This window comes from Leucobacter faecis, from assembly GCF_054456635.2.
The window spans coordinates 1-55200 of record NZ_JBTJEP020000005.1; the positions used below are offsets into that span (position 1 = coordinate 1).

General features: G+C 64.3%; 62 protein-coding genes and 1 pseudogene (1 of these 63 only partly in view). 27 read left to right on the top strand and 36 right to left on the bottom strand.

Going from position 1 to position 55200, the window contains the following annotated elements:
* Positions 1-78 (top strand): annotated as a pseudogene (locus ACXR2T_RS05455) (cytochrome ubiquinol oxidase subunit I); the annotation flags it as partial.
* Positions 79-202: 124 nt separating this feature from the next.
* Here the strand turns inward: ACXR2T_RS05455 and ACXR2T_RS05460 are convergent.
* Positions 203-1342 carry a tyrosine-type recombinase/integrase gene (locus ACXR2T_RS05460; RefSeq protein WP_489945490.1) on the bottom strand — a complete coding sequence of 380 codons (1140 nt, stop codon included), beginning with the start codon at positions 1340-1342 and terminating at the stop codon, positions 203-205.
* Positions 1343-1610: 268 nt separating this feature from the next.
* On the opposite strand from ACXR2T_RS05460, the gene ACXR2T_RS05465 reads away from it, so the two are divergent.
* From ACXR2T_RS05465 to ACXR2T_RS05510, 10 genes are all read left to right on the top strand, one after another.
* Positions 1611-2732: a M78 family metallopeptidase domain-containing protein gene (locus ACXR2T_RS05465; protein ID WP_458839073.1), complete on the top strand. Its 1122-nt coding sequence runs from the start codon at positions 1611-1613 to the stop codon at positions 2730-2732.
* A 36-nt stretch (positions 2733-2768) separates the two neighbouring features.
* Complete coding sequence (locus ACXR2T_RS05470) at positions 2769-3014, top strand: hypothetical protein (protein ID WP_458839074.1); 246 nt, start codon at positions 2769-2771, stop codon at positions 3012-3014.
* The gene (locus ACXR2T_RS05475; RefSeq protein ID WP_458839075.1) at positions 3011-3667 is read left to right on the top strand and encodes a hypothetical protein; all 657 of its coding nucleotides are present in this window, start codon (positions 3011-3013) and stop codon (positions 3665-3667) included. Before ACXR2T_RS05470 ends, ACXR2T_RS05475 begins: the two co-directional genes overlap by 4 nt.
* A gap of 233 nt (positions 3668-3900) precedes the next feature.
* Positions 3901-4395, top strand: a complete 495-nt coding sequence (locus ACXR2T_RS05480) for a hypothetical protein (RefSeq protein ID WP_458839076.1) — start codon at positions 3901-3903, stop codon at positions 4393-4395.
* A gap of 51 nt (positions 4396-4446) precedes the next feature.
* The gene (locus tag ACXR2T_RS05485; RefSeq protein WP_458839078.1) at positions 4447-5505 is read left to right on the top strand and encodes a hypothetical protein; all 1059 of its coding nucleotides are present in this window, start codon (positions 4447-4449) and stop codon (positions 5503-5505) included.
* 18 nt (positions 5506-5523) lie between these two features.
* Positions 5524-6372, top strand: coding sequence for a hypothetical protein (locus ACXR2T_RS05490; protein WP_458839079.1), 849 nt, complete (start codon positions 5524-5526; stop codon positions 6370-6372).
* Positions 6373-6656: 284 nt separating this feature from the next.
* On the top strand, positions 6657-7424 hold the full coding sequence (locus ACXR2T_RS05495; RefSeq protein WP_458839081.1) for a hypothetical protein: 768 nt from the start codon (positions 6657-6659) through the stop codon (positions 7422-7424).
* Entirely contained in the window at positions 7409-7636 is a 228-nt protein-coding gene (locus ACXR2T_RS05500) for a hypothetical protein (protein ID WP_458839083.1), read from the top strand. Before ACXR2T_RS05495 ends, ACXR2T_RS05500 begins: the two co-directional genes overlap by 16 nt.
* A gap of 23 nt (positions 7637-7659) precedes the next feature.
* Positions 7660-8325 (top strand): hypothetical protein, encoded by a 666-nt coding sequence (locus tag ACXR2T_RS05505; protein ID WP_458839084.1) that lies wholly within the window; start codon positions 7660-7662, stop codon positions 8323-8325.
* 32 nt (positions 8326-8357) lie between these two features.
* Positions 8358-9614, top strand: coding sequence for a hypothetical protein (locus ACXR2T_RS05510; protein ID WP_458839086.1), 1257 nt, complete (start codon positions 8358-8360; stop codon positions 9612-9614).
* On the opposite strand, the gene ACXR2T_RS05515 is transcribed toward ACXR2T_RS05510, so the two are convergent.
* The 4 genes from ACXR2T_RS05515 to ACXR2T_RS05530 all read right to left on the bottom strand — a co-directional run bounded on the left by ACXR2T_RS05515 (position 9611) and on the right by ACXR2T_RS05530 (position 12773).
* Positions 9611-10381, bottom strand: coding sequence for a hypothetical protein (locus ACXR2T_RS05515; RefSeq protein ID WP_458839088.1), 771 nt, complete (start codon positions 10379-10381; stop codon positions 9611-9613). The two genes, ACXR2T_RS05510 and ACXR2T_RS05515, sit on opposite strands and share 4 nt — an antisense overlap.
* Positions 10382-10527: 146 nt before the next feature.
* On the bottom strand, positions 10528-11142 hold the full coding sequence (locus tag ACXR2T_RS05520) for a deoxynucleotide monophosphate kinase family protein (RefSeq protein ID WP_458839090.1): 615 nt from the start codon (positions 11140-11142) through the stop codon (positions 10528-10530).
* On the bottom strand, positions 11139-11513 hold the full coding sequence (locus ACXR2T_RS05525; protein WP_458839092.1) for a hypothetical protein: 375 nt from the start codon (positions 11511-11513) through the stop codon (positions 11139-11141). The genes ACXR2T_RS05520 and ACXR2T_RS05525 overlap by 4 nt, the downstream gene beginning before the upstream one ends.
* An 81-nt stretch (positions 11514-11594) precedes the next feature.
* The gene (locus ACXR2T_RS05530; protein ID WP_458839094.1) at positions 11595-12773 is read right to left on the bottom strand and encodes a hypothetical protein; all 1179 of its coding nucleotides are present in this window, start codon (positions 12771-12773) and stop codon (positions 11595-11597) included.
* A 106-nt stretch (positions 12774-12879) separates the two neighbouring features.
* Between ACXR2T_RS05530 and ACXR2T_RS05535 the strand changes: the two genes are divergently transcribed.
* Positions 12880-13128: a glutaredoxin family protein gene (locus ACXR2T_RS05535; RefSeq protein ID WP_458839095.1), complete on the top strand. Its 249-nt coding sequence runs from the start codon at positions 12880-12882 to the stop codon at positions 13126-13128.
* Between the two features lie 87 nt (positions 13129-13215).
* Positions 13216-13608, top strand: coding sequence for a hypothetical protein (locus tag ACXR2T_RS05540; protein ID WP_458839097.1), 393 nt, complete (start codon positions 13216-13218; stop codon positions 13606-13608).
* Here ACXR2T_RS05540 and ACXR2T_RS05545 read toward each other — a convergent pair.
* The 10 genes from ACXR2T_RS05545 to ACXR2T_RS05590 form a co-directional block, all read right to left on the bottom strand.
* Positions 13605-14075 (bottom strand): hypothetical protein, encoded by a 471-nt coding sequence (locus ACXR2T_RS05545; protein WP_458839099.1) that lies wholly within the window; start codon positions 14073-14075, stop codon positions 13605-13607. The genes ACXR2T_RS05540 and ACXR2T_RS05545 overlap by 4 nt on opposite strands.
* Positions 14076-14091: 16 nt before the next feature.
* On the bottom strand, positions 14092-15678 hold the full coding sequence (locus ACXR2T_RS05550) for a hypothetical protein (protein ID WP_458839101.1): 1587 nt from the start codon (positions 15676-15678) through the stop codon (positions 14092-14094).
* 22 nt (positions 15679-15700) lie between these two features.
* Entirely contained in the window at positions 15701-16801 is a 1101-nt protein-coding gene (locus ACXR2T_RS05555; RefSeq protein ID WP_458839103.1) for a hypothetical protein, read from the bottom strand.
* Between the two features lie 33 nt (positions 16802-16834).
* The gene (locus ACXR2T_RS05560) at positions 16835-17968 is read right to left on the bottom strand and encodes a hypothetical protein (protein ID WP_458839105.1); all 1134 of its coding nucleotides are present in this window, start codon (positions 17966-17968) and stop codon (positions 16835-16837) included.
* 28 nt (positions 17969-17996) lie between these two features.
* On the bottom strand, positions 17997-18878 hold the full coding sequence (locus ACXR2T_RS05565; RefSeq protein WP_458839106.1) for a hypothetical protein: 882 nt from the start codon (positions 18876-18878) through the stop codon (positions 17997-17999).
* Between the two features lie 225 nt (positions 18879-19103).
* A complete protein-coding gene (locus tag ACXR2T_RS05570) occupies positions 19104-20456 on the bottom strand; it encodes an RNA-guided endonuclease InsQ/TnpB family protein (protein ID WP_458839108.1) in 1353 nt (450 codons plus the stop codon).
* Between the two features lie 278 nt (positions 20457-20734).
* Positions 20735-21133 carry a hypothetical protein gene (locus tag ACXR2T_RS05575; RefSeq protein ID WP_458839110.1) on the bottom strand — a complete coding sequence of 133 codons (399 nt, stop codon included), beginning with the start codon at positions 21131-21133 and terminating at the stop codon, positions 20735-20737.
* Positions 21134-21153: 20 nt separating this feature from the next.
* Entirely contained in the window at positions 21154-22029 is an 876-nt protein-coding gene (locus tag ACXR2T_RS05580; RefSeq protein WP_458839112.1) for a hypothetical protein, read from the bottom strand.
* Positions 22030-22064: 35 nt separating this feature from the next.
* Positions 22065-24362: an ATP-dependent DNA helicase gene (locus tag ACXR2T_RS05585; protein ID WP_458839113.1), complete on the bottom strand. Its 2298-nt coding sequence runs from the start codon at positions 24360-24362 to the stop codon at positions 22065-22067.
* Positions 24363-24385: 23 nt separating this feature from the next.
* Positions 24386-24667, bottom strand: coding sequence for a hypothetical protein (locus ACXR2T_RS05590; RefSeq protein WP_458839115.1), 282 nt, complete (start codon positions 24665-24667; stop codon positions 24386-24388).
* Positions 24668-24805: 138 nt separating this feature from the next.
* On the opposite strand from ACXR2T_RS05590, the gene ACXR2T_RS05595 reads away from it, so the two are divergent.
* From ACXR2T_RS05595 to ACXR2T_RS05610, 4 genes are read left to right on the top strand one after another with little or no spacing between them, the layout of a single operon-like run.
* Positions 24806-25486: a hypothetical protein gene (locus tag ACXR2T_RS05595; RefSeq protein WP_458839117.1), complete on the top strand. Its 681-nt coding sequence runs from the start codon at positions 24806-24808 to the stop codon at positions 25484-25486.
* Between the two features lie 21 nt (positions 25487-25507).
* A complete protein-coding gene (locus tag ACXR2T_RS05600; RefSeq protein ID WP_458839119.1) occupies positions 25508-26086 on the top strand; it encodes a hypothetical protein in 579 nt (192 codons plus the stop codon).
* Positions 26087-26108: 22 nt separating this feature from the next.
* Complete coding sequence (locus tag ACXR2T_RS05605; RefSeq protein ID WP_458839120.1) at positions 26109-27026, top strand: hypothetical protein; 918 nt, start codon at positions 26109-26111, stop codon at positions 27024-27026.
* 29 nt (positions 27027-27055) lie between these two features.
* A complete protein-coding gene (locus ACXR2T_RS05610) occupies positions 27056-28327 on the top strand; it encodes a DUF7007 domain-containing protein (protein WP_458839122.1) in 1272 nt (423 codons plus the stop codon).
* Between the two features lie 69 nt (positions 28328-28396).
* Here ACXR2T_RS05610 and ACXR2T_RS05615 read toward each other — a convergent pair whose 3' ends face one another.
* The 3 genes from ACXR2T_RS05615 to ACXR2T_RS05625 form a co-directional block, all read right to left on the bottom strand.
* Positions 28397-29149 carry a hypothetical protein gene (locus tag ACXR2T_RS05615; protein ID WP_458839124.1) on the bottom strand — a complete coding sequence of 251 codons (753 nt, stop codon included), beginning with the start codon at positions 29147-29149 and terminating at the stop codon, positions 28397-28399.
* Positions 29150-29373: 224 nt separating this feature from the next.
* Complete coding sequence (locus ACXR2T_RS05620; protein ID WP_458839125.1) at positions 29374-30114, bottom strand: hypothetical protein; 741 nt, start codon at positions 30112-30114, stop codon at positions 29374-29376.
* A 161-nt stretch (positions 30115-30275) separates the two neighbouring features.
* A complete protein-coding gene (locus ACXR2T_RS05625; protein WP_458839127.1) occupies positions 30276-31283 on the bottom strand; it encodes a hypothetical protein in 1008 nt (335 codons plus the stop codon).
* Positions 31284-31378: 95 nt separating this feature from the next.
* Between ACXR2T_RS05625 and ACXR2T_RS05630 the strand changes: the two genes are divergently transcribed.
* Positions 31379-31675, top strand: coding sequence for a hypothetical protein (locus ACXR2T_RS05630; protein ID WP_458839129.1), 297 nt, complete (start codon positions 31379-31381; stop codon positions 31673-31675).
* Here the strand turns inward: ACXR2T_RS05630 and ACXR2T_RS05635 are convergent.
* The 16 genes from ACXR2T_RS05635 to ACXR2T_RS05710 all read right to left on the bottom strand — a co-directional run bounded on the left by ACXR2T_RS05635 (position 31672) and on the right by ACXR2T_RS05710 (position 43838).
* On the bottom strand, positions 31672-32124 hold the full coding sequence (locus tag ACXR2T_RS05635) for a hypothetical protein (RefSeq protein ID WP_458839130.1): 453 nt from the start codon (positions 32122-32124) through the stop codon (positions 31672-31674). The two genes, ACXR2T_RS05630 and ACXR2T_RS05635, sit on opposite strands and share 4 nt — an antisense overlap.
* Before the next feature lie 153 nt (positions 32125-32277).
* Positions 32278-33114 (bottom strand): FtsK/SpoIIIE domain-containing protein, encoded by an 837-nt coding sequence (locus ACXR2T_RS05640; protein WP_458839132.1) that lies wholly within the window; start codon positions 33112-33114, stop codon positions 32278-32280.
* 80 nt (positions 33115-33194) lie between these two features.
* Positions 33195-34961, bottom strand: coding sequence for an LPXTG cell wall anchor domain-containing protein (locus ACXR2T_RS05645; protein ID WP_458839134.1), 1767 nt, complete (start codon positions 34959-34961; stop codon positions 33195-33197).
* 334 nt (positions 34962-35295) lie between these two features.
* Entirely contained in the window at positions 35296-35619 is a 324-nt protein-coding gene (locus ACXR2T_RS05650) for a hypothetical protein (RefSeq protein ID WP_458839136.1), read from the bottom strand.
* A 3-nt stretch (positions 35620-35622) separates the two neighbouring features.
* The gene (locus ACXR2T_RS05655; RefSeq protein ID WP_458839137.1) at positions 35623-36189 is read right to left on the bottom strand and encodes a hypothetical protein; all 567 of its coding nucleotides are present in this window, start codon (positions 36187-36189) and stop codon (positions 35623-35625) included.
* Positions 36190-36205: 16 nt separating this feature from the next.
* On the bottom strand, positions 36206-36520 hold the full coding sequence (locus ACXR2T_RS05660) for a hypothetical protein (protein WP_458839139.1): 315 nt from the start codon (positions 36518-36520) through the stop codon (positions 36206-36208).
* Positions 36521-36575: 55 nt separating this feature from the next.
* Positions 36576-36809: a hypothetical protein gene (locus tag ACXR2T_RS05665; RefSeq protein WP_458839141.1), complete on the bottom strand. Its 234-nt coding sequence runs from the start codon at positions 36807-36809 to the stop codon at positions 36576-36578.
* A complete protein-coding gene (locus tag ACXR2T_RS05670; protein WP_458839143.1) occupies positions 36806-37198 on the bottom strand; it encodes a hypothetical protein in 393 nt (130 codons plus the stop codon). The genes ACXR2T_RS05665 and ACXR2T_RS05670 overlap by 4 nt, the downstream gene beginning before the upstream one ends.
* A 77-nt stretch (positions 37199-37275) precedes the next feature.
* The gene (locus ACXR2T_RS05675) at positions 37276-38448 is read right to left on the bottom strand and encodes a hypothetical protein (RefSeq protein ID WP_458839144.1); all 1173 of its coding nucleotides are present in this window, start codon (positions 38446-38448) and stop codon (positions 37276-37278) included.
* A gap of 271 nt (positions 38449-38719) precedes the next feature.
* Positions 38720-39166, bottom strand: a complete 447-nt coding sequence (locus tag ACXR2T_RS05680) for a hypothetical protein (protein ID WP_458839146.1) — start codon at positions 39164-39166, stop codon at positions 38720-38722.
* A 2-nt stretch (positions 39167-39168) separates the two neighbouring features.
* Entirely contained in the window at positions 39169-39615 is a 447-nt protein-coding gene (locus ACXR2T_RS05685) for a hypothetical protein (RefSeq protein ID WP_458839148.1), read from the bottom strand.
* A gap of 195 nt (positions 39616-39810) precedes the next feature.
* Complete coding sequence (locus ACXR2T_RS05690) at positions 39811-39990, bottom strand: hypothetical protein (protein ID WP_458839149.1); 180 nt, start codon at positions 39988-39990, stop codon at positions 39811-39813.
* The gene (locus ACXR2T_RS05695) at positions 39987-40550 is read right to left on the bottom strand and encodes a DNA N-6-adenine-methyltransferase (protein WP_458839151.1); all 564 of its coding nucleotides are present in this window, start codon (positions 40548-40550) and stop codon (positions 39987-39989) included. The genes ACXR2T_RS05690 and ACXR2T_RS05695 overlap by 4 nt, the downstream gene beginning before the upstream one ends.
* On the bottom strand, positions 40547-41545 hold the full coding sequence (locus tag ACXR2T_RS05700; protein ID WP_458839152.1) for a DNA methyltransferase: 999 nt from the start codon (positions 41543-41545) through the stop codon (positions 40547-40549). The genes ACXR2T_RS05695 and ACXR2T_RS05700 overlap by 4 nt, the downstream gene beginning before the upstream one ends.
* Positions 41542-42618 (bottom strand): DNA-methyltransferase, encoded by a 1077-nt coding sequence (locus tag ACXR2T_RS05705; protein WP_458839153.1) that lies wholly within the window; start codon positions 42616-42618, stop codon positions 41542-41544. The genes ACXR2T_RS05700 and ACXR2T_RS05705 overlap by 4 nt, the downstream gene beginning before the upstream one ends.
* On the bottom strand, positions 42615-43838 hold the full coding sequence (locus ACXR2T_RS05710) for a DNA-methyltransferase (protein WP_458839155.1): 1224 nt from the start codon (positions 43836-43838) through the stop codon (positions 42615-42617). Before ACXR2T_RS05710 ends, ACXR2T_RS05705 begins: the two co-directional genes overlap by 4 nt.
* An 81-nt stretch (positions 43839-43919) precedes the next feature.
* On the opposite strand from ACXR2T_RS05710, the gene ACXR2T_RS05715 reads away from it, so the two are divergent.
* The 9 genes from ACXR2T_RS05715 (at position 43920) to ACXR2T_RS05755 (ending at position 49792) form a co-directional block, all read left to right on the top strand.
* Entirely contained in the window at positions 43920-44774 is an 855-nt protein-coding gene (locus tag ACXR2T_RS05715; RefSeq protein ID WP_458839156.1) for a hypothetical protein, read from the top strand.
* Positions 44775-44779: 5 nt separating this feature from the next.
* Positions 44780-45418, top strand: coding sequence for an NlpC/P60 family protein (locus ACXR2T_RS05720; RefSeq protein WP_458839158.1), 639 nt, complete (start codon positions 44780-44782; stop codon positions 45416-45418).
* Positions 45419-45590: 172 nt separating this feature from the next.
* Positions 45591-45932, top strand: coding sequence for a hypothetical protein (locus ACXR2T_RS05725; RefSeq protein WP_458839160.1), 342 nt, complete (start codon positions 45591-45593; stop codon positions 45930-45932).
* Positions 45933-46083: 151 nt separating this feature from the next.
* Entirely contained in the window at positions 46084-46296 is a 213-nt protein-coding gene (locus ACXR2T_RS05730) for a hypothetical protein (protein WP_458839162.1), read from the top strand.
* On the top strand, positions 46289-46702 hold the full coding sequence (locus ACXR2T_RS05735) for a hypothetical protein (protein WP_458839164.1): 414 nt from the start codon (positions 46289-46291) through the stop codon (positions 46700-46702). The genes ACXR2T_RS05730 and ACXR2T_RS05735 overlap by 8 nt, the downstream gene beginning before the upstream one ends.
* Positions 46695-48365 carry a RecB family exonuclease gene (locus ACXR2T_RS05740; RefSeq protein WP_458839166.1) on the top strand — a complete coding sequence of 557 codons (1671 nt, stop codon included), beginning with the start codon at positions 46695-46697 and terminating at the stop codon, positions 48363-48365. The genes ACXR2T_RS05735 and ACXR2T_RS05740 overlap by 8 nt, the downstream gene beginning before the upstream one ends.
* 24 nt (positions 48366-48389) lie before the next feature.
* Positions 48390-48956, top strand: coding sequence for a hypothetical protein (locus ACXR2T_RS05745; protein WP_458839168.1), 567 nt, complete (start codon positions 48390-48392; stop codon positions 48954-48956).
* On the top strand, positions 48944-49633 hold the full coding sequence (locus ACXR2T_RS05750; protein WP_458839170.1) for a hypothetical protein: 690 nt from the start codon (positions 48944-48946) through the stop codon (positions 49631-49633). Before ACXR2T_RS05745 ends, ACXR2T_RS05750 begins: the two co-directional genes overlap by 13 nt.
* Positions 49634-49642: 9 nt before the next feature.
* Positions 49643-49792, top strand: coding sequence for a hypothetical protein (locus ACXR2T_RS05755; protein WP_458839171.1), 150 nt, complete (start codon positions 49643-49645; stop codon positions 49790-49792).
* Positions 49793-49867: 75 nt separating this feature from the next.
* Here the strand turns inward: ACXR2T_RS05755 and ACXR2T_RS05760 are convergent, their stop codons facing one another.
* Both ACXR2T_RS05760 and ACXR2T_RS05765 read right to left on the bottom strand, forming a co-directional pair.
* Positions 49868-50110 carry a hypothetical protein gene (locus tag ACXR2T_RS05760; RefSeq protein WP_458839173.1) on the bottom strand — a complete coding sequence of 81 codons (243 nt, stop codon included), beginning with the start codon at positions 50108-50110 and terminating at the stop codon, positions 49868-49870.
* Positions 50111-50195: 85 nt separating this feature from the next.
* Positions 50196-55200, bottom strand: the 3' portion of a protein-coding gene (locus ACXR2T_RS05765; protein ID WP_458839175.1) for an LAGLIDADG family homing endonuclease. It continues 479 nt past the right edge of the window; only the last 5005 of its 5484 coding nucleotides appear in the window; its start codon lies off the right edge, out of view — the gene reads right to left on this strand; the stop codon is at positions 50196-50198.

Below are 55200 nucleotides of genomic sequence, written 5' to 3' on the forward strand. Positions count from 1 at the left end.
AAGATGTTTCTCATCAACTTTGCGATGGGCGTCGTCACCGGCATCGTGCAGGAGTTTCAGTTCGGCATGAACTGGTCGAGAACACTGAAAACCGCCTGAAATCAAGCCGATCTGGGGTGATAAAAAGTCGTGGGATGCAATCTGGATGCAATGAGCTTTGCGCGGGTGCATGAATCATCTTTCATTGCATCCAGATTTTCGACTAGCTCCAGAAGTCGTCGATCAGCGTGCCTGCTTGGGTGCGCGATTCGGAAGTTGTGTGAGAATAAATGCTCATCGTGATCCCGGAGTGAGCGTGCCCGAGCATTTCTGCCACGGCCGCCGGGCCTGCTCCTGACGCGAGTAGGTGAGACGCCAGAGAATGTCTTAGGACGTGGATGCCCTCTGCCCTCGTGGGTTCAAATCCGGCAGAGCGGCATGCGGGTGACCAGATATGACTGCCGAAGTAGGGCGGGTCCACGACATTGCCGTACTTCGTGGTGAGTAGCAATCGCTGAGTTACAAGAGGGCCGTCAAGGCTGCCCCAAGGAAGCGTCACCTCTCGTGCGGGGAAGCGCTCCAAGTGAGACAAGATGCTTTGCGCCACATGCTCAGGGAGCTTAAATGAGCGTGTGCGCTGGTACTTCGGAAACGAAAATGCTTTGCGGCCGTTTTCCGCCCGAATAACCTGGCGCTTGACGGTAACGACCTTGTGCTCCCAGTTGATGTCCTCATACGGATCAAAGGCGAGAATCTCACCCCTGCGCATACCGCATCCGGCCCCCAGGTCTACCGAGGGGCGCCATCTCGGACCCATTGCCGCTTGCACCTTTTGGATCCGGTCTCGGCTCCATACCTGTATGTGTGACCTCCCTTTGCGTGCAGGCTTAGCTTGCTTAACGGTCTTCGTGCCGCAAGGATTCCTGCCGATGAGCTGATCATCTACCGCGGCATCCAGGATCGTGTGCAGAATGCCGAAGATGCCCGCGCGAGTGCTGCTGGCCAATGTTCGCGCCTCTTGAGGCAGGTCCTTGCGCTGCCCCCGCGTAGGCGAATATCGCGCGAGCTCGCCAAGCCAGCCCTGAATATCGCTGGGTCGAATTTGAGCGAGGGCGTAGTTCTCAAAGTACGGAAGAATGTGCTTATTCAGCTTGCGCTGCACATCTTCGCGGTACTGCATGCTGTGATGCGCCGAATCTTGCCATCTGCGAGCGTACTCTTTGAAGAGAAGCTTTCGACCAGCCGGATCGAGATAGGTTCCCGCCGCGATGTCGGTCTTTGCCTTAGCGAACGCCGCATCTGCCTCGTCTTTTGTTTCGTACGCATTTGACACCCGAGCACCCGTTGGCTCGTTGAACTGCACGAGCCAACGCATTCCCTTTCCATAGCGATTAGTGCGCTTCTTCTTGCCTGTGATTTTGTCGCGACTCATCCAGCGATCTACTACTGCCATGTTTGGTCCCTTTGCCTAACAGGTGAGCGCCACACTCTCCCTGAAATTTCTGCACGTCGACTGTAACGTCGACGTGATGTTTTGTCTCCTCCGCTCCTGGCATCAAGTCAGACGACCAGAGCGGAGGGGATCGCTTCTGCATGAGACCGGTCGACGCCAGCCGGTCTCACTCAGATACATGAGCAACATGAAGCGGCAGGCCGCGGGCACGAAACAGGCGGGCGTATCAGTGGGCGGGCAGTTCGCAGCCTCAACCCAGACGGAAGCGAGCGGCGCGGGACTGCTGCTCGCGGAGCGCGAGCTCGAGCAGGCAGGCGCACTGAACGAACAGTTCGACTCGCTCGAAGAGAAGATCGCTGCGATGTCGAGCGAAGTGGAGTCGGCGGTCGAGAATCTGAAACATGACGAGGACTGGAACAATTACCTCACGACGATGTCGAAGTTCCACCGCTACTCACTCGCCAATCAGCTCCTCATTGCCCGCCAAATGCCCGACGCGACGCGGGTCGGCGGCAAGACGCTGTGGAAGTCGCTCGACCGGGAGGTGCTGCCCTATGATGAGCGAGGCCGCGGAATTGCGATCTTCCGCCCCCGCATTGGTTGGGTGGACAAGAAAGACGCGCAGGGCAACGTCATCACAGGCCTCGACGGTAAGCCGAAGCGCGAGCGCGCCGTGTTCGGGTACTCCTCAGCCACCATCTACGATGTCTCGCAGACCTCCGGAGCGCCGCTGCCGGACGGCACCCCTGAGCTCACGGAAACTCCCCCGCCCGGGTTTGAAGGTGACCTCACCCGCGCAATCGAGAAGCTCGGGTACCCCGTCTCCGAAGAGGAGATTCCGGGCACGGCGAAAGGCTACACCTCGATCAACAAAGTGACGGGCGAGAAGCGCGTGGTTGTAGCAGCAGGACTCACTCCGGCAGACAAAGCCCGCGTGCTCGCGCATGAGCTCGGCCACATCGCTGCCGGGCACATGGAGAAAGAGCACGACGGGGACTACCACACTGGAGCGGGCGGGAAACGCGGCGAGATGGAAGTTGAAGCCGATTCAATCAGTCACGTCCTGCTGCGCATGAACGGCATGGACCCCACTCCGAGCACGGGTCGGTATGTCGCCGGCTGGGCGAAAGTGCAGTCCGACAATCCGAACGTCGTGAAAGACACCGCAGCGAACGTGCAGAAGGTCGTGAAAACGCTCATCGACGAGCACGAATGGGCGAACGTTGATCTGCCTGAGCAGCCCGCGTACGTGCCGAAGAAGAGGACGACGGCACGCAAGCCGCGCAAGGCGAAGCCGTAAGTTCGCATGCGTCATGGGAAAGAGAGGAGCCCGATCATGGCTGCTGAGATTTTGTACCTCGAATTTGAAGACAGCGACTTCCCGATAGAAGTGCACGACGAAGCCGCCGGTGAGGTGCTCATTTTTGACGACGCCGATCTGCTCGCCCAGTTTGAAGAAGCCGAAGCCGAGGGCGTCGCGTTCGAGCACCCGCGATTACGGCGCCGCGTGCTCGAGCTGCGCGATCAGCTGCTTGCCATCACGGGCGAGCTGGACATCATTCTCGGCGGCGCCGCCGCATGAACAACGAGGTAGACGAAGACCTGGCGCTCCTCGGATTCGAAGAACCGTCCTCCGATACTGTCCCGACGGTTGTGCGCGGGAAGTCCCACTATGCTCCTCGGCGCCAGCATCGCAAGCGCTGGTGGTTCACGGGACTCAGCGCACTAGCAGCGATCGTCATAGCGCTCATCATCCTGGCGGCTTCTACTGTGCTCGTGGGTACGGTCGCAGCGCCGGAGCTGACAAACAAGATCATCGGCGAAGCCGCTACCTCCGTTACGCACGCCGCCCGCACGGTCGCTAAGACCGAACCACGCGTGGTGCTCGGCGGAGACGGCGGTCAGGCCGAAGTGGATGCCTGCCCGGGATCGTGGACACGCATGATCGCCTATAACCAAAACACCGGGTTCGAGGTGCCGGTCTACTCCGCCCATAACGGCTGCTGGGGCACAGATGGGCGCGGCGACGTGATCTTGCCGCTTGGCATCGGCGACAAGATCAACATCGTGGACAATACCGGTGAACGTCTTTACCGCGTCATCGAGATGATTGACCGGCCACAGCGCACCTCCACAACTGACGACATCAATACCCTTACCGGGCCGATCATTCTGCAGACCTGCTATTGGGATGATCAGACGATGAAATTTGTCTCCGTGGAGCCGGTGATATAGCACCAGTCTCGCTCACAGTCTTGTGCCTCATCTCACTCGCCAAGAGCCGCATGTCGACCTCGCGTGCGGCTTGCGTCGCATAACGCTCGTACAGCGCGGAGATGGGTACGGACACTCCTCCGCCCCAGTCTGGAAAGGAGATAGCGGCAAAGACCGGAGCGTGTCCGTCAAGACGTGCTCTCCTCGGGGCTCGCAACACCGGGGCTCCCGCCGCTCAACGGAGGATGAAGCAAATGCCCCTGGCTATTCGAATATTGACACTGATGAGTGTCTGCCTGGTCACTTCGCAGCTCACGGGATGCACCCCAGCCGCTCCCGTAGATAAGAACACTCGCTTTATTGAGCAGTTCGAGACCGCTCCGGGCGTGCTCCTTCAGACGAATAACTCGGCCAACCTGGAGCTGGCCCTTTTGGCCGTCGGCGCACCGGTGAAGGGCGTGCGCACGGCAGAGCAGAAGTCTGATCAGACGACGGATTTGCGTGTTTCCGTCACACTAGATGGCGAAATACTGCAGCTAGACGCCGCCCTGCTGAAACGAATGCTAAAAGCCGTCGAAGCACACTGGCCGGACGAATACTCGAACATCGTCCTGGGAACATACCGACCCGGAGCGCTTGCGATCGAGGCAGGAGAAGCTGCACGGGCACTCGGGCTGGACGAGGACGTCGTTGATCTGTCCGGACATCTCACTCTAGATCGAGACACTTTCGCGCCGCCAGCTGAGTGAGGCGAACCCCAACATCTGGGCCGACTATTCCCGCCGGTCTCACTCAGAAGCATGACTAACATAAACCGGCAGGCGGCCGGAGCAAAACAGGCAGGCGTATCAGTGGGCGGGCAGTTCGCCGCCTCTCACAAGACCGAAGCGAGCGGGGCGGGACTGGCAGGCTCTGACGTTCCGCCCGCCCAGTATGAGTACGATGCCGACACAGAGCGGCTCATCATGGCTGCGCGGCTGATCCGTACTGGCGACTACGTCGAAGTCGGGTCGGGTGATGACTGGGACGGTGACGTGCACAAGGTGACCGGAGTGCTGCACAATCCGGACGGATCCGTCACGCTCGCGCTCGACACCGGATCTGGGTCCACGCTCAGCGCAGACGCTCCAGTGCGCGCCGCGGACCCGTTCGCTGAAATCCGTCCTGACGACTTCGGAGAAGGAACCCCGTACTCAGAGGGCGAGCCGGCCGATTGGACAGGTCAAGAGCTCGGGTTGGAGGGGATCTACGTGGCTCAGGTGACGGCGCACGGCGATCACCAGCAGGGCGAAGGTTCATTGACCGCGACCGTGCATGAGGATCCGGTTTCCGCGGGAAATCTCACAGCCCACCAGATGCAGCGCGGCGGTCAGCTCGTGGCGGACACCCTCACTCGGAAATATGACGCCGACGTGCAGCTGCTCGATGACACGTTGCACATGGATTTCACCGCCGACCTGCGCGGTGAGCCTGCGGTCACCGAAGAGTTCGCCAGTGACGTCATCTGGAACCACACCCAAGCCGTCAAGTTCGCAAACGAGACGGACCGCGGCACGTACGGGAGTCCGTACGTGTACGAGGAGATCGCCCGCGAAATTGACCGAGGATTCTTCCCGGGCACCGGTGGCGAGGTGTTCGACGCCGGCATGCGGGATCGGATGCAAGACATCGCATCGTTCGCCACGTACACGCGCCGCGACTTCCCGCAGCTCGCCATGCTCGCTGAGCGCGGCTACTGCACCGACGCTCGGGCCGCCCGCAAGGAGCTGCTGGAGGCCGACCGAGAAGTCGGAGAGGTGCAGGACACGCGCGACCTACGCACCATGCTGAATGCAGAAATTTCGCGGCAAGAAAAATAGCCGGTCTCACGCAGAGACATGAACAACATGAAGCGGCAGGCCGCGGGCACGAAACAGGCAGGCGTATCAGTAGGCGGGCAGTTCGCCGCCTCCCAAAAGACGGAAGCGAGCGGAGCGGGGCTTTCGGGCGCCGCTCCGCTCGCACCGGTCGTGAATGATCATCTCCGACGCCAGGCGGGCTGGGCCGTCTCGCAGCAGGTCAACATCCGCGAAATTCACGCCGCGATGACCGAGCAGTCCAATAAGCTGTACGACTTCCAGCTCGCCGTGGCGGTGAAAGATAAGTACCCGGCCGCCGCGAAAATGCTCCTCGAAGAGCATCCCGACGGACACCCGACATGGTGTTTCACCGGGCTGGAAGATGCGCACGGGAACGACATCACCGTGTCGGATGAGCACGAGTGGGCCCTGGGCGATCTCGCCAACGATGCACAATATCCCGGGCTCGGTGACACCGACAGCTTCGCCAAACACACCGTCGACCTGGACGCGGCGCTCGCCTCTCCCCCGGATCTGAACCGCCGGTTCCTGGACAGCGGCGAGTACAATGAACGATCGTTTTCAGAGGTCTGGTCGAAAGCGCAGGAGCGCGGCGACCTGGTCGGGAGTGTGCGCACGTACGAAGACGCTGCGTACGAAATTCGCGCAGAACTAGAGCCTGAGCACTTTAGCCACCTCAGCGCAGATGAAATAGACCGCGCGGCCCGGGAGCTTATGCAGCAGCACGCTGACGCTCCTTGGACGGAGCAAGAGTTCCAGGAGTATCAGGACCGGCGCGACGACACAGTGAACCTGCTCATCTCCCAAGCCGAGCTGGCTGCCGCACAGGCGGAAGAAGCCGAAGCGCTGCGCGCCGACCTGCAATAAGGACGCTGACGAGGAGTACTGGATACATCACGACGCCCGGGTTGCTATTTCACAGGCAGTCTGGGCGTCGGCCGGTCTCACACAGTGTCATGCGCACTGTTTCAAGGCATCCCAGCGGTAAGCGAATAGCGGGAGGCACGGCCGTCGGTGGACGTTTCTCCCCGACTCTGAGCACCGAGGCAAGCGGCGCAGGTCTACGCGGGCCGGCCGCTTGCCTCACTTCCGGCCCGCGTGAAATCCGTCGGCTCGCAGACCTGGAACCGGAACAGCCCGAGGTGCGGGTTATGGGCGGGTCGGCGCCGAAGTATTACGACCCTGAGCGGGATGCGTTCATCAAGCTCGATGCGATGCAGCACGAGGCAGTGAGGGAGGAGTTCGCGAGCCGGGTCGCTGTCATCATGAGCCTCGAGAACGCGGTGCAGTACGACGCCAAGCAGTACCTCGACCCGGCAACCGGAGAGGCGCTGATCGGAGTCGAGTCCGAGAACTTCAAGGGCCCCGAAGAGCGCGAGCGGTTGCTGTCCCACTTCGACGCGGCCGAGTTCGTAGACGAGGATGACGACTGGGACTCCGACGACGAGTTCTTCATCGAGAACGATGATTGGAAGCGGGTCAAGGCGCAGATCGAAACGATGAACCGCGCCGCCGACACTGACGTCGGCCCGGAAGCGTTAAAGATGGCCGCGTTCGACATCATCATCGGCAACACGGACCGCACTAGCAACCTCAGCAACATCGGCGTACTCCAGCAAGAAGACGGGTCATGCCGGCTCATCCCACCGTTCGACTTCGGGATGGCGTTCCCGCCCGAGGAAGAATACGAGCTATTAGATCAGGAAGCTCTGATCGACCGGGCCCGCTCATTTGCCGCGTTCACCCGTGAGCAGTACGGATACCAGGAGCCGCTGCTGACCGCCGACCCGGCCGAAATGCGGGCCTTCATCGCCGAGTACGATAACCCGTTGTATAGCGAAGACGAGGTGCGAAACATCAAGCGCCAGCTGACAGATAATTTAAGCATCACGGAAGGCATCTTGTGGCGAAGAAAATAGAGATCCGCGACCGCGGCGTGACGATCGGGTCAGTCACCGAGGGCGGCATCTGGACGGACGCGGCCGGGAAGCGCAGTAACGACTTCCTGCTCGTCGGGAAGACGTACGAGCAGATCAACAGCCTGTTCCTGAAGCGCTCGCAGCACCGACCGCCGTCGCAGTCTGAGGGGCGCATGTACCAGGACGAATACAGCTTCCATTTCAGCGGCTAAGCCCGCCGGTCTCACGCAGAGGCATGAGCAACATCAAACGGCGAGCCGCAGGCACGAAACAGGCGGGCGTATCAGTGGGCGGGCAGTTCGCCGCCACTCGCCAGACCGAAGCATCCGGCGCGGCCCTAGTACCCTCGCGGCCCGCCATGCCTCGGATCGGTACGCCTGAGTACGAGGCGTACGTGGCCGAGAAGGACCGGGCGAACATGGCGCGCGTGCAGGCTGAACGTGCCGCGCATCAAGCGAAACTTGACCGGTACGCCGAGGGTGAGCTTTCCCACGAGCACGCCGAAGCGGTCGCCCAGGCCGCGGAACGGTACGCGCAGCGTGACCGCAGCCTCGTCATCGCCGACGCCGAATTTCTGCGCACCGACTCGCGCCCAGACTTCACCCGCCAGGAAGCGCTGGAATACGCCGCGCTCGACCGGGCCCGAGACTACGTCGAAGACAACCTCGTCCACATCACCGACGAGGCGGACCAGGAGCGCGCCGCCCGCGCCCTCGCCGCGCGCATGAACCAGGCTGTACAAAACGGCCCGAAACCGGCGCTGTACCGGCGCAAACGTGACGGGGTGATCGTGCGCCGCGGCCGCTCCGTCAACGGTTTCGTCAGCATGTATCGCGTGGACAACGGGCGCCAGATCAACATGTCCCAGCAGGGCCTCGCCCAAAAATACGAACGCCTCTGACCCTCCTCCCCGCGCCGGTCTTACACAGAGACATGAGCAACATCAACAGGCAAGCCGCAGGCACCAAGCAGGCGGGCAAATCAGTCGGCGGGCAATTCGCGGCCAGTCAACAGACCGAGGCGAGCGGGTTCGCACTTCTCGCGCCCGAGCCGGAAGAAGAACTCACCGCGCAGGCGCAGATCGCGCAGCGTGCCCTCGAACCTGACCTCAGTGAGTATCTGCGCGCGCATGACGACGAGGACGGGTCGCCGGTCTATCTCACTTCCCGCGACGGCTTCACCGACAACTATGTTGAAGTCGGCGACATCTTGGACAGCGACCTGCTGGCCGATGAGGAAGTAGACGAGGGGGTGCGAGCGCGCGGCGAAAACTTCCTCCATGAGCAGCGCCTGCGTCACATCACCCGGCTGGGGCGCTCCCTTGACCCGTCGATGGAGCCGCTGCGCGAGCGGGAGATCGCGCAGCTCGGCACCCTAGTGGATGCGTTTGGGCGCGAGTCCCGCTGGGCGGAGGGCAACCTCCTTATGGTGCGTCAGAAAGCCCAGGTGCGCCGTGAAGACGTGGCGGGCGGCATGTACCGGCTCCACGTCGAGCGAGAGAACCTGGACCATCACCACGGCGACAACGAACCGACGGTGATCACCCAGCAGCTCACCTGCTCGCTGGAAGGCATCAAACCCGACACGGCGCATCACTACCGGCTGGAGATCGAAGACTTCCTGCGCAAAGAGTACGGCGCCCGGGCCGAGGTGGTCGTGAGCCCGAACAGCATGCAGATGTCAGTCACGAAGCGCAGCAACTTCGCCGGCGCCGCGACCGAAGACCGCATCGACGCTGAGCTTTCGGGCGACCAGGGCTCGTCCCGCCTGCATGACGGAGCGATCCGCGATGCTCCATACAGCGCCGGCGCGCTCATGAACTATCTCGACGGGCACGAGCGCATCCCCGCGGTGCATATCGCGCACGCCCGAGATGCGTGGGAGGGCATCGCTGATCCGGGCGTGCACGCCCGCGCACGTGAAGCGTCGGACGAGAAGATGAGTGCCGCCGACTGGGCGGTCGCTATGCAGGCGGTCAACATCAACGTCGCGGACGGCACCCGCTACAAGCACCTGCGTGACTTCACGAACCGCGGCCGCATCAGCAGCCGCTCCCTTCTCACTGCCGAGCTCGCCCAGGCCGCGGAGGAGTACCGCGACGACCACCAGTTTGTGGATGTCGCCCAGCAGCTGCGCGCCCGCCTCCACGAAGGCCCGTTGCTCGACCGCCCCGACCCGGAGCTGGACTAGTTAGCACGAGCTTCGTCCCGGGCGCGACTGAGCACCTTGCTCACGCGCGCCTGGGACCAGCCGATGCGCTCGCCGATCTCAGTCTGGCTGACGTCCCTCGCCGTGAGTCGGTCGATCGCGGCGAGATAGTCAGCCCGCGCGGCAGGCACCCGGCGCCCCGCCATCAGCTCGATAACAGCGGTCTCGTCAGGGGCGTTAGTCTCTTCACCGCCTGCGTCGCTCAGCCGCGCAGGGGCTTCGTCTCGGTCGATGTCATCCCAGGCGAGCGTGGTCACCCAGTCATACCGGCGCGCCATGCTGAGCGCGCGGGCGTAGGCGAGCTTCTCGTACTGTTCACTCCGCGGCGGCGGCTGATCCCATAGCGCGCGGTGCAGCCGCTCGATACGGTGCACATGATCGGGAAGGAAGCGGCGCGTCCCTACGGCCATGTCGCGCACGTATCCGCGGGTGGTGCTCAGCTTCTCGGCCAACAGCGGCGCTGACCAACCTGCGGCGATCAGCGCTTGCAACCGGCGGCGGGAGCCTGCCGACTCGATCTGATCCTTCGGGCCTGCGAAACGCAGCTCTGGCTGAATCCACCGCAGCCGCGCCGCGACCTCTGCATCCACTCCGTCGGGAAGCTGCCCGTACCGCTCGGCGGTCCGGTACCCTTCGACCAGTGCCCGCACGAAGCTAATGCTCGATCCCGACAGCTCGCTCAGCCGTCGCCAGCTGATCCCGTACGCTCGCAGCTGCATGACGTGCGCGCGCACGGGAGCGACAGGCACTTTCCGGGCTTTGACGACCTTCGCGGCGCGCTGTTGGCGTCGGTACGCGTTCCCGTTCAGGTGACATGGGGCGCACTGGCAGCGGTGTGTGAAATGGCAGGTAGTTTTCGCGGCGTGGGCGTGGTCAGGCGGGCAGATGTGCGCCGTCACGCCGCCGCGTCCAGCAGAAAAGCTGCCTGCTGGCGCAGGTCGTCCAGCGTGCCGTCATTGATCACGAGCCGGTCGAAGTCATCCATGGTCAGCGCGTGCTCCGACACGTGCGCTGCGCCGGGCGCGGCCGGATGGCCGGGGCGCTCCACCCAGACGGTGCGGCCGCCCATGGCCGTGATCAGGTTCAGCTCGTTTGGGAACCTGATTCCCGTCACGATCACGCTTTCGCCCTGCCGGAACGCGGCCGTAATACTGCGCCTTGTCGCGTCTACCCAGGCGTCCTGGTTCGCCTTACGCACGATGTCAGTGCCGAGCACCTGCAGCATGCGCCGCACCTCCGGCACCCGCTTCGCCGCGGTGAAGCCGACTGCTTCCACGAGCGTCTTCGCCTGCCATGCGCCGTGCACCGGATCACCGTTACGCTGCGACGTGAGGCCCAAATAGGGGTCCACCATCACCCACGGGTTCATCAGCAAAAACGCGTCCAGCAGCGGGTCGCTCATGCCGAGCACACGCCAGCGCCCACCGAGCGCAGCAAGCTCGCGCGCGAACGCATCTTTCCCGTGCTCCTTCTGCCCGCCGATGCCGACGAGCTGCGTAGCCCGGGTCATGCCTGGCCCACGATGTGCTGCGACGCTGCTTGCTCCCAGGCCGCGAACATGCCCTGCACCTTTGCGAGTGATGCGGGCGTAGCATCTCCGTCGAAGAACTTCGACATTGCATCGCCCAGGCGCGCACCGAGCGCGCGCCCTTGCATGGCGTTGTACTCGCGATCGAGACGGTCCGTGGGCTGAAACAGACGAGGAACAGCGAACCCCGAGGCGCCCACCTGACTTCCGTTGTCCTGGCGGTACGCGGTCTCGGTGGCGCCGTGCATGATGAACGCGCGCGCCTTAGTGACGCGGACAATCTCGACACGGCGCTGCACGCGACCGGCCTGCGTGACGTAGACCGTGTCTCCGACGTTGAACTGCTGTTCCATAGTGATCGCTCCTTGTGCGTCTCAGGCGGCGGGCGCGGTGCCTACCTGCTGCTTGCCCTATGGGACGCGCGCAGTAGGTGTCTATTCGCTTGCGAGACCGAGCGCTTCATCACGGGCGCGGGCGAGCTCCCCGGCCGAAAACCAGCTCTCCTGCACGAGAGACCGGCCCCGGGTGCGGATCGCCTCATGCGCCGCCCGCTCGCGCTGGTCGAGATATTCCCGCGCCACGGTCTTCGTGCGCCGATAGCCCGTCCCGACAATATCTTTCGGTTTCAGGCGGCCCGCTTCGAGCTCCGCGCGCATAGAGAGCACCTCCTCAAGCCGCTCGCGCTGGGCCGCGCCTGAACGACTGTTGAGCGGTCGCCCATTCAGCTCATTGATAGTGGTGTCGCACCAGTCTTGCTCGAACCGCTCATCGAGCGGGTGATGCACGCCCGCGTCGTAAGCGCGCACGATGGCGTTGCGGTTCACGATGTCGGGGATGCGTTTTGCGAGCTCCGGGTGGAACCTGCGCCCGTTGTCGATGATCTCTTTCACGATGTCTTCGTGCTTGCAGCCGTAAAACTCGTCCTCGTACTGCAGGTCACGCGCGAGCACCTCCGCGGCCTCTTCCCAGTCGGAGTCCTGAACGTCGTACGCCTCGGTCAGGCGGCGGTGGTTACTGCTCGCCGGGTCAAGGTCGAGCCGGTACAGGTCCACCCCGTATTTGGTGAGGTCACCGGTCGTCTTGTGCGGGGCGTTCTCCCCGATGCGCGGCAGCGCCCCGACGTGCGCCCACAGGTCATCCAGCAGCTCCGAGTCAGCGACGTTCACTTGCGACGCGCGCGAGTAGTCCCGGTGGTCGTCATACTCACCGATCACGGCGTCGTATGCGATGACGCTGCTGTCAGCGGCGCGTACCTCGCCGAGCTCCCGGTCTTCGCCGTTGTGCTCGGCAATAATGACGTGGTCGGCCTCCGGGTACCGCCAGCGGAGCGTGTCTCGCACGAGCGCAGCACTCAGCTCGCTCGCCTGCGCCTCCGCTTCCCGGATGCCGGTGTCCCGGTTCCACAGCGCGCGGATTTCAGCGTCCCGGGCGGTGAAATTGACGGCCGCGTCGCGTTCTTCCCGGGTGGTGCTGTCACCCAGCGCCGGGGTGTAGCCCGCGGGCGGGGTGAGCCCTTGCCCGGTGGCTACGGTTTTCTCGGTGGCGGCGAACTTACCGCCCATGCTGACGCCAGCTTGCTTCGATCCGGCGGAGTGCCTGTTTATCTCGCTCATGTCTCTGTGTGAGACCGGCGCGCATAGTGAGCCGGATAGGGCGCCGGTCTCACACAGTAATGTCGGGCCTTTGCCCGGTCGTCCATCTCTCGAAAGGCTCTTCCCTATGTCTGCTCCCGCCATCACCTTGTACTCGAAGCCCAGCTGCCTGCAGTGCACCGCCACCGCCCGTAGGTTGAACGATCACGGGGTGCCGCACACCGTCATCGACATGTCACAAGACGAAGCTGCGCTCGCGCGAGTGAAAGAGCTCGGGTATCTGCAGGCCCCGGTGATCGTCACTCCCGATGAGCATTGGTCCGGCTACCGGCCCGACAAGATCGACCAGGCGGTCTCTTCTTTGCGCGGCGCCTGACGAGCCGCGATTCCCTCGAAACTGAGCCGCCCTCGAGGCGGCTCTTTTCGTGCGCTAAAATTGGGCGCAACCCCCGAAAGGCGGCACATGTCTCCCCTGCATGATCAGCCAGGCCCGGCTGTGAGCGAGCACCCCGGTCCCGTGTCGCTCGACCCGCTCGCGATCATGCACGTGGTGGATCTCGTCGCTGCGCAGCATGCCGCCCGAGGCGCAAAACCCGAGCGGCTGCGCACGATCCGGGCGGCGCTGTACGCTGCGATCGACGCCCCCGCACACTCTACCTGGGATCGGGTGTTTCAGCTCCCGGTGTGGTCGGACGGCGGCGCAAGCGCGCCCGTGTCGCTGTGGCAGCTCACTGTGCAGCACGCCGGGTTCCAGGCGGCCGAGCACCGCCTCGGCGCGCGCTGGCCGGTCGTGCCGAGCGGGATGATGATTGTCGTCGCGCTGTGTGAACATTTCGGGCCCCGCGCGACCTGCTAACGCCAGGACAGCTGCTCAGCGCGCATTTCAGCCCGCTCATACTGCCGTTCGGCTTCCTCTTCCAGCCACGGGAAATCTTGGATGATCGCGTCGTGCACGCGGCGCTTGACGATCAGGAACACGGACGGATACCAGTCGTACTCCCCCACGTGTGCGCCGTCGAGCCGGTCCACGATCCGGTCGTATGCGGTCTTCTCGTGCCGCAGATAGTTGACCGCGAGCTGGTCGATCGACGCGCCCTGAGCCTTCCCTCCGCGGCCGCGCTCATTGAGGCGCGCGAGCTGCTCGAGCTTGTCCGGCTTCCAGGAGGCCCGCCATCTGATTTTCAGCGGCGCCCGCTCCGCGCATATCCGGAGGGCAAGTTCCTCGTCGGTGCGGGCGTGTGCGCGGCGCTCAGCCGGCGTCTCCCGCTCGATCGTAATGGGCTGCGTCCACAGGGACGGGGCGAGCGGGAGAAGCGCGGTCATGAGCTAATTCACCTTCCTATGCCGGGTTGTTGCGGGCTGAGCCGGGCCGGAAAGTCTCAAACCTCGCCGACTCCAGGAGAGATACGCGGTCGTGCACGGCGTTCCACTCCGCCACTTGCGCGTCCGGGAGGTCCTCGTCTGGGCCTCGCCGGCGGGCGTCTTCGTCGCGGCGGCGCAGGTCGGCCCTGTGCTGTGAAAGTTCGGCGTCGATGTCGTGCCGGGCCTGCAGCTTCCCGCGCTCGGTGAGCTCCCCGTCGGGATGCTGCTCGTAACTCTCACGGTCGTACCCGGCGCGCGACATGTCCGCGACACCAACCCCGTACGCCGACTTCACCACGCCGGCGGTGTCGTCCCAGCCATACCCGTATGCTGTGCCGCCGGAGTCCAGATGCGCGCCCCGGTCCTGGGTGAGCGTCACCGTCACCGGCGTGCTGATGCTCGCGTCCATACCGGCACCGTTCACCGAGTCAAGCAGTACCAGGTGCGTGCGGCCCGCCGGGTTCTCGCGGGTATGCTCCGGCGCGCCGCCGAGCCGGATCGTGCGCCCCTCCTCCGTCGCGCTGGCGTCACGAATGTCACCATGCCAGATCACATCGAGCCGGACACCTTCATGCCAGTAGTACGGGCCGTCGGTCGCGAGCGTGCGGATATTCTCTTTGTCTTCGACCGTGAACGCATCGACACTCACCCCGGCGCGGCGCAGATACCCGGTGAGGTACGCTTCGCGCGCATCGGCCGACCGCTCATCGCTGCCGTTGTACAGCTCATCGCGGGTGTAGCCGTACAGGTTCTCGTCCGAAGCCATCCAGCGGCGCAGCTCGTCCGGGTCGCCGAAGTCTTCCTGACTCACCGGCGCGCGCATCAACTGCGGGGGCGTGTTCCGGGCAAGGTCACTGATAATGTCGGACTCGTCATGTTCCCGCACGATCTCGCCGAGTTCCCGGATCAGGTCGTCGTCTACCGTGTCGGCATCTTCGACTCCGAGCTCCTCCAGTATCTCTTTCGCCATGCGCTCGCTCGCATCGCATGTGCTCTCGTAATACTGCTCTTCGATTTCCGTCAGATCGTCAGTGTCGTCCGCCAGGTACGCGTCGATCTGATCACTGTTCAGCTGATCGCTGGCGTCGATGTACGTGAGCTCCCGCTCCCACTTGGATTTCGCCTCCACGTGCGCGCGCACGACATTGAAGACGCTCGCTTCGGCGTCTTCTTCGCCCCACGCGTTCGTGTCCACGTCTTCGCCGTCATTGAGCTTCTCAAGCTGTGATGGGCTCAGCTGCGGCAGCGCGGGTTCGGTCTGAGCTGTGCGGTCGTGACGCGCTGCGATCTCCCAGAACTCCTCGTCACTGCACGACTGAGTCAGCGCCCCGTTGGTAAACTCGAACGCTTCATCAAAAATCTGGTCCACGTCAAAGTCCTGAGCATGCTCGCCCAGGGCGGGCAGAATGGCCTGTTCCATGACATCGGTTTTCGTTGTGTAGGTCTGAACCGGCGCCGCCAGTCCCGCGCCGGACGCCTCGGTTTTCTCGGTGGCGGCGAACTTCCCGCCCATGCTGACGCCGGCCTGCTTCGATCCGGCGGAATGCCTGTTTATCTCGCTCATATCTCTGTATGAGACCGGCGGCCTAACCGGGCCGCTCCTCACTCACGTCCACGAAGCAGTAATAGGCGGAATCGCGGTAGCCTCTCATGGAGTCGATCTCGTCGCTGCGCCACTGCTCACCGATTGTACTGAGGGCATTCTGGACACTTTTCCCTTCGGCCGTCGTCCCGCGGGTGCGCTCCAGTTCGATGTGCCACTGCTCATCCGTCATCCCCTCGGTGCGCTGAATGCGATGCCGACCGGCGGGCATCGTCGCGGTGACGTGAAAGGCAGGGGTAAAGCCACCGCTGTCCGTGCGCACGCTGACTTTCATATCTTCCGGCAGGGCGCCGTATGCGGTCGCGCGCTTCACGTCGGCGCGGATCAGCTTCGCCAGCTCCTTCCCGCGCGGCGTGTCATCGGTGCGCCTACCCCCGGTGATGGACGTAGCCCCGGACGCGCTGACATACTCCACCTCACGGCCCAGCTCGATCCCGGCGGCGGCGAGCCGCTCGTGGCGTAGACGGTCCTGCAGCTTCTCCAGCTCGTGAGGCTGCGGCACCCACTTGCCCTGAAACTTCTCCTCGTACGACAGCGCGTCTCCGTCATCTGACACCAGCACCCGCGCGAGTTTGTACGGATAGCCTCGCTCGAACGTGAGCCAGTCGCCGTCACGGGCTATGCTACCGTCGAACATGTCCTCCAACGCAGCGGCGGTGAAGTCTGGGTGACGCACCGCGGCGGGCGGGCGCGCGCGATACGCCTCGCCGGTATGACCTGGCGATACGAACGACCGCTCGCTTATTGGCCGCCGGGCGTCGACACTGAGCTCCCCTGGATAGGTCGGGTCAGACTGGTTCAGAAACGACTGCATCAGCGAAGATCGCTCGTACGACGGCGCGCCTGCGACCGCGTGCGTGAAATCGTCCAGCCGGTCATAATCCTCTTCAGTGTCGGCCACCCAGCCGTGCTCGGCAAGCCCCGCAGTCAGTTCATCGTTGAGGGCGTACAGGTCCTCTGGCGAGGGAGCGGAGCCCGAAAGCCCCGCTCCGCTCGCTTCTGTCTTGTGCGAGGCGGCGAACTGCCCGCCCACTGATACGCCCGCCTGTTTTGCGCCCGCGGCCTGTCGCTTCATGTTGCTCATGTCTCTGCGTGAGACCGGCGGGTGCGGTCCCGGTTAAAACTCGTCGTCGAGCGGAACGCGCAGACTGCGAATGCGCTTGTTCAAGGCCTTGTAGTCCGACTGCACGCTGTCCGTGAACCGGCTGAAATCCACGCGCTGCCGCCCCTCGTCGTCCGTGTAGACGGCGCCGTCGATCTGCTTGATGCGAGATTTCAGGTCAGTGAGGGCGCGTTCGTTCGAGGCCAGGTCGTCGCCGATATACTCTCTCGAACGGCCGCTCAGGCGCTCAGCGCTGACTGGGTGCCGCCACGGCCGGTCTCGCGGCACCGCAATGGGCTGGTGATTCTCGATGCTACGAATGGAATCAGTATCGCCGCGACCGCGTGCGACACCGAGCGCGTAGGCTTTCGCCTCCTCGAACTCGTCCAGGGTGAACACATTGTCTTTGCGGTTGAGGTTGTCTCCACTCGGAGTGTGCTTTGCGCTCAAAAACAGAGCGGTGCTGCCGTGGTTGCCTCCCATCCCAAACGTAGAAACGTAGTAGGTCGGCTCTTCGGTCTTCTGCCACAGCTCACCGTCAATAGCGAGGTATCCGTCGATCTCGGCTTGCACCATCTCGCGTGCGCCCTCTTCGCTGTCGTCGCCCTCTTGATACGGGGAGGTGACGTACTCGTACTCGTACCCACCCTCGTCCCAGTTACGTTCAAGGCGGGTCAGCTGATCTCGGATGCGCTCCGGGGTGGCTTCGAGCCGGTCGGTGGCGTTCAGGTAGGGCGGCTCCATGGTGGTGTTGGTGTACGACCAGATGTCTCCAGCCACCATCGGGCGGTAGAGTTCGCCGTCGTAGTGGCGCACCTCGAAATCCAGGTTGCCCGACCCACTGATGAACTCGCTCATCTGGAACGCTTCACCAGTGTCCTCGCGGGCAACGCTCCGCACCTCAGCGTCCATCTCGAAGCGGCGTTCGATGTCGCGCGGCTTCCGGTGCCGCGGGCTCGGGAGCACGTTGCGTTCCGTCCATTTGACAGTGAATGGCTCACTCACCACCACGCCCTCGGCCGGTTCATGCGCGAGCGGGGCGAGTAACCCCGCCCCGCTCGCTTCCGTCTTCTGGGACGCAGCGAACTGCCCGCCCACTGATACGCCCGCCTGTTTCGCGCCCGCGGCCTGCCGCTTCATGTTGCTCATATCTCTGCGTGAGACCGGCGGGCGCGGTTTAGCCCTGGACGAGCTTCAGGCCGAGCTGTTTCGCCGCATCTTGGATAGCGTCGTCGCGCCGCTCAGCTTCGAGCTCGTACACCGTATCGCTCGGCTCCCCGTCGGCGTACTCCCGGCTCGCCAGGTCAGCGATCTGCGCCAGCTGCTCATCACTGGGTGAGTCACCGTTCTCCAGTACGAAGTTCTCGACCGCATACTCCTGCATATCGCCGCGCGTGTAAGAGTTGTTCGCGCCCAAATTCAGCTGCTCGACAGCGGCGGCATACGCGCTGTTAAAGCCTTTCTCGGTGAGCTGACCGGTGTCAAGGAACGCGCGCTCAACGTCCACGTGTGACTCCTGCTCCGCCGCGGCCAGGTCAATGCGCACGATCTCGTCCCAGTCACCGTACGGGGTCTCCGAAGGATCAGTGCCGTGCAGGAGCTCACCTTCGTCGGCGTAATGATCACCGGAATCAAGACCGGTCTCATCAGCGGCTCGGTCGAGCTGCGTGTCCAGTTCCACCGAGAGGTCGAGCGGCTGCTCATCGGCGCCTTCGACCCCGGCGAAGCTCCATTCCTTGTGACCGTCGTAGGTGCGTCCCAGCACGAGGTGGGTCGCTTCGGGCACTTGGTCGCGGATCGTGAGCGCCATCTCATGCTCGAACAGGCGGCGATTCTGTAGGTGCATTTCCTCGCGCAGCCGCACAATCTCTTGCTGCCGTTCAGCGATGCGTTCTAGACGCTGCTCCCGCATCTGCCGGGCCAAAGCCAGGCGCGGGTCTTCGGGCGCGGGGGTGAGCCCCGCCCCGCTCGCTTCGGTCTTTTGGGAGGCGGCGAACTGCCCGCCCACGGATTGTCCAGCCTGTTTTGTTCCGGCGGCCTGCCGATTCACGTTGCTCATGTCTCTGCGTGAGACCGGCGGAGAATTGCAGATTCTCACAATGTTTCGACAGGCCGACCAAAGCGCTGCGCAGCTCCTCAGCAAGGGGTATCTTCGAAAGGGAGAGCGGGTGCCGAGACATCTGCCATTGAATCAGCGCCCCGGCCCGTTAGCCCCGCCGAGGATGTCACAAGTACGTGTTCAGCACTCCGACCCATCTCGGACTCGTACGCGTCTCTGAGTGAACTACGGCGACCCTAAAGAGGTCGCCGCTTCCTGTTTCACCGACCGAACGCGAACCCCAGGAACAGATGCAAAATCCATTCCTGCTGAACGTCTAACATCAATCTCCACAGGAGTTCCAGTCAGTTCCTGACTGGCGGGGAGTGCGCCTTCCCCGAAGCGGATCATGTTCTGCGCCGCGTGAATGTCACGGTCCTCGCGATACCCGCACGACGGGCAAGCGAACATCCGTTTCGACACGTGATGGGGTGTCTTCACCCCGCACACGCACGTCGCGGTTGTCGCCGCCCATCTGTCCACCATGACGGTGCGGGGATGAGCGGCGAGGATCATTTTTAGGCGGCCCAGAATTGAAGCATGCACGCGCTTTCCACCACGGATATATCCGGAGCGCTTGCGCCAAGACGAAAGATTCTCGTCCTGGAAATACACTCGCTCGTTCTTCAACAGCTCGTGCGCCACTTTGGTGGCGCACTCTTCTTTCCGGCGAGTGATTTTTGCGCTCTCCACCCGAATCAAATGCTGGGTACGGTGATGGTTCGCTGACCCTTTCACCTGCCGCGCAAGCTTTCTGCGCAGCCGGCGAAGGCGGTCGGTTTCTTCGAACATCGCGTCCAGCTTGACCCCGTTGGAGAGGGTGACATGGGTGGCTACACCCATGTCGATCCCAACCGATGTGCCTGGTTGGAAAGTCTGTGTTGCGCGCCCACTGTTCGGGCGCGGGTGTGAATAGCAAGTGACGAGCAGAAAATACCCGTTCGGGCGGCGCACGAGCTTCGCGTTTGCAAGCTCGTCCACCTGGTCGAGCTGGTGCAGGCCACGCACTTTCACCCAGCCAGTCACGTTCGCGATCTTCACCCGGCCCGAAGCCCGGTCGATCTTATGCGTGCTGCTGTACTGCTTCAAGTCAATAGAAGTGACCTCGCGGGCGAACTTGATCCGGCCGATGCGGCGGCCCTTCTTCTTCAACGCAGCCAGGGAGCGGCGGTTATTGTTCAGCTCCTGAATGACTGCCTGCGCCATCTGACCACCCAGCGTGGTGATCTGGCGCGGCTCAAACGCGCCGCCAGGTACTTTCACCCGCGCTTGCGCCATTACTTCGCGCTGCCTGCCAGCCTCGAAGATACCAAGATCAAGGGCAGTGTTGCGCACCCATTTCGCTTCAAGAAAGAGCCGGTCCAGGGCTTCCCGCTGCACACTATTCAGACGATTGGTGATCAAGCGCAGTTCACGCACCTGCACGATCATCTTCTTGCGCCGAGTCCTGGTAGCTTTCCCGGTTGCTTTGATCTGGGCGTTCTTATTCAGGCGCGCGGCATCGTCGAGATGCTTGGTATGCGCGACCTTCTGAACCACGGGGAACCTTTCTGAGGCTAAAACACGAACTGCTATTGGCTGCTCACTGTGGCTATAGGACGCGGCGGTCGATCTCCACCGGGATTCACGAAAGTTGTTGTGAGCCCTGGGGTTGCGCTGACTTTTTGCGGCTGTATGCTGCCCCTCAGCGCCCGGCGCTGGCGCTGCCGAATAGCGTTGCTGCTTCGCCGATCCGATTCGATGGGAGCTCCAAGCGCGATTCATCGGTCGGCGCTAAAGACGCCGCCGCTCTCTCGCGTACGCATTCGCGTAGACAACTACCGCGGCCCCGGCGGCGCGAACCGCGAGCGCGTCACCGGGGCCGCCTGCGCGAACGGGGCCGCCTGCCCTTTGGCGTACGGCTGAATCTGGGCGGGGCCCGCCTGGTCGTGGCGCGCGACGGGGCTCGCTGGGGGCGCGAACCGAGACGCCTCACGCTCGCCGGCGTCCGAATGGTCGGGAGCCGCGTGCACCGACCGCACCCACTCATGCTGCGGCGCGCTCAGGCTCGCGGAGTCGCCCAGCCCTATGCCACCCGGGCCGGACACCACCTCGGGGCGGGGCGGGAGACTGAGCCCCGCCCCGGACGCTTCGGTCTTCTGAGTGGCGGCGAACCGCCCGCCGACAGATACTCCGGCCTGCTTTGCTCCGCGCTGCTGGCGCTTTCTTCCAAACATGCTTCTGAGTGAGACCGGCGCTAGGGGCGAGACTCCCGGGCGTCGAGCTGCGCGATCTTCCGCCGCTGCCACTCGTCCTTCTCGGAGCTGCCCATAAACTCCCACGCCCGCGGAAGCCTAATCCCGGCCTGCTTAATGCGCTCAGGCACTTCCACCTGCCGGGTGATGGTGTACAAGACCGCCTCGGCGCGGCGCGCACTTCCGGCGAGACGCGCCGTTTCCAGGTATTTCAGGTTGTTCGCGAGCAGGAAGTTCTCTTCGGCGTAATGACGCAACGTATCAGCGTCTACGGTCACATGGCCGCGGGCGTTGATCTGGTCGAGCGCCCACTGACTGCTCTCCGGCAGCGGCGGGTGGATGTCAACATCTGGCAGCGGTGTCTCAGCGTCGAGCGCGAGGTATTTGTCGTAGCTGAGCGGGTTCGGGTCTGAGTCGTACTGAGTAGCGTGCTCTTGAAAGTCGTAGCTCTCCACGTGCGCGTGCAGCCGCTCGAACGTCTCATGTCCAAGCTCTTCGCGACGGAGCACGTCACCGTTCTCGCGCACCAGACCCGCGAACGACAACCGCCCCGGCACATCATCCGAGTCTTCCAGGATCGCACGGTCCACGCGCGGGCCGTTGTCGCGCAGCAGTGCCAGCTGCACTTCAGCGCTCAGCGCCTCCGTCGATAGCCGGGAGCGCTGATACTCCAGCTTGAGCTGCTTTTCGCCGTTCTCGATGATCTGCCGATTGCAGTCCGCGGCGATCGCGCTCAGTATCGCTGCCCGCGCGGGGGATACGGCGGGACCCGCAAGCCCCGCCCCGCTCGCTTCGGTCTTCTGAGAAGCGGCGAACTGCCCGCCGACGGACTGTCCGGCCTGTTTTGCGCCTGCGCTGTGCCTGTTGATGTTGCTCATGTCTCTGCGTGAGACCGGCGGCGGTGCTCGGTGGCTTAGCCGCGGGCGTCGCGGCGGGCGTTCAGCCAGGCGGTCGCGCGGTCCAGCTCGTTGAACTTGTGCCCGAACTGCAAGAGCGGCCGGATCAGCATGTGCCGCGTCTGCGTCTGATAGTTGAACACCGAGTATTCCTGCGCCAGCAGCCGCGGGTCGAGCACGGCGACCATGGCGCGGTCATTCACCCCGCGGATTGCGCGGCCGATCCCCTGCTCCAACAGCTGCGCCGCGTCAGCGACGTACACGAGCCGGTCAGCGGTCCACTTGTCGAGCCCTGACGACACCATGAGGTCCATGCGCGCCTCGTCGATCACGCCGCGCGGCGCCCGCGGCACCCGGTCGATGATCACGAGCGAGTTCGTCTCCCCCGGCGCGTCCACGCCCGTGAACAGCGACCGGGTGCCGACGAGCACGCTGGCGACATCTTTCCGCCACACGTCCACGATGCGGCTGACCTGGCCGCCGTCCCACTGAGAATGCACCGTCAGCTGCGGCAGACGCTTACGCAGCGCGGCGGCGTACTTCTTCCCGCTCTCCGCTTTCGCGGACAGGATCAGCGCTGAGCCGCCGTTCGCGCGCACCAGCTCCACCACCTGATCGACGCACCATGCTTCATGGCGGAACGTGTCGAACTTCCGTTTCCCGCCGTACGCGTTCTGCGCTTCCAGCGCGGAAATATCGGAAGATTCCAGGCAGCGCGGCACGTACATGGCGCTGCCCGCATACGCGTCACCGAACGGGGACGCGTACTCCCCCGCCGGGGTCGGGAGCGCGGCCTGCACGTAGAACCCGGTCGGCAGCGTCGCGCTGACGCAGGCGACCCCGAGCGGCACTTTCGGCTTCTCCTCGTCTTCGTCTTCTGACCCGTCATCTGACCCGTCGAACAGGCCGGAAGAGTCACGCTCTTCGGCGCCGTCCTCTTCCGCTTCGACATGCCACAGCCGCGAGAAGATCAGGCCGGACACATCCACCGGGCTCGACTCCGCTTTCGGGCCGAACTTGTCGCCGCCGGGCGTCACCCAGCGGGCGATCTGCTCGTTCGGGGTGATCACGTCCTCCAGCGCTGTGCCGAGCTGCGTGAGCGCACCGATCGCGCGGCGGCACTTCTGCTTGAACGCCGCGTCCTCCGACAGCTTCTGCACACTCTTCACCGCGTCCAGCTGACTGCCGATCATCATGTCGAGCTCTTCGTACAGCTCCTCCACCGGGCCCGCCTGATCCGGGCCAATGCGTAACGTGTCCTCAAAACGGCCGAGGTTCGCGGTCGCGCGGCTCAGCACCCGGTTCAGCTGGTCGGATAGCCGCATCGCGTCCTCTTCCACCCATTTCGCTTCCGCGAGCACGCGACCCACCGCACGGGCGGCGCGTTTGATGGTGATTTCGCTCAGCTCCGCCGCGCCGCGCGTGCGCACCTGCGACGGGAGGGTGTGGGCTTCGTCCACGATGATGTTGTGGAACCGGCCCAGCCGCCGCGACCCCAGCACCGTCGGGATGCCGCGCGCGGCCTGCATACCCAGCAGCACGTGGTTCGTCACCACAATGTCGGCTTCTGCGGCGAGCTCTTTCGCTTCATCCGCTTTCGGGACATACCCCGTGTCCTCTTCGCCGGCCTTCTCGTCCGACGAGGCGGACACCAGCTGCCAGTCATCATTCGTATGCTCGACCGCGCAGCTGTCCCGGTCGCCTGGTCGGTTGGGCAGCAGGTACTGCTCCAGCGCCCACAGCGCCAGCTGCGCGAGCGTCTCCAGGTCAGAGAACTCACCGCGGCGGTATTCAGGCGTCCAGCTCCGGTCAAGCTGCTGCTCCCGCAGCAGGTGCGCGAGGTCAGTGAAGCTCGTCTGCTTGGGCATGCCGGTGAGCCCCTGCGCGAGCTCCAGCGCCCGCACCGGGTCAACGTAATTCGACACACCTTTCAGCACGGCGTATTGCAGGTCAAACCCGGTGCGCCGCGCGACTGCCTGCGCCACGACAGGAAGATCCTTCTCCATGAACTGCGTCTGCAGCGCGAGCGAATCCGTTGAGATAACGGTCCGCTCGTTCAGCCGGTACGCTGCGAGCGCAGCGCAGCTCATGTGTGCGAGCGATTTTCCAGTGCCAGTTGGCGCGATTCCGTTCATGCGGGTTTTGGACGCCAGCGCACGCCAAATATCGAGTGTCAGAGCGAGCTGCCCGGGCCGCGGCGCGGCGGCTTCACTACCAACGGCAATCTGCACCGCTGTCGTGAGCAGCTGGGTCAGCTCGTCGAGGTGATCGGCTGCGGGGTCGGCGGGGGCAGGGGCGAGAGCGGTAATGGTCATGCGTCCCTTATAGGACGCGCGGCCTAGTTCTCCTCAGGCGCGTCGGGATGCTCGCCCAGGTCGGTCACTTGTAGCTCCGCCAGCGTGCTCGCAAGCTCCGTCATCAGCTGCGCCACTTCACGCAGTTGACCGGCCGGCAGGCGCAGCAGCAGCTTGTGCTCGCCCTCGTCGAGGATGGTGACGATACCGTGGTTCTGGTCATCAAGCGTGAGATTGCCGACGAGATTGCTGTCCGTATGCGACTCGATCGTGATCGACGTCTGCTGCTGAACGGTGCGGTTGAAAGTGGCGGGCTGGGTAGACATTGATTTGCTCGTTTCACAAAATGGGGTGGATGATTTGATTCCCGACGCGCGATCATCGCTCACGCCGGGGTGTTGATTACCTCCGCTATAGGACGCGACACCCGCAAACCGTGCACACCGCCGGTCTCACGCAGAGACATGAGTAACATCAACAGGCACAGCGCAGGCGCGAAACAGGCCGGACAGTCCGTCGGCGGGCAGTTCGCCGCTTCTCAGAAGACCGAAGCGAGCGGGGCGGGGCTTGCCGGTCCCGTGCCGGAGTCGGTCGCCCCCGCACTGCTCTGGTGCGCCAGTACTGAACCCCACTCATCGCACTCTCGCGCCAACCAGTTCGGCGGCGAGGATCACTGCTCAGGGATGCCTGAGGTGAACCAAAAGATCATGAAAGAGACGCTTCAGCAGTACGGGATCGAGTCCCACGAGAACAGCTCTGATCACCTCCTTCCCACCGCTCCGAACGGCGGCACCTGGCGTATTGAGATGGAGGACATCCCCACAAGCAGCAGGCGTGAAGCGAAGCTCGCGATTGCTGACCAGATCGAGCAATTTGATGCTGACGAGCTGTTTGAAGAGCTGTGGGACGAAGGCGAAGTTCGACGCTCTGAGCCAGGCTTGAAACCGAGCCAGTTCCTAGGGCGCCTCCAGGCCGACGAGCGGTACTTCAAGAGCAAGGCGGCCGAACTGCGAGGCGAAGTGGAATCCCCGCACGACACTGCCACGCGCATCGCACTGAAATACCCCGTCGCGCTCGAAACGCACGAAGACATTCGTGACGCGATGATCGAAGCGATCGAAGCTGACCGCGCCTTGCGCGGTTAAGCGCCGGTCTCATGCAGAGACATGAGCAACGTCAACAGGCACAGCGCGGGCGCGAAACAGGCCGGACAGTCCGTGGGCGGGCAGTTCGCCGCGTCCCAGAAGACGGAAGCATCCGGAGTGGGGCTTGCCCAAGGCACAGAGCAGGACCCGATCGACTGGGACGAGCTCGACGAGTTCGTGCAGGAGCTGCAGCACGAACACGACCAGCGCGGCGCCTACCTCGCTTCTCTGCGCGGCGGCGAGGTGCGCACCCGGCTGCCGGTCACGATGGAAGCGCTCGCCACGATGGATGAGCAAGGCACGCTCCCGCGGTACACGCAAGAGCTCCTCGACGACTTCAACCTATTCACGAAAGCGAACGCCGACGTGCTGAAGCAGCAGCCCCAGAACGGCGGCCGCCCCAGTGCGCTGTTCGCAGCGATCGACACCACCGACTTCCTGCTGCGAGTGAAAGAAGACAACGCTGTACGCGACCCGCATTTCCTGTCCGGCGAAGACCCGCGCGTCATTGAATACCTGAACACTGCCATTGACGTGACCAACGCCCCTGACCGGGAAACTGCGCTCAAGCGTCTCGGCGCGGCGACTGAGTACAACTAGCGCGCCGGTCTCATGCAGAGACATGAGCAACATCAACAGGCACAGTGCAGGTGCAAAACAGGCCGGACAGTCAGTGGGTGGGCAGTTCGCCGCTTCTCAGAAGACCGAAGCGAGCGGGACGGGGCTTGAGCTCGGCGCGCACCTCGCTTCCCTCGCCGCGGAGCAGAGCGCTCACGAGCGCGACTGGAACGCCGCGGAGGATCGCCTGAAGGCCTACCGCGGGGGCGATGAGAGCAAAACAGTGGTGAGCTGGGTGGATGCTTCTCTGGCGGAAGATGGTGCTGTGAGGCGTGCCGATTGGCACCGCGCGACCCACGCCGCCTGGCTGTCAGGGCACCGCACCCAGCTCACTGTGTCGCAGGATTACCCGCACCTGAAACGGTACCTCGACACTGGTCAGGGCCACCGGTCTCCCGACCTGACGGCTGACTGCAAAGCGTACGCCGCCGAATCGAAGCGCGCGAAGAAGCAAGGCGAGCTATCTGCCCTGTGCGAGCGGTACGCCAAGCACGGCAGCAAAGAGCACGAGCGTGACCAATCTACCGCCCTCCGCGCCGACCGGCTCAACACCGAAGCGGCCGCCGGTAAGGGGTTGACCGATGAGCGGCTGCTACGTGGGAAGCATCTCGCCGAAGACACGTTCGGCGCTGCGACCCGCGGTGAGCTCAGTGACAACACGCACGACAATCTGCTGACCCTGGCAGACACTCTCGAAGACCAGAACTTTCATGCCGAGAGCATCGCCTACGAGGCGATTGCCCGCATTCACGACGCCCGCCGGAACCCGGAGCAGAAGATCACCGGCACCGCTGCCTGGGTGATTCTCAGCGCGCGGCTCGACGTGCCAGAAGACATCCGGGCCCGTGCCCGCCGGGATGACCCGAACTCAGCCGAGAGCGGTGAGAAGTATCGCCAGCACTCTCGCGAGCCGTTCGTCTAGCCCGAGCGCTGCCGGTCTCACGCAGAGACATGAGCAACATCAACAGACACAGCGCAGGTGCAAAGCAGGCCGGCCAATCCGTCGGCGGGCAGTTCGCAGCCACTCGCAAGACAGAAGCGAGCGGCGCGGGACTCGCCGGTCCCGCGCCGGATCAGCGCCACTGGGGTGAGACCGGGGTCGCCGAGGGCTCACACACCCCATGGGGCAAAGCGGATCAGGTGAACCACCCCGCCCCGGGCATCAGTGTCGTGCACACCCCCTCGCACGGCGGGGTGAAGCTCAGCCCGGAACGCAACCGCGAGATCCCGGCCGCGCTGCGTGAGTCCGCCGGCTGGTACGAGGAAGACTGTGACGCAGCGATCCCGCTGTACTATTTCACCGACGACATGGCGGGAGATTTCAAGTCCAGTCCTGCAGAGCTCCGCGCCGGCGCCGCTGAGTCGATCCGGAATTGGCACCCTGACGGGTGGACCCAAGCGACCGGCGAAACCGTCTCTGAAGAGGACTCGGTCGTGCTGCGCAGGCGCGCCCAGCGCGAGCGCGAGAAGGACCAGTTCGCGGCATGGTCGGTGTCAGATGCGCAGTCCAGACCAGACCATGTGCTCGTCAAAGCGAAGCGCGCCTCCGACGGAGCCGAAGCTGAGTTTCTGGTGCCGCGTGAGGAGTACCGGGCGCAGCAGCCGCACTTCGTCGCCGACGAGGCGCGGCACCCGCAGTTGCCGCCCGCGCAGAAAGAGCCGGAGCCAGCGAACACGCCCGTCGCGATCCCTGACCGGCTCCCTGACTCGATCACCGGCGCCGCGCGCACGCGCATCAACAAGGATCTCGACCAGCGGTGGCGCAGCTCAGACGGCTCGGTGCGCTCCCTGCACCAGATTCTCGAGAGCGACGGAGCGCACCATCGCGCGGTGTACGTCGAGGGTGAAGGCGCGAACATCAAGTTCCGGTACGCCGTCGTGCAGGCCGACCACTCGTCGTACCGTGTATCCAAGGCCACGTTCGACTTTTTGGACAGCGTGCCCGACGAGCGCACCCCGGCTGACCTGCAGCGCGAAGACTCACTGCGGAAAGAAGCGAAGCTGCGCAAGGTGGAGGCAGAGCACCGGCACAGTCGAAACCTGGCAGAAGCGCACCGAGCGATCGCCCCCGCCCGCGCCGCGCTGCTGGAATCCCAGGAGAAGTATCTAGCTCTGCGCCGCGAGCAGGAGGCGGTCGAGCAGCCTCTACGAGAAGCCCGGTCCCGCGCACGTGAAGCGGATCAGCTCCACCGCGAGCAGCAAGCGACGCTGCCGGGCGCATAGCTCACCCGCACGACAAAGCCCGCCCAGGAGAGATGTTCAACCCGGGCGGGCTTTGTCGTGCGGGGCCGGCTAGAAGTCCGGGTCCGCGAGCTCGTCATCGTAAATCGACTGCGCGCGGCGCATCATCTCACCGATGTCTTCACGGCTCATGCCGGTCGAGCGGGCGAAGTGCATGAAGTCGGTCACCTGGTCCTGCAGCTGGCTTTCGAGGTGAGGGGACGAAGCTTCGATCCCGAGGACACGCGCGGCCTCCGTGCCACGCTGCGCGCCCCGCTCAGGGGCCGTGACGCTGAAATCCTCACCCGGCGCGGCCGCCGCCGTCTTACCCAGCGAGGCGGCCAGCACCTGCTCGCGCAGCGTGTCGTCGCTGTCGCACGCCGACCGACCCGCCCGATAGGAGTTCGTATACAGCGAGCGGTGCCCCTCCTGGATACTCGCCTCGATCAGCTCGGCGGCATCGACGTCGTCGTAGGGCAGTGCCGCGTCATCCTCTCCTAGCGCAGCGCCATCTTCGAACTCGGTGCAGATGATAGTGCCGTAATCCTCGCCGTGCTCGTCGGTGAAGGACCATGCGCTGTAAAACCGTCCGGAATTGTCTTCGCCGAACCTGACGTCCTGCGCGCTCCATCCCTCCGGCCACCGCGGAGACGCGCCGACTTGGAGACTCACCCGGCGCGCGGGCGCGGTGATGTCGGTAGTGGAGATTCTGGGGACGGCAAGCCCCGCCCCGCTCGCTTCGGTCTTCTGAGTGGCAGCGAACTGCCCGCCCACTGACTGCCCGGCCTGTTTTGCGCCTGCGCTGTGCCTGTTGATGTTGCTCATGTCTCTGCATGAGACCGGCGCGCTAGGCCTCGACCACCACGCGCGCTTGCGCGGGGCGGGAGAAGAACCCGAACGAGGCGTCATTTTCGCTGCGCGAGACGGTCGCGGTGAGCGCCGCACGTGCGCCCTCTGTTGGATCAATCGGCCGACGCGTCGAGCTGATTGATTCGATCCCGCGCCTCCTGCCCGCACGCGTTGAGCGGGTCGCGGCCCGCCACTTGCCGCTATGCCGACTCCCACGTGCTGATCGTGGCCTGGGTTGGACGGGTGAAGAATCCAAACGACGCATCATCGTCACTGGGCTTCACTGTCGCAGTAAAGGTGATGCTGCGGCCGATAAGCGCACGCGTCCACACCTCAATGCCGTCGTACGCGGGATCACTCTCATCAGCGGCATAGAACGCATCATACTCAGCGTCAGCGATCTGCTTGGGGACGCTGCCCCACACCTTCCACCCGTCGCCTTCGACCAGCATTTTGAGGGTGGCACCGTACGCGGAATCCACGTACTTCGCGCTCTGAATCGCGCCCGAGAGCGTGATGCGACCGACCGGCACGGGGCGCTTCGCCTGTTCGCGCGCGTCGTATGATGTAAGTACGACGCTGGCACGCTCTGCCCACTCCTCCTCATCGAAGTCGTCTGTCAGTGCTGTGCCCTGCAAGTCGTCAAGCAGCGCCCCGAACTTGTTGCGGAACGGGTCACCAGCGTTTAACTGCTCTCGAATATCAACTACGCGACGCGCGATGTCACCATGCTTCTCCATGAATGCCTCGTGCCGCGCCTCAGTCTCCGCGCGCCGCTTCGCGGCTTCCGCCTGACGCTTCTCCTCCCGCGCGACCCGCGCCCGGTAAGACGACACCTTCACCGTGTACTTGCCCGTACCGTGGCAGGCGAAGCAGCCCTTCGTGTGCACGCCGCCCATCGTCGCGGTCGCGAACGTGATGTTGCTCGGCCCGGTATACACCCCCGACCCGCCGCAGGAACCGCACGTCTGCGTATACAGGTCGCTGCCTTTAAGATGCGGGAGAACTTTCGCCGACATGATGCGCTCGCTTTCACTCAGGGGCGCCGGCCCAGGAGAGGGCGGCTGGTTAATACCTGAGCTATGCGACGCGGGCGCGGCCCCTAACCGTACAGTCGTCCGTCTTCACCGACCCGTGCGTACGCCTCCCCGAAAGTGCGGGCAGACGCAGACAGGCGCACCCCGAGGTCGCCTAGGCCGCGGTCCCAGAAGCCGGTCCCGTACCCGTTCCGGGTGAGCCAGAAGTCCTGCCCGAGCTGTGCGTACGCCTCCGGCACCTTCGATGCCTGAGATGGGTGCGCGAGGTACTCGTTGATCTCCGCTCGATTGGCGAGCATGAACTGGGCGAGATCCTCGCGCATGCTGTGCTGCAGCGCCGTCGACGCGTCACCGCGTTCAAACATCTCATCGACGTCCTGGAAGTCCTCCCCGATGACGCTGCTGAGCACTCGTCGTTCGTACCCTTCGAAGAGCTGTTCCCGGCACTCGGCGTCAGGCACCGCCCACGCGAGCTCCTCGGTACCGTTCTCGCACCGATCGACCCCCGTGTCGTCGTACACGTCCAGCGCCCCCGCATGGAGCAGGCCTTCGCCGCCTCGAGCTTCGTCGTATTCACGCTCAGCCGCGGCGCGGATCGCATCGTCCGACTCCGATGTGAGTACGTACGCTGCACGTACCTCGGCCGGATCCTCCTCGTACCAGTCGAGCACCTCGTCGGCGTAGTGTGCACGTCGGCGCTCGTCAAACGCGCTGCGCACAGTGCGGGGCACGTCGAACATGTGCCCGCCCGTCTCCCTCAGCCGCGCAAGCTCAGCGTCCATGCTGCCGGACTCCCGCGCTTCCCCCTCCACGAACGCCAAGAACCGGGCCGCGTAAGCGTCCGTGCCGCGGGTCACCTCGTCGGTGGAGAGCTCGCCCGGGGCATAATGCTGAGCGGTGGCCGCTTCGAACTCGTCCCGCCAGCCGGTAAGGGCCCGGTCGACCGGCGAAGCGAGCGGTTCAGGGGTGAGTCCCGTCCCGCTCGCTTCGGTCTTCTGGGTGGCGGCGAACTGCCCGCCCACGGATTGTCCGGCCTGTTTCGCGCCTGCGTGGTGCCTGTTGATGTTGCTCATGTCTCTGCGTGAGACCGGCGGCGCGGCCCGGTCGCCGAGAGGGCGCTTCGGGATAACCTATGAGTTCCCCGTACTTGCTTCACAAAGGACTTCGCATGCCCCGCGCCCTCACCCGTATCACCGCCGCCGCTCTTGCTGTCGGGGCGGCGTTTACCCTGTCGTCCTGCGCCGCGCCCACGCCCGGGCAGCTGGCTTTCCAGGCGTGCAAGCAGTACGTCGAGCTCGGTGAAGCGTCGAACGATAACGTCTCGTCATACTGCATGGAGTCTTCCGAAGGGTCGGGAGAGGTGGCCGGGCAGGAGAACATCGACGCGATCCGGCAGCTGATCGTGGAGTACAACCAGGACAACATGGGCAACCCCGATAAGCCTCAGATCAAGGTGGGCTTCTAACGCTTTGCCGCTACCTTGGGCTTCGACTCGGTGACCGTCAGGCCGGGCTTCTTGTAGACCTGCTCGATGCGGGTGTGAGTTTCGCCGAGCTTCTGCAGCTCGAACTCCACCTCCGCCAGGTCTGCTTTCAGCTTCGCCTGACGCACCAGCAGCTCCGGCGCGACCTCAGCGATCTTCTGCTCGTCGGGCACACTGGTGGCGACCTCGCCGCCGCGCTTCCAAGTGAGCTTCACACCGTCGAGCAGAAACGCGATGTCAGCGTTCAGCTCCACGCAGCTGGCCTGCAGCGACGTCCACACGTCCTCGCGCTGATCCTTCGCCACCGCCTCTGTCTTGCGTGCACGCACCAGGTGACGGGACAGGCTCAGCAGCTCATCCACCGCCTCACGGTCGCTCTCGCTCGTAATGGCGTGCAGGTCGGTGATCACGTTGGGGTCGGTCTTAGCCACGGTGGCCCTCCTTGAAGAATGAGTCCCGGGATGATCCCCGGTCACCTGCCCTATAGGACGCGGCCGAGGCCCGGCCTCCGCTGATGGGAGACCGGGCCTCGGCCTCCGCTGATGGGAGACCGGGCCTCGGCCTGGGTCTAGGTGCCGATGTGCTTACGGCAGCTCGATCTTCTTCGGCTCCGGCGCGAGCGCGAGCGCAGCGGCTACGGCTTCTTTGCTGAGCACGGACGGGGCCTGGAATGTGCGCACCGTCTCAGCGCTGTAATCGAAGTCGAGCAGCACGCCGGTGCCGGTGGGGAACTTGAGCATGTCGGCGTCGCTGTCTGAACCGCCCAGGAACTCGTTCACCTGGGCGCGGGTGTTCCGGCCCAGCAGTACCCGCGTGCGCGCATAGTTGCGCACATCGAGCGCGTCCCGCACGCGGTCATCGGTCGAGTTCTCGTGGTCGCCAAATTCCTGGCTCGCCACGACCAGGAAGATGTTTGCTCCCAGGTCGCCGAGCGCAGCGAGATCACCGAGCGCGAGACTGAGGCGGCGACGGAGGTTGTTCTTTGCCTCGGTCAGTTGCCGTTTCTCGTCCGTATCGTCCGGGTGCACTTCCTCCTGCGCGACCGCCGCCCAGAGGTTATCAACGGCGACGATGATCGGCACATGCTGCACATCAGGCTGCTCCTCTCGCCGTTCAAGCTCGCGCACGAGCGCTTCCGCCACTTCAGCCGCGCCGCCCGGGGTGCCTGCGAGCGCCGACACGGCAGGGAGCAGCGACGTGAGGCCCTTGCCGCCCATCACCGGGTCGATGACCACGATCGGGTGCTGCCGCAGCGCCGCCCCGAGCAGCACGTTGCGTAGCAGCTCCGTCTTCCCGCTGCCGGCCCCGCCCTGAATGGCGAGATGCCCGTCGAGACGATACGAAACGGGGTCATTGTGCCCGCCAGCCCTGCCGAGATGCAGGAGCGACGACTCGGCGGCGGGGTGGGTGTTGTCGTGCATGTGGATGCTCCTTTCGATCGGCGGCGGCTCAGGGGGAGCCGCCGCCTTACTGGTGACGCATGCGAATGGGATGGTGGGCCCTATGCGCGGCGGCGGCGTCTGCGTGTGCCCGCGAGAGTTCCCCCAGCGAGCAGCAGCACTGTGGCCGCCCCGGCGAGCGCGAAGCCGGTCTGGTCAGATCCAGTGCTGACAAGAGCACCCTCACTCACCTCTGTGACGACCGGCTGTTCAGGCTCGACCGGCGCGACCGGCTCCTCTGGCTCCTCGCAAGGAACCACGGTGCCCAGGTTCGCCTTCCACTCGATCGGAGCGCCCTCCGCGATGACGTAGCCGTCTTTCGCGGTCGCGGTGATCGTGAGGTCACCGTCCTCGTCGGGCTCGCCCACGGTGTAGACGACGCCCTCGATGGTCGGGAGCTCAAGAGTGTTCGCGACGCCGCACTCGGTGCTCTCAGTAATCGTCGGCCTCACCGGCGTCACCTCGGCGAGCTCCGGCGGGCAGGCCTCGGCCTCGGGGATTTCGAGCGTCCACTCGGTCTTCGTGCCCTCGGCGAGCACGTAGCCCTTTTCAGCTTCCGCGGTCACAGTAACCGTGCGGCTGTCGCGGGCCTCGGTGTACTTCACACCCTCGGTTTTCGGGATCACGACCGTGCCTTCAACACCACACAAGTCGGCGGGCTCGAGCGTGGGAGCGACCGGGGTGACGACCTCGGGGCAGGGCTCGACCTCAGGAATTTCGAGTGTCCACTTCGCGGTCGCGCCCTCGGCGAGCACGAAGCCGGGCTCAGCAGCTGCGGTCACAGTGACCGTGCGGCCGTCGCGGGTCTCGGTGTACTTGATGCCTTCGGTCTTCGGGATCACGACCGTGCCTTCAACACTGCACGTGTCGGCAGGCTTGAGCGTGGGAGCGACCGGGGTGATGGCCGTAGTGAGCTCGAGGCGCTCCGGCGGACCATATCCGAGATTGGTGGCTACTACGGTCAGATTCGCGTCAAACAGCTGGAATGCGTGAGCGTTCCCAGATCCGTTGCGAACCGGTGAATTTTGTAATGCTTCTGGAAATGAATAGCTCCAGGCATACGTGCCGGTTTCACGTAGTTCGATTCCAGTGGCAAGATTTTCCACTGGCTTATCAGGATTGGTGGTGAAACGAACGGCTTCCCCCACTCGAGGAGCACCTGCTGCGGGAATTGAGCCGCGAGCAGGAATGTCAGCGTCCTCAAACGGCCCGTACAGCTGCGCCTCTCCCACTAGATCCACGTACCCAAGACTGCTGTCGATCTGACCTTTCATCCAATCAATCGGCTGGCCGTAGATGAAGTACAGGCTCGACATGAGCGACTGGTCGATCACCTCGTTCTCAGGAAGATCGCCATTAGTTGCCTCGGTCAATACCTCAATCAGCCTTGCGCGATGTGCCTCAAGCGATGCGGCTCCAGACCGAGAGGTGAGGGTCAGGTACACCTCGCCGTCATCGCTCAGCTTCGTTTCACCTCCGACCACTTCCGGCTGAAAGAACCTATTGGGGTAAATCGGTTGTACCTGTCTTGTTCCCTCGGTCGTCGCAGCAAGGATCCAGAACCATGAGACAGTGTCCCACGGCCTGTCGTTCAAGATGCTCCACTTGAACACGGTGTCTTCCTTGAGTGGGAACTCAGCTCCGGACGTGTCGAGGATGAACTGTCCTGGAATATTGAGGCCACTGTCATCGGGCCATACTCCTAGCCCTCCGACCGCCACTCTGATCGTGCCTTTGGGAACGCTAATGGTACCTTCGGTTGCATCTCGACCGCTCTTGAAGACGGTGGTGCCGGCCCAGTCGTCATATCTGCCTTCTGAAGGGTTCATGAAACCACCTTCGAGGTCGTCTGGCACCGCCTCAAACGGGGGTGGCGCTATCTCCGGGTTAAATACCCACTCCGGCGAGCGTGCAGGCATGTCCAACGGCGGAGTCGCGATGGCTATGCCAGGAGTCAGAAAGCCGAGACCAATTACAGAAGCGACCAGTGCTGCCGCGCCTGCCCTGACTCGGCCCTTTCGAGGTCGCTGAGTTGGGGCAGGCGCGGCGAGTTCGTTCTGCGCGCGAGAATGTCGGAAGTGCACTGGTCGCTCCAATCTTCAAGCCAACTTCGAAGTGTCGACTCTCTTCTGTCGCATGCGAATCACCTGCCAGCACAGAGGCTTATGCTGCTGAACCAAGCCCGTGCCGGGCCTCTGCAACCGCGCGGGCGCAGTCGAGGTAGCGCTCGCGCACGTCGAGCGGCTGGCGTCGGAAATGTTGGATCGGGGTCGGTGGTTTGCCTAGGCCTGCGGGAGCCGGATCGTGCATGGCGTGCAGCTGGGCAGCGGCGTTTAGGATGACGAGGCCGCGGCCGCGCTCACCCGGATCTTTGGGAGGCAACGCAGCGATCAGAAGGTCAATGTCGTCTTCGGCCAGTGCCGTGTCGGAGATGGCGTGCGCGAGATAGGCGGCGCGTACTGCGTCTTGGACGGAAAGCGGGGGCACGGCTTACGCCTCCTTTCGTGCAGGAGCTGTGGCAGGGTGCGCGGTGTCTACGGGAGCAATGCCGAGCGCGAGCCGCATAAGCGCGACTCGTTCAGTGTCAGTGGCGCTGGTGTCTTCGAGCAGCGCGCGCAGCTGCGTGCACAGCGCGATCTCCGCCTGGGCGTCATCGAGCTGCTCTTGCAGGTGAGCGATCATCTCGCGGGCGTGCTCGTTCCGGGCGTTGCGGCCGCGCCGCTCCCCCGCTTCGCATCCCTGCAGGAAACCTTCGTGATGGGCGACGTGACGTTCGGACGCGACCCGCGCCGCGACCTCGTGCTGCACGGCGTGGGCATGCTCCGTGATCGCGACTTCAGTGCTGTCCGAGAGGAGCTGCTCGAGCAGCGGCAGCGTGATGCTCGTGTCCACGATGAATGCTTCCTGCTCGGTTTCCGGCGGGACGATCGTGAACACGGCGCGGTCCTGCGGTAGGGCGGTGAAACCAACGGAAGCGCCGGGCCAGGCCTGCGACACGATCGCGTTTGCCCAGGAGCGCACCTCCTCGACAGGGGTGTTACGCATGGTGATGGTCATGGTGAAATCAAGCTTTCTATGAGTTGGCAGGACGGGGCAGCAACGCCACCGTGGTACGGCCCGTGCGGCCGACGAACCGGGCGAGACCTGCTCGCACCTGGGCGCTGGCGCCCGCCGGGGTGGTGAGCCCTTCTCGGCGCACCACCGAGGCGGAGATGATCACCATGACACCCGCCGTGACGGGCACAGCGAGCATGGATGCTTCGGTGTACCGGCCAGTGATGCCGGCGAGTTGGTGCACGCGCTTCGTCATCGCGGCGAGGGTCTCTTCGGTGTCGCCGGTGACGAGATATGTCAGGGTGACGGGAAGAGTGGTCGGCGTCTCGGGCACAAGGGCCTCCTTGGGTTGGTGAACTGTCTCCCCTATGGGACGCGCAGTGCAGGTGCTAAATCTGCTGAAACTTCCGCCTGAACGCACGCAGGTCGGTTTCGCCTTTTCCGAACGCGCTCTCCCATGCGACCCGACGTCCGAGCACCGGCCCGGTCGCGCCTGTCACGCGCACTTGTACGACGGGGCGCTCGTTTAGCGACCAGAGCGTGCCGGGCGCGGGAGGCGTAAGGGTATGAAGTCGGCTTTCTGTCTGCACTGCGACCGGCCGCGCTTGCTTGTTCGGGGTCACGCCGCGGCTCCTTCCAGCACGATTTCTGCGAAAGCCGACACCGGTACGGTTGCGACCGCGCCGGGGCCTTCGAGCACCTGAGCCTCGAACTGCGCTTCTCGCGCCAGCGCAGCCAGGCGGCGCAGCGCTCGCGCCTCTCGCGAAGTGGCGACGGAAGTCGGGTTTTGACGACTGGCCTCGTCGAGTGCTTCCTGCAACCGGGCCACTTGCTGCGCGAGAAGGTGAGACTTGGCCCGCTCTTCTGCCAGCTGAGTGAGCAGCACTTCCTTATGGTCGATCGGCTTGCGCTGCGCACGATGGCTGTCCTGATAGCGCTGGCGCTGCTTGCTTTGCTCCCGCCAGTGCTGGTTTCGCTCGCGCATGGTCTGCTGCCGTTGCTTGCTGGGCAATTCGTCCTCCTTGAGTCTGGGTTCAGGGGCGAGCCCTGTGTCAGGCTCGCCCCTGAGCTATAGGGCGTGCTCGGCGCTTAGCTTCCGAGGTTCCACGGGTCGGCCGGCGGAGTAGTCGGGGCAGGGGTCGCAGGCGTTGCCCACCCGGTTGGTGTTGCGATCTCAGGCGTGACTGGAGCCTCGTCTCCAAGCTCAGGCGTGGAGTCGTCTGCTCCGGATAGCGCGGGATCGGCGTCCTCCGGAATGCCGTGCTCATCGACGGGTTCACTCGCGCGTCCCGATTCAGCATCGTCCGAGAGTGCGACCGTTTCGGCGGCCGTCTCGGCGAACACTTCGAGGAATGGGCTGAACGTGGCGTATACGTCTTCGCATATTTCACGCAGCGTCGTTAGGAGCTCGAGCATGTCAGTAGCCATGCCCTCTTCTGCTTCCAGAGCGACTTGATCGAGCATCGCGGCGACGCGTGACTGGACTTGTTCATGCTGCTCGCTGCTGGGGTCGCCCGCGAATCCGAGCAGGGCGAGTCCGGCCCAGTACTGGAAGACGCCTGCGAGCGCTTCCGGGTCATCGCGCACTGACGGGTCGTCGAGCGCACTGTCGATATTTGAGCCGATGTCCACGGCGCTAAGGGCGTACTGGGCGCCGGTAAACTCGCCGATTGCGCCGTACACATTCTCAGCAACTTCTTCATGGTTCGACGCCTCGAACAGCGGCATCAGGTCAATATGGTCCAAGACCGAGTCCTGCGCGCCGGCCTGCCAGCGCTCGACGCGTGCAATGGTCTCGTCGTCGTCACTATCGAGCCCGACGTAGGACAGCACATCGAGCCAGGTGCCGCTGAGTGGCTCGTACAGGCCGGCGCTGGTGCTTTGCATCATCACCCGCACGGCCCACTCCTCGCTCGACTCCTCATGATCGGAGCTCTCGGGATCGGTCGGGTCAGCGGGAATTACGCGGCGCAGCCCGATGTCGCGCGGCAACCAGAACATCGGGAACCACATCATTTCAGCGTGCGCTTGTGGCCGCACGCGCTGGGCACCGTCGAACTGGATGATCGGCAGCGGGACCGCCACTACCGGGGTCTCCACCAGCTCGCCATCACCGAGCTCTGCGTCCTCCCGGAACGTCATCATGCGCTCCAGAAAAGTGAAAATCGACCCAGTGGTGATGATCCCCTCTCCCGGCTCGACCAAGTAGCCCAGGCGGCGCACGGCCACCTGTGACTGTTCATTGTTGCGTACAGCCGCCATTGCATAACTCCTCGTGGTTCGTTGCCCTGGGCGCATGCGAACCTGCTAGTTATCCACAGAACTATGCACACCTATTTTGAGTTATCCACAGATTTCGCGTCGTGCCACCCGCTACTGCATTGTCGGCGGACAATGGGAGCATGATCGACACCACTGCCGCCCGCGCCGCGGCGCACGCCCCCGTAGATGGATCCGCCGAGTCTGACGCGCTCGCAGAATGGGTGCTCGCTCTGTGCGCTGAAATCGACCGTCTCCGCGGCCAGGAAATAGCTCAGGCAGAAGGATCCTCTTCCGAACGCAGCTCATGCGACCGCCCCGGCGCGCCATAACGGTGCGCGTACGGCAGCATCGACTCCTGATCCTCCCGGGGCGAGCGATCGAACAGATCAGACCAGCTCGCCCGATGTATCCGATCCCGCATCACGACCTGGTCGTGCCAGAGCTGCGAGCAGATCGCATGGATCCGTAACGGGTGATGCGGCAGCTGCGCGCGGGCGGTCTCTTCGTCCGCGAATCCGCACTCAACCTCCTCACACCACTCGTCGTCGTTGTCAAACGCGAGATAGTTCTCCCGCAGGCCCGCAAACGGCCAATCGCAGGCATCGCAGATATGCGAATACCCGCGCAGCCGCCCCGTCAGCAGCAGCGCGCCCCATCCGAGCAGAAGCACCGCGGGAACGGTAATAAGACCGAGAACAAATAAGAGCAAATCTCGCATGATCAGACTCCAGCCCCATGCCGAAGCTGCTTCTGCTGAAGAGCCGTGGTCGGTATGCCGTTCTTTCGATTCTCCGCCGTGCAAGGAACGACACTCCCCCAGCCAGGCGGAACGGTGACGAACACTTCATGCACAGCACCGGCGCGGCACAGCAGGCACTCATCTTCCGTCGCGGCCTGTCTTCGCGAGCGCAGGATCAACACGATCATCGCCATCGCGAGGGGAGCGTTCACGAGCCCCGGAGCCCCCACCCAGAACGAGCCGGTAATGAAAGCGTAAGCGCCCCAGAGAGAAGCGTTCAGCAGGACGAGCAACTGCGTTCCCACCGAAATTCCGCGCAAACTCTGCGCGTCGCGACGAAACTGCCACGCTCGCTGCGCCTGGGGCAAAAACAGCACAAACGAAACCACTGCAGCTATGAAGCCGATGGCTTGTTCAATAACGCTCACGTCAATCTCTTTCCTCTTGGGTGAAATGCTTTCAAGCGCTATGCGCGGCCGTCTTCGTCGATCGCGCGGCGCTTCCGGACACGCCGCGTGCCTTTCCGAGGCGCCGGAACATGCGGAGCCGCGGCGTTCGATTGCCGCAGCGCGCGCATCGCTTCCGCGAACGCTGGATTCGCGGCCGTCGCGGGCTTCTGGCGTTCACGTTTGCGCGGCATGAGCACCCCCGATCAGGGCCCCTGCCGGGGCGCGGCGCGCGGCAGCCGTCCGGGCGCTATCGGCCGTCTCGCTGCGCACGAGATAGTGCGTGACGCCGAGCCCGCCCGGGCGGCGCACCTCCACGCGGTAGAGCGGGCGGGAGTCAGTGAGTTGGGTGTTCAAGAGCGCTCCTCGGCGAAAGTCGGGATAGGTTCACTTGCGCTATGGGACGCCGACCCGCGCTGAGCGAGATGCACGAACGTGCCTGGCAGCCGGGAGTGCCTTAGCCGCGCTGCCGCCTCAGCCCCATACGCGACCAGCACGCTCGGCGCACCAGCATTCGCGCGCGCTCGAGTGCCGTCGGCGTGATGAAAATGCAGCCGCCCGTGCAGAAAGAACAGCGCCGTCGCCTGCTGCCAGACAGCCGCCACAAACCCTGCCGTTTCCGTGCGTGCGAAAATCAGCGCGATCCCGCCGGCCGGATGTGCCGCCAGCTTTTCGAGCCATGCCCAGGTTTCGCGTCCGTACGGAGGATTGCACCACACGAGCTCATCGTCACCCCACGTGGTGGCGAGCCCGTCGGTCGGCCAGGTGATGTGTCGTGCCGCGCTCGGCCAGGGGCGCGGGACGGGCGCAGCACACGGGTCAAGATCAAACGGGCCGAGGTCTTCGAGTATCTCCGGCGGGGTGAGCCAGGTGGTGGTATCGGCGCGGCCGCTCTGGTGGCTGGACATTCCGCTCATGCCGCCACCTGCTCAGTGCCAAGCAACCCCTGTCTTGACAAGGTAAGGCGCTCCTGCGCGGCCTGAGCAAAGCGCTGGTTGCTCTCCGAGACGTAGGCATGACGTCCAGCCTCGACAGCCGCCACAGAGGCGCTGGCTAACCCGCCGAATGGCTCCCACACCACGTCACCGGGTTCCGTAGTGGCGCTCACCAGGCGGGCCATCAGCTCGAGCGGCTTCTGATTTGGGTGCAGCGCCTTACCGTCGGTCTTGATGCGCTCAGCACCCCTGAGCGACGGCGTATCCCACACGTTCGTGAGCCCATGCGTATGGGTCCAGGGACGACGGAGTGCCTGCCGCGCTAAGGCGTCCCGATCGCGAGCAGCCTCGCACTCCGTCGCTGAGGCCGCAAAGTACGGTGCACCATCTGGGTCGCCGTGCTCATCGCAGTATCGCCCCATGAGTTCAATGGCTTCAAGAGGAGGCTGGTACCACAGCTGGTCAGCGGTGAGCCATTTGCGGCTCGCAGCGCTTTTAACGCCGCATGCTTCGTTTGCGAGATACATAGGCAAGCCAGAGCGCTGCCATTCCGATCTCAGCCAGGCTTGCATTTCCTGGCCTGCAATCTCAGTGGCCCTCTCGTATATCGCGCACACCTCAGTGACCACGGGGAATCGCCGGATAGTGTCACCGTTGACGTTGCCTGCCACATGCCCAACACCCTTATCCCAGGTGACGGTTTCGACGTACTTCCAACCCGCCTCGCGCAGCAGCGGGTGCACCTCAGCCCAGCCGATTTCTGTGTTCCAAAAACACAGCGTCGTGCGCCCGGTAGCTGCTTGTGTCCAAGCAGCTACGTGAGGCGCATACCAGTCCGCCAACCGCTCGGGGCTCTTAGGGTCGCCAGGGAACCCTCCCACCCCGTACGCACCGTCACTGATGATTAGCGCAGGTTCCGGCCAGCGATGGTAGACATCGAGCACGTCACCTGCGTGAAGATCGAACATTCCACTCATGCCGCCACCGACCCCTGCTTGGTTGCCCGGGCAATGCGCTGCTTGATGAGGGGTAGAAAGTCCTCTTCCCGCTCACACACGACCCCGTTTCGTCCGGTGCGCAGCGCTGCCTCAGCGGTAGTGCCGCTGCCGGCGAACGGGTCTAGGACCGTACCGCCTGCTGGGGTGACGAGCTTCACGAGGTACTCCATGAGCGCGAGCGGCTTCACTGTTTCGTGGGTGCGGCCTTCGACGTATGGTTTCTCGCTCTTTTCCGGTTTCGCGGCGAAGAACATTTTCGAGATCGGCCGGCCCGCCTCCTGATCGAGGAGGGCGCCGCTTGGTTCGTCGAAGATCAGGTTCGCGGGATACCGTCCGAGTTCTTCCGCTTTCGCGACCGAACGGGCTGTACGCGCCCGGGCGGCGGCGCGACCGTCGTCGGAATCCATCCAGGGCCGCTTCCACGCCCCGGACATCTGCTTCCCCTCGGACATGGATCCGCCGCCGAGCTTGTCACTCGTGGGGATGCGCGCCTCGTCAATACTCAGTGCCCCGGTGCCCCACGCTTCGAGATTCCCGACGACCGTGCCTTCGACGGGTTTCTGGCACACCAGGATCGGTTCATGCGCGGGTTTCAGTGCCGTCCCGAGCGTGCCGTAGGCCGGGCGGTCGAGCCCCTGTTTTTGAGCCGCGAGCTCTAAGTTCATAGTTTTCGGGAACGACTGAACATAACACCATCCGATTTCGTCCCTGACTTCAAAGCCCGCCAGCCGAAGGCTTAATCCCATCAGGTCCTGCGTGCGAGTACCCGCGAACGACAGCAGGAATCCGCCCGGTTTCAGTACGCGCAGGCATTCATCCCACACCGCCGGAGGGGGCACGAACCGGTCCCATGACGCTCCCCCGAACCCTCGCCCGTCCGGAATGAACGCGCGATTCCCGGACACCCACTGGGTGACGGCGGCCTCGGTCATTTTTCGGGTGATCTTTGCGAGGCCGTACGGCGGGTCCGTGACCACCGCGTCGATGGACCGGTCGGGGAGCGTGCGCATCAACTCCAGGCAGTCGCCATGGAGCACATTGACCGCGCTCACGCTGCGGCTCCTTCGGTAAGGATTGTCTGCGCCCGGGCAATGCGCTGCTCGATCAGCGGCAGGTACGCCGCTTCGCGTTCAATGCCGATGACATCGAACCCTTCAAGGAGGGCCGCTTCCACCGTGGTGCCGCTGCCGGCGAACGGTTCTAGGACGGTTCCGCCGGGCGGAGTGATGAGCCGCACGAGGTAGCGCATGAGGCTCAGGGGCTTCACCGTGGTGTGTTGCACCCCATCTGCGATCGGCCGCTCTGAGGCGGGGGCGCGGGGAGCGAAAATCAGGCGGGTGTCGAGATCGTCGAGCTCTTCGGTGATCTGGAAGAAGCGTGACGCTCCGCCCTCGTCGTCGTACTCAGTGCCGGTGTGCGTGGCGCCCCAGCCGTGGCCCGGCTCTTTTGACCCGCGCGGCTCCCCGATACGGCTGCGTGTAGTGCCGGATTGTGCGTCGAGCTCAGCGGCTTGGCTGGGGTCGAGGATCAGGTTCGACGGCCAGCGCCCCTGCGAGCCGTCATAGTCCTTCGAGGCGACCATGGAGTAGTTGCCGAAGACATCGTTACGGCCCGGGGCGGTGCCGTACGCTGCATGCTTGTTCTTTCCCTCGGACTCCGCCCGGTCAGCGTCAGAGCGGTGCGCGATACGGGTCGCGTTGATGTTGAGTGCGCCGGTTCCGTGCTCTGCCGCGTTCTTCGTCAGCGACCCCGTAAACGGCTTGCGCGCCAGCAGGATCGGCTCGATGGCGGGTTTCAGGCCCGCGCTCCATCCGGTGAACTCGTCAGCGTGCTCGATCCCGGCTTTTGCCATCTGCTTCCCGAGATCCTGCGTCTTCGGCATGCCACCGGAGCGCGCCCAGCCGAGCCCGTCGCGCAGCTCGAAGCCCGCCAGGCGCACGCTCAGCCCCATGAGGTCTTGGGTGCGTGCGCCCGTAAACACCACCATGTGCCCGCCGGGCTTCAGCACGCGCAGGCACTCATCCCACACTGCGGGCGGCGGGACGAACCCGTCCCACGCGGCTGACATAAATCCGCGCGCGGCCGGCACGAAGTCGCGCTCGCCGCCGATCCAGCGGGTGAGCGCCTCTGTCACTTTCGCTGTGCCAGTACTGGACAGGCCGTACGGCGGGTCGGTGACGATCGCGTCGATCGAATGGTCCGGCAAGTCTCGGAGGTGGTCGAGGCAGTCGCCGTGCTGCAGCGTGGCAGAAGTTTCAGGTCCCATGACCATGACGCATGCGAACCGCCCGGGCTCACTGTGTGCCCGCTCACCCTCCTCACCAGTTCGCATGCGTCAGGGGTAAACACACCCATGTCCAGCGAAAGGGACGCCATGCCCGCGAGAGTGCAGTACCTCACCGGCCCGGGAGACGATCTCCTGCTCACCGAAGACCTTGACGAGCTCGTGCAGCGTGTCGGGAAGTTCATCACCGATTCCGTGCTCCCCCACGATGACATTGCCGTACACCCGGTCGTGTCCATCCCCCTCCCTGTCACTGCCCAGCGGGATGGCGCCCGTAAGCGCCTGCGGTACGATCCTTCCCTCGCCTGGCATCCCTTGTTCTGGCTCCCCCTCCCTGTCGGGCTGCGTTTGCGCGTGCAAGAAACGGATGAGCCCCAGCTTCGCCCTGAAACGACCGCCGAATGGGCGGTTCGCGTGCTCGTGCAGGTCGAAGAAGCGGGACTCTACGACAGCAGCACCGGAACATGGCTTGATGTACTCGCCACCGTAGGGCTTGACCGAAACGATCATGCCGTGCATGAGCGCGTACACGCCTGGCAGCGTGGCGCGCCGGACGCAGCCCTCGACCGGATAGACCTCTCAGACCGTTTCATTTCCAGCAGCTCCGACATTGCCGCGCAGGTCATCCCGCAGATCCACGACCTGCTGCACGCCCAGTGGCTCAACACCAGCCGCACGATCAACGCGCAGCTCATCGAGATCGACCAGATCAAAGACATCGACATATTCCAGCGTGCGGTGAGACGCTGGCTGCACTTCGCATCCCTCGGACTCCTCGGTGCTCCTGGCGCGGAGCGGCTCGACGAAGCGCTCGACCGGCTCTCCGTCTGGTCTGATCCGGAAGCAGAGCTCGACCTTCTCCGAGAAGTCGTCGCTGATGTGCTCAATATCGTCGCCCATCACGGTGCCCAGGCCGCCGCATAAATGTCATGGTGAAGAAGCTCGGTCAGTCACTGCGCCTAGCGCTCGGCGCGCTGCTCAGCATCGGTCTCGTGGGAACGTTTGCGCTCCCCGCCCAGGCGCACAGCGCATCGCCCGACACGCTCCCGGACGGCTTCCTTGCTGCCGCGCAGCAACTCGACGCCACCGAGACCGAGGTCTTGCCCGCTGTACTGCAACAGGTCGAAGGCGAGCTCAGCGCCGCCGAAGTCGCCCGTCAAGAAGAGCAAGCCCAGCGGCGCGCAGCCGCAGAAGCCCAGCAGGCCCAGCTCGCCGCCCCCGCGGGCCCGGACATACCCGCAGGCGAAGGTGGTGCAGGAATCGCGGCGGCGGCGTTGGCGCAGCTCGGAGTGGCGCAGGACTGTACCGCGCTGGTCGAGCAGTCCCTCCGCGCGATCGGTATCCCCGCCGGCGACCTCGGCACACAGGTGCATGAGTACACCGCGCTCGGTGGCGCTGTCGTCGCATCGGGCGACTATGCGCCCGGCGATGTGCTCGTCTTCCCCGGGCAGCACGTCGCGGTCTATATCGGCGACGGTCAAGCCGTGCACGGCGGCTGGGGCGGCACCACGAGGCTCGGGCCGCTCGCGCCGGGCGGAGAAACCGGGCTCACCGTGGTGCGGTTCTGAGCTGAGCGGCTGAGACTCGGCCTTGATTTCAGAAGGGAATATTATGCGACCTTCCAGCGCCCTCGTCGCCGGGCTTGCACTGTGCATGGTGTGCGTGACTGGCTGCACGTCGATTCTGCCAATCTCGTACGAGTCCCCTTCGGTAGCGAATGAGCGATACGAAAGCACCAGCGTGGAGACTGCTGTCTTATCTGCTGACGATCGTGTTGTGCGGGTCGATCGCTTCAGCCTGGCGAAGACCGGATTCCAACACGGAGCACTTCTCATCATCGAAGTGGATACGACTGCGCCCTTGTCGGCCGAAACCGTGGTCGCTCTACTTCGAGCGATGAAGCAAACAGCGAACCCGCGCCCTGTGGACATCAGAATCGCAGCATTCACCGGGTCGCACAACGCCGCCCCGGTCGACGTGACCCAGGCGGCTCATGAGCTGCTGGGGTCGGACGACTGGCTTGAGTATGGCAATGGTGGTGCCGCATTTCTCACCACCGGCTTGGCCAGGCTGCCCGGGTGAGCGCGGGTGAGCTTGCTGCTCCCTGGGCACTGAACCGGAAGCACAGCTCAGAACGCACCGTGGTGCGGTTCAAAGCAGCGCAGGCAAGTGTTTCGCGCGTCCTATAGGGCAGGTAGCAAGACCGGGAGGGTCCCGGTCTGGGAAGAAAACCATGACGCGCACCACCACTCCCGCCTCGCCCTCCGCTTGGATCATGCCGCTCGTCGGAGCACTGCTCCTGTTCGTACAGCCCGTGCTCGTCGCCGTCGTGCGCATCGCGGTGGGAGAGTTCCGGTTCGATGGGATCGGCGTGCTCAGCATTGCCGTCGCGGCGCTCGGCGGCTGGATCCTCACCCGCGACTGGAAAGGTGACCGCCGTGGCTAAAGCACGAACGCTGAAAGTGAAATGGGTGGAGCAGGACACGAGCCTCCCTCCCCTCCCGCAGGCCGCTCACCTCGCGCTGCTCGTTATGGCCGCGGCGGGTTGCAACGACTGGCAGTCGCTCGTCGAATCTGAGGAGGTGCAGCAGCGGGTGCGCGTCACGCCTGAACAGCAGCAGCTCCTCGACGATTACGACTATGTCATTCACCGCCTCCGCCGCAGCCCGCTGCGCACACTGAGCTACTGCCCCGTCTGCCATCGCTGGCGGCTCGTGCAGAAAAACCCGCCCGCCGGGCAGAAATGCTCCCTCATGATCGGCTGCCCCGGTCTCATGCTGCGCGTCTTCAAAAACAAAGCCCGCACTCCGCAGGTGCATAACCCCAGCCAGCTCGGAGGAGCCCTTGTCTAGCCCACGCAAACGTCGCCCGAAATCCGTCGCCGGGATGCGGTTCGAGGAGCAGCTCGACGGCAGTTACATGTTGACCTGTAACGAAGAGCAGGCGAAGAATGCTGACCGCGAACGGCTCTCCCACTCCATTGCCGACAGCATCGGCGACCGCGACTGCCCTGCTGCGCACCTCGCGAAACAGAACCTTCCCCGGCAGGAGCACCCGTTCGACGCGAACGTGAAAGGCTCCGGCGCGCACGACGTGATGGAGCACCTGTACGAGCGGCCCCCGCTCCAGCGCACTGAGGACGCGTTCCGGCAGATCGCCGAGGAAGTGTCCGAGAAATTCTGGTCCACCGACAAACTCGCCGACGAGTTCCCCATGACGTTGGAAGCGAACCGGAAGCTGAAAGCTGAATGGCACGCCACGATCGAAGAGTGGGCGCTGCGCGACCTGATGCTCGAGAACCCGCAAGAGATCGACGTGATCGGCACCGAGTACGAGTTCGCCGGGGATAAAACCTCGAACGGCATCGTCTCCACCGGCAAAATCGACCGGCTCGACCGACTGCCCTGCGGCGGCGTGCGCGTGGTCGATTACAAGTACGGCGAATGGAAAGGTGAACCGAACCCGAAGTTCCAGGACAGCTACAAAGACCAGGCGTTCCTGTACCAGGACCTCGCGGAAACAAACCTCGACGTGCAGGTCAAAGAGCTGAACATCCTGTATCCGCGGGAGCCGCACCGCCGCAATATCGCGCTCGACGCCGCCGGGGTGACCGAACGCCTCACCCGGTTCTCGGTCGCCCGAGAACGCCTCACACTCATGGTCTCTCAGCGCAGCTTCCCCGTGAAACCCGGCGGGCTGTGCGGCTGGTGCGACCTGGCCCGCTCCTGCCCGGTAGCGAAAATACCGCGTGTCGAAGATGCCCGAGCGAACCGCTACAACAGCCTCGAAACGATGCGGGCGAAAGCGTTGAAAGCCACTCGCTCCGCCGCCGGAAAGCGGCCCTCTGTAGCGCTCGGCATCCCTGTCGTGCGCCGCGACGGCACGAATGTAGGACTCCACGACGACGCATATTATGCCGAGTTCGCGGAACGCGACCGGCTCGAAAACGAAGAGTCTGCCCCGCGTCCTATAGCGATACATGCCACCCCCGCACCGGCCGTGGCCGCCGACCCATCAAAGGAATTGAACGTCATGACCACCATCACCCAGGCCCCACGCGCCGAAGCACTCCCCTCCGTCGAAGCGATCGAGGGCGTCTTGAACCTCAACAGCTGGGCGGCGAAGAACATCGCCGACATCGAAGATTTCGCGTTCTCATACATCAAGAACCGCACCTCAGCCGGTGTCGGCCCCGCGCAGCTTCTCACTCTGTCGAAGCTGATCGCCCGCATGGCCACCCGCGTGCAGTACGACCTCACCGGCACCCAGGGCATGCAGGTCGGCGCCGCCAGTCGCGCCCTGTTCCACGTCAAGCGCGTGATGATGACGTTCGACGCCCCGTTCGGCGCGGACGAAGCCGCCTGGGTCGCTTGGATCCAGCGCGTCGAAAACACGGCCATGTTCCTGATGCGCTCCATGGATGAAGTGCACGCCGCCGTCTCCCTCACCCACGAGGGCGTCGAGCAGCTCCCGGCGCTCTTCCCCGCCGCTGAAACCACCCCGTTCACCGCCTAACCGCCCCATTCAAGGAGATTCATCATGGCCGAGCCCTTCAAATTCACCCCTGAGCAGCGCTCAGAAATCATGCGCCTCGCGGTCATGTCCGCCGGCCCCGGTGCGAGCATTGCGCAGATCACCGCCGAAATGGAGCGCATCGCGCCGCTCTACACCCCTGCCTCCCTCGCAGACGGCGCACTCGAAAGCATCGAATGGCGGCTGCGCGACGTCGCTGAGTGGAAGAAGTTCACCGGCACCGTGCTGCACGTGGACCGTGAGATTTCTTCGAACCGCGCCATCATCATCCTCAAGACCAAGGTGCATCCCGAATTTGCGCCCGCCGGGCAGGAATACTTCCGCACCGGCATCACCACCGACGGCGGCGGCGCGGCCGCGCTCGCGAACTACGCCGGGTCGCTGCGCGGCCATAAGGTGATGGTCAATATCGGCATGGAGAAAATGGAAGGCGGCAACCGCAAGGTGCGGGTCGTGCATGACATTCGCCTCCTCGGGGCGGACAGCGAATACGACCCGAACGTCGGCATCGACTTCGCGAGCATGAAGCTCTCCCCGCAGAAGCTTGAAAGCGCCAGCCAGTGGGCCGTCTAGCACGCCGCCTCCGCGCCGCCGCCGGAAGGATCAACGGATTCTCCCTGGCGGCGGCGATCGCCTGGGTGGCGCTCGCCGCCGCGTCCTACATCGCCGCGGCTACCGACCCGGTGGCAGGCCTGAACGGGACACTGCTCGGGTCAGCGGCGGCGGTGACCGGGTTCGCGCTCGGTGGGATCGGTCGGCACCGACGCCTGGTGCTCGCGCTCAAGCCCGCCGCGCGCTGGGCAGGCGCATTCATCGGGGCGGTCGTGCTGCCGATGCTTATCGCCACTGCCGTCCAGATACAGCTCTGGTGGCTCCTGATCCTCCCCGGCCTGGCTTGGCTGGCGACTGCTGGTGCATCACTGCGCTGGCCCAGGACGCGGTTCACAGGTCTGCATCTGAGACTCACAGCGCTCGGCGGTGCCGTGGTGGCCTCGTTCGTGGCGGTGGGGCTGGCGATCACCGGCCCAGCGTTCGGTCTCGCCACCCAGGTAAGCCTCGTAGCGTCGGTTGCGTGTCTCGCGGCGCACGGCGCTCAAACAGGCACCGCGCTGCGCGGCGTGCACGCCATCTCCGAGGCGGTGCACACTGTCGGGCGAGCCTCGCTCACGATCGCGCTGTACATCATCGCCGGGGCGGGCCCGTACGTCGTGCTCGCCTACATCTCCGGCGCCGCCGGCGTGACCGGGTAGAGTGAGCGCATGTCTCATCTCAGACTCGCGGCCGCAGACGGGGAGCTGATCCCCGAAGAGCTGCCGTACTGCCCGGAAGACTTCACGCCACTCACACCCGCGATCCCGCTGCGTGAAGGCGACGGGTATGAGCCCGTCCAGGGCATCCCCGCGTTTTAGCGCCCGCGCAAACAAGCGAGCCCACCCAGAGAATCGCATACCCTGGGTGGGCTCGCTTGTTTGCGCGGGCGCCCGCTAATTCTCTCGTTCCAGCTCGGCGAGGTCGATCGCGTGAAACACGCCGGTAGGAGTGAGCGGCTCTCCTGCCAGCGCGGCTTGCAGCGCTTCGTGATCCGCACCCGCTCGGTTCAACCGCGTCGCCAGCAGTACGGCGTCTGCTTCACCGAGCGGCGGCAGCGGCAGAGGCGCGGGCTGACCACCGGCGTGCTCCACCGTCCAGGTGCCGTCTCGGCGCTCTCTCGGGGTCCAGTTCATCATGGGCTCCTTTCCGCACGGACGGCGCGGGGCCGCCCGTGCCCATGTTCTCGCACTAGTCCCGGGCTACGCAAGACCCGGGCCCGGATCAGAACTCGATATTGATGACCGGCCTGACCGGCCCTTTCGGCTTGGCCGCCTCAAATTTCGGCGCCTCAGTCTGAGCGGGCGGGGTGACCGGAGCGGGAACAGCAGGTGGCGGCGGAGTTGGTTCGGCCACGGGTGCTGAGACTGGCTCCGGAACGGTCATCGGCGCAGGGCGCGCCGCCGGAGCAGACAGCGGTTGAAACGACACAGGAGGGGCGAGCGGCTGGAACACAGGCACAGGGACCGCCGGCGGCGCGGGAGACGTGGCAGGTTCAGGTTCAGGTTCGACATGCACTGGAGGCGCTGCTCCTGCCTCAGCCACGTCAAAGACCGGTTCCGGCAGGGGCGCGACGGCGAGCTCAGGCTCAGCTTCAATCTCAGGTTCAACCTCCACCTGAGCTTCCGGCACTACCTCTCTTCCGCCGCTACCATCTTCGTCGTCATCGAAGCTGAAATCGAAGTCCAGGTCGATCTCCAGCTCGCCGAGATCGACCACCTCTTCCTCATGCGCTTCGTCATCTAGCTCAGGCTCAGTGATCACCGCGCCGAACACGTCGATCCCGGCGTTCTTCGGCATCAGATCAGCGTCACGCAGCGTGTCGGTCTCCGGGTCGCGTACGCCTGCGATCTGGCGCAGCATAGACTCCATATGCTCAGCGCCGACATCGGGGTTGTCATCCCCGTTCGGAAGCTTCGGGCGGCCATCAAACCAGGACTGCAGCACCACAGGAGCGCCCTCGGGCGTCTCCATAATGCCGCGGCCGCGCGGCACATCCTCGCCAAGATCAGGCGCGGAATCAGGGTCGTTGAACGCGCCCATCCGCTGGCCGTAGTTCGACTTACCCAGCAGAATGCGCGCACCGGCCTGCTTCTTCACATCGAACACCCCCGGCACGCCGTCGGTCTCCTGCTTCGTGAGCGACTGGCTCGCCGAAATCAGTGTCACGCCCGCCGAACGCGCCTCGCGCGAGATGCGCCCGAGGATCGTACCGATCTGCGCTTTCACCATGTTCAGGGCGCGCTTCTCCTCAATGTCGCGCAGCTCATCCTCACCCTCCTGGCCGGTCGTTTTCGGCACCGGGTCCTTCGTGACCGCGCTCAGCAGCTCGTCGATCATCACGACAATCTGCCGCGGTCGCACCGCGGCAGGAAGATCAGACACATGCGAGACACCGTACTGCGAGTTCATGTCCTTCCGGCGCACAACCTCCTCATACACCAGACGCAGCGCCTCGGCGACCGTCTCCGGCTTCGTGGCAAACCCTTTCGCGTACGGCTCCAGGAACTTAAAGTCAGCAGCGCCCTTCACCGAATCAAGGATCCACAGCTCCCAGCCCCGAATTGCGGCCGGCGTGAGGATCGCTTGAATAGCGGCTGAGTTGTGCGTCGGAACGAACCCGTCCGTCAGATACACGTGCGACGGTGAATCAATCCTCAAGCATCGCTGCGGCTCCGATTTTTCCACGCGCACGTTGATGATGTAGAGCCGCTCCTGGGTGCTGCGCACTTGTGCGGGCAGACGGTTGATCTGGCGTGTCAGTTTGAACACTGGCAGCATGGTCGTAAAAATCACCCGGTAGCGAGTGCTTCCAGGGAACACTCTTGAGCCGTCTTCGAGAGTGTAGGACGCAGGGGAGGAACGGATGCCTGCCTTGATCCCCAACGTGCGTGCAAGCTCGAGGAAGTCGTGCGCAAGGCCCTCGTGTGTGACTGAGAACTCGCACGACGAGTTACCCTCGCCTATTGTGCCATCCGTATCCATGAGCCCCTGCAGGAGTTCCAAGCGCTGCGTCCGTGATGCTCTGAGATATGTCGCTGGAATGCGCTTGTTCAGCTTGATCGAGCCCTTCGCCGTGCGAAGCTCTTCAAGCCCTAGCGTGCGAAGGGAAGCCCACAGGCGATCATGTCGATAGGTAGATGCCAGAGTGTTCGACTTCTGTCGAACCGAGGATACAGTGAAGCCTGCCTCAACGACGCGATCAATAATCTCAGTATCCATGCTGGTAATCGCGCCCGTGCCTGACGAGCCGTCCCCAAGCCAGACCCCCAGCACGTACGGATCAAGGGGTAGGTCTATATCTTCACCCTCGATCGCAGCTGCCAGGTCAATAGACCAGTTCGCCCCGCCACGCTCGGAATGCAGCCGCCGGACGATCTCTTCAGTGCGAACGACCTGCACCGGAGCGGGAGCGTGACCGGCTGCGCGGACCTCCCAGGCCCCAGCCAGGAGTGTGAGAATCTCATCGGCCGGGTAGACGGTCTGCCGCTGCCAAGCGGTGCCGGGGCGAGCCAGTGCTCCGGCGCGGTCGATCATGGCACGTACCGCCTTGCGCTGAACACGAGACGAGTCGCCCCGGACGAGCACATCTGCGAGGGTGCAGATCGGCAGCCATTGCCCGTCAAGTTCCAAGTCGGACAGATCCTGGGCCGTCCACTGATGGCCGTCAATCCGGTACGCGCCGCGCTGGTGGGCTACTCGAGTCATTTCTTCCAACGCACGAGTCATGTCGTACGCCTGTGCAGATTTCTGGGTCGGTATGAGCGCGGTGCGCTGCAGATCCTCGTGCAGCACCTCGGCGTACCGCAGCTGAGTGTAACTGATCCCGGCGAGTTCAGCGATCTGCGGGGCGGTGGCTCCCACTTCCGGGCCGACCTCAATAGCGCGGCGGCGGAACCGGGCCGCTTCATCCAGCAACTTCTGGCGCGCAACGGCGGTGCAGTGTCCGCGCTCGCCGCTGAGCTTCTTCCGATTACTGATCGAGCGGACCGGCCACAGGTGATGGGCTGACGAGCGCACTTCCTGACCGTCACTCAGCTCGAACACGTACACCGGCTCTGTCCTCGTGTCCGTGAAGCTCGTGATGCGGGCGGTTTCACCATGCGCACCGTACACCGTGTCGCCGACGTCCAGGTCCCCGACCGTGGCCCAGCCGCGCGGATACTTCGTCGACACCGGGACAGGGATACGGGTCGAGAGGGGTTGCTGCTTGCCGCTGCCACTACCGCCCAGAATAAGCGCATGCACCATCTTTTTCGGGGAGAACGAGACCGGCTCACCCTCAATGTTCGTGGCGAACGGGGCCGCGTTCGAGGCGTGAATCTCGTCCCAGTCGAACGGCGCAAGCTTCGGCATCGGGCTGAGCACCGCGGCCCGCACCACCGCCTCTTTTGCTTCCTGCCCCTGCTGAATGTCGAGGAACGCATTATTCGTCGCGCTCGAGAGCATGCCGATCTTGTCACGCATTTTCGCAAGGTCCACCCCGGGCGGCATGGTGAACGTGATCTGCTTCACTAGCTCGTTCTTCGGCAGTGTGCTCATCTTCGTGAGCTGCGGCACCCGGCCGTCCGTGGACGCAATCTTCGAGTCGAGGAACGCCTGCTCCCAGTCGAGGCTCGCCGCGACCTGCTCCTGCTCAGGAGTAGCGAACCGCACCCGGGGATGGGTCGGCGAAGCGCCGCACACAATCTGGCAGCCGTCCCGGTGCTCCGTCACCCGGAACCAGTCACAGCCGAGCGTCTGCCTAATCCGCTCCGCGTTACGTTTCACGTCAGCGGCCGTCACACCCTTATGCAGCCTCATGATCAGGCTCCAAATGTGCGTGCCTGAGGTGCGGTCTGTGAGCGGCTCCACGCGCAGCACCTCCGGGCGGGTGAGCTTCGCACTGTTGAACCCTTCATTCAGCGCCCCTGTGATCGCCCACAGCGCTGCTTCAGGCACCGCTGGCTTCGCTCCCGGCCGGCCACCCGGGCGTGCACGAGTGGCGCGCTCAGGCTGGTCCCCGGCCGGGGAAATGTCAGCAGGGTTCCGCGGAATGGCGACCTCTGAGAAATACACCGCCAGGGCGCCGGGGAAGCGGCCGCGCGCGTCGGTGTAGTGGCTCATCGCCGCCCACGGTTTTGCATCCAGCGCAGTCCGAAGCTGTTCGACGTTCACTTTCGCGAAGTACGTCTCCGGGTCGCCACCGTTCGGCGTGAGGAACACACGCCGTTCGATCGCGAGCGGTGAGCTGTGGCTCGTCACGCGCACGCTGGACGACAGGTTCATTTCAGGCCGGTAAGACGGCGCCTGCAGATTCGAGGCCATGTCCGTCCAACGGGTATTCCATGCGGTGCGTTCTGCTTCCGCTTCGAGCTCCTCGATAATGCTGCTGTCACGCAGTTCAGTGGTCTCAGCGGTCACGGCACCCACGTAGAGGGCGCTCCCCTGAGAGTACGCCTCCACTCCCAGGTGCATGCGCATCTTTTCTGCCGCGATGCGCACCGAGTGGGCGACGTCATAGTCCGCGGCCGGGAACGCGTACTCCACTTTCCAAGCCGCGGTCTGCGAACCGTCCGCATGCAGCGCCTCTGGAGGGCCGGTCGCGATGAGCTCATAGTCCGCCCCGAAGTCGTCGATGGCGGTTTTCGAGACGTACAGGTCCAGGAACGCTGTTAGCACGTCCGGCTCAATCTCTGGCATCGTAATGTCAGGGGTCTGGTCGCCGCGCCAGGTCAAGGCCTGGAACCTCAACGCCGACCGGCTCACCGTGATCGGCTGCCCTTCCGCGTCCACGTCCGGAGTGCTTTTGAAACACGCCAGCGTGTTCGGGGGCAGGGTCGGCTCCACTCCGACCGGCATGGGAATCCAATTCCGGGCGCCTTCGGAAGCGGGAGCTTCAAACACGTCGATACGGCCCTCGCCGTGCGCGCCGATCCGGCGATGGCTTACCAGGCGAGGGAACTCTTTCACCTTCGCCATGGATTCAAAACGGCTCTTCCACTCCGCCCGCGCTTCACTGGTCTCGCGCCACGGAGTGAGCGTCTCTTTCACCACGAACGCGTGCCCGAAGATGGCCGCTGCGGTGATTCCCGCCCCGGCCGCGAGCACAGCATGAGGCCACACCAGATACCAGTCGTACACGATCGCCGCGACCATCACTCCGCCGCCCACAAGGATCGCCGCCGCCGCCGTGATGATGACCTGCGCCATCTGTGCTCCCGAGCCCGAGGCACGCTTCACGAGCGTG

Bases quoted from the DNA above. Each gene is read 5' to 3' on its own strand.
- ACXR2T_RS05680 (WP_458839146.1), bottom strand. From the start codon at position 39,166: ATGCGAGATTTGCTCTTATTTGTTCTCGGTCTTATTACCGTTCCCGCG.
- ACXR2T_RS05700 (WP_458839152.1), bottom strand. From the start codon at position 41,545: ATGAGTGGAATGTTCGATCTTCACGCAGGTGACGTGCTCGATGTCTAC.
- ACXR2T_RS05710 (WP_458839155.1), bottom strand. From the start codon at position 43,838: ATGGTCATGGGACCTGAAACTTCTGCCACGCTGCAGCACGGCGACTGC.
- ACXR2T_RS05580 (WP_458839112.1), bottom strand. From the start codon at position 22,029: ATGAGCAACATCAACAGGCACAGCGCAGGCGCAAAACAGGCCGGACAG.
- ACXR2T_RS05610 (WP_458839122.1), top strand. From the start codon at position 27,056: ATGAGCAACATCAACAGACACAGCGCAGGTGCAAAGCAGGCCGGCCAA.
- ACXR2T_RS05505 (WP_458839084.1), top strand. From the start codon at position 7,660: ATGAGCAACATCAAACGGCGAGCCGCAGGCACGAAACAGGCGGGCGTA.
- ACXR2T_RS05480 (WP_458839076.1), top strand. From the start codon at position 3,901: ATGCCCCTGGCTATTCGAATATTGACACTGATGAGTGTCTGCCTGGTC.
- ACXR2T_RS05495 (WP_458839081.1), top strand. From the start codon at position 6,657: ATGGGCGGGTCGGCGCCGAAGTATTACGACCCTGAGCGGGATGCGTTC.
- ACXR2T_RS05585 (WP_458839113.1), bottom strand. From the start codon at position 24,362: ATGACCATTACCGCTCTCGCCCCTGCCCCCGCCGACCCCGCAGCCGAT.
- ACXR2T_RS05545 (WP_458839099.1), bottom strand. From the start codon at position 14,075: ATGACCGCGCTTCTCCCGCTCGCCCCGTCCCTGTGGACGCAGCCCATT.
- ACXR2T_RS05615 (WP_458839124.1), bottom strand. From the start codon at position 29,149: ATGAGCAACATCAACAGGCACAGCGCAGGCGCAAAACAGGCCGGGCAG.
- ACXR2T_RS05595 (WP_458839117.1), top strand. From the start codon at position 24,806: ATGAGTAACATCAACAGGCACAGCGCAGGCGCGAAACAGGCCGGACAG.
- ACXR2T_RS05675 (WP_458839144.1), bottom strand. From the start codon at position 38,448: ATGGCGGCTGTACGCAACAATGAACAGTCACAGGTGGCCGTGCGCCGC.
- ACXR2T_RS05645 (WP_458839134.1), bottom strand. From the start codon at position 34,961: ATGAACCCTTCAGAAGGCAGATATGACGACTGGGCCGGCACCACCGTC.
- ACXR2T_RS05525 (WP_458839092.1), bottom strand. From the start codon at position 11,513: ATGGAACAGCAGTTCAACGTCGGAGACACGGTCTACGTCACGCAGGCC.
- ACXR2T_RS05715 (WP_458839156.1), top strand. From the start codon at position 43,920: ATGTCCAGCGAAAGGGACGCCATGCCCGCGAGAGTGCAGTACCTCACC.
- ACXR2T_RS05535 (WP_458839095.1), top strand. From the start codon at position 12,880: ATGTCTGCTCCCGCCATCACCTTGTACTCGAAGCCCAGCTGCCTGCAG.
- ACXR2T_RS05590 (WP_458839115.1), bottom strand. From the start codon at position 24,667: ATGTCTACCCAGCCCGCCACTTTCAACCGCACCGTTCAGCAGCAGACG.
- ACXR2T_RS05475 (WP_458839075.1), top strand. From the start codon at position 3,011: ATGAACAACGAGGTAGACGAAGACCTGGCGCTCCTCGGATTCGAAGAA.
- ACXR2T_RS05640 (WP_458839132.1), bottom strand. From the start codon at position 33,114: ATGCACGACAACACCCACCCCGCCGCCGAGTCGTCGCTCCTGCATCTC.
- ACXR2T_RS05530 (WP_458839094.1), bottom strand. From the start codon at position 12,773: ATGAGCGAGATAAACAGGCACTCCGCCGGATCGAAGCAAGCTGGCGTC.
- ACXR2T_RS05760 (WP_458839173.1), bottom strand. From the start codon at position 50,110: ATGATGAACTGGACCCCGAGAGAGCGCCGAGACGGCACCTGGACGGTG.
- ACXR2T_RS05490 (WP_458839079.1), top strand. From the start codon at position 5,524: ATGAACAACATGAAGCGGCAGGCCGCGGGCACGAAACAGGCAGGCGTA.
- ACXR2T_RS05565 (WP_458839106.1), bottom strand. From the start codon at position 18,878: ATGAGCAACGTGAATCGGCAGGCCGCCGGAACAAAACAGGCTGGACAA.
- ACXR2T_RS05470 (WP_458839074.1), top strand. From the start codon at position 2,769: ATGGCTGCTGAGATTTTGTACCTCGAATTTGAAGACAGCGACTTCCCG.
- ACXR2T_RS05745 (WP_458839168.1), top strand. From the start codon at position 48,390: ATGGCCGAGCCCTTCAAATTCACCCCTGAGCAGCGCTCAGAAATCATG.
- ACXR2T_RS05520 (WP_458839090.1), bottom strand. From the start codon at position 11,142: ATGACCCGGGCTACGCAGCTCGTCGGCATCGGCGGGCAGAAGGAGCAC.
- ACXR2T_RS05555 (WP_458839103.1), bottom strand. From the start codon at position 16,801: ATGAGCAACATGAAGCGACAGGCCGCGGGCGCAAAACAGGCGGGCGTA.
- ACXR2T_RS05540 (WP_458839097.1), top strand. From the start codon at position 13,216: ATGTCTCCCCTGCATGATCAGCCAGGCCCGGCTGTGAGCGAGCACCCC.
- ACXR2T_RS05575 (WP_458839110.1), bottom strand. From the start codon at position 21,133: ATGTTTGGAAGAAAGCGCCAGCAGCGCGGAGCAAAGCAGGCCGGAGTA.
- ACXR2T_RS05465 (WP_458839073.1), top strand. From the start codon at position 1,611: ATGAGCAACATGAAGCGGCAGGCCGCGGGCACGAAACAGGCGGGCGTA.
- ACXR2T_RS05655 (WP_458839137.1), bottom strand. From the start codon at position 36,189: ATGACCATCACCATGCGTAACACCCCTGTCGAGGAGGTGCGCTCCTGG.
- ACXR2T_RS05600 (WP_458839119.1), top strand. From the start codon at position 25,508: ATGAGCAACGTCAACAGGCACAGCGCGGGCGCGAAACAGGCCGGACAG.
- ACXR2T_RS05625 (WP_458839127.1), bottom strand. From the start codon at position 31,283: ATGAGCAACATCAACAGGCACCACGCAGGCGCGAAACAGGCCGGACAA.
- ACXR2T_RS05485 (WP_458839078.1), top strand. From the start codon at position 4,447: ATGACTAACATAAACCGGCAGGCGGCCGGAGCAAAACAGGCAGGCGTA.
- ACXR2T_RS05550 (WP_458839101.1), bottom strand. From the start codon at position 15,678: ATGAGCGAGATAAACAGGCATTCCGCCGGATCGAAGCAGGCCGGCGTC.
- ACXR2T_RS05605 (WP_458839120.1), top strand. From the start codon at position 26,109: ATGAGCAACATCAACAGGCACAGTGCAGGTGCAAAACAGGCCGGACAG.
- ACXR2T_RS05560 (WP_458839105.1), bottom strand. From the start codon at position 17,968: ATGAGCAACATGAAGCGGCAGGCCGCGGGCGCGAAACAGGCGGGCGTA.
- ACXR2T_RS05695 (WP_458839151.1), bottom strand. From the start codon at position 40,550: ATGAGCGGAATGTCCAGCCACCAGAGCGGCCGCGCCGATACCACCACC.
- ACXR2T_RS05720 (WP_458839158.1), top strand. From the start codon at position 44,780: ATGGTGAAGAAGCTCGGTCAGTCACTGCGCCTAGCGCTCGGCGCGCTG.
- ACXR2T_RS05510 (WP_458839086.1), top strand. From the start codon at position 8,358: ATGAGCAACATCAACAGGCAAGCCGCAGGCACCAAGCAGGCGGGCAAA.
- ACXR2T_RS05730 (WP_458839162.1), top strand. From the start codon at position 46,084: ATGACGCGCACCACCACTCCCGCCTCGCCCTCCGCTTGGATCATGCCG.
- ACXR2T_RS05630 (WP_458839129.1), top strand. From the start codon at position 31,379: ATGCCCCGCGCCCTCACCCGTATCACCGCCGCCGCTCTTGCTGTCGGG.
- ACXR2T_RS05755 (WP_458839171.1), top strand. From the start codon at position 49,643: ATGTCTCATCTCAGACTCGCGGCCGCAGACGGGGAGCTGATCCCCGAA.